Genomic DNA, 57501 nt, shown 5'->3' with positions numbered 1-57501 from the left:
GTTCACGTCGGTGCTGCCGCTGCTGCGGCGCACGTTCGGGGCGTTCGCGGCGGGGGAGCGGCGGGCCATCGGTGACCGCGTGGCCGGTGGGGCGGCGCGGGCGGCGGCCGGGCCGGGCGCGCCGGACCTGGACCGGGCGGCCGCGGTGCTGCCGACGCTGAGCCTGCTGCTGGGACGGGAGCTGCGATGACGACGGACCCTGCGATGACGACGGGACCGGCGATGACGACGGGACCGGCGAGCGACCCGGAGCGGCTGCGGCGGTGGCGGATGCTGCTCGGCGCGGCGGCCGGCGAGCAGTTCGCGCAACCGTCCGGGGCCGACGCCGGGGCCGACGCCGCGCTGGCGGCGCTGTACGACCGCGGCGACGGCGCGCCCGAGCGGGGCGGCGACGGCGGCCGGCGGCGGGCGGGCAACCTGGCCGCGTCGGCGCCGCGGGTGGCGCGCTGGCTCGGTGACATCCGGGAGCACTTCCCCAGCACGGTGGTGCAGGTGATGCAGGCCGACGCGATCGAGCGGCTCAACCTGACCCGGCTGCTGCTGGAGCCGGAGATGCTGGCCGCGGTCGAGCCGGACGTGCACCTGGTCGGCACGCTGCTGTCGCTGACCGGCGTCATGCCGGACGCGACGAAGGACGCGGCCCGCCAGGTGGTCCGCACGGTCGTCGACGACCTGGAGAAGCGGGTGGCGCAGAAGACCGTGGCGGCGGTGTCGGGCGCGCTCAACCGGGCCACCCGCATCGCCCGGCCCCGGCACGCCGACATCGACTGGGACCGCACGATCCGCGCCAACCTGCGCCACTACCAGCCGGAGCTGAGGACGGTCATCCCGGAGCGGCTCGTCGGGTACGGGCGGCGCAGCACCGCCGTGCAGCGCGACGTGGTGCTGTGCGTCGACCAGTCCGGCTCGATGGCGGCGTCGGTGGTGTACTCGGGGGTGTTCGCGGCGGTGCTGGCGTCGATGCGGTCGCTGCGCACGTCGCTGGTCGTGTTCGACACCGCCGTCGTCGACCTCACCGACCAGCTCGGCGACCCGGTCGAGGTGCTGTTCGGCACCCAGCTCGGCGGCGGCACCGACATCAACCGGGCCCTGGCGTACGGCCAGCAGCTCGTCACCCGGCCCCGCGACACGATCTTCGTGCTGATCAGCGACCTGTACGAGGGCGGCGTGCGCGAGCAGATGCTGCGCCGGGTCGCCGAGCTGACCGCGGCGGGCGTGCAGGTGATCACGCTGCTGGCGCTGTCGGACGAGGGCGCCCCCGCCTACGACCACGACAACGCGGCCGCGCTGGCGGCGCTGGGGGTGCCCGCGTTCGCCTGCACCCCGGACGCGTTCCCCGACCTGATGGCGGCGGCGATCGAGCGGCGCGACCTGATGGCGTTCGCCGCACGGCACACCGGGCGGGGCTGAGGCATGCGGCCGCTGCCGGGCCGCTGGTCACCGACGGCGTGACGGGGCGCACCGGCGGTCGAACTCCTCAGGCGGGGGCGGCGGCCGCCGAAGGTCCAGGCAGTCCGAGACCCTGGAGTCCGCCGTGCCCGCCTCCGCCGCGCCGCCCCGCCCCGGGACGCCCCGCCCCGGGACGTCCGCCGGTGCGCCCGGCGCGCCGGAGCGTGCGCCGCGGACGGGTGGCGCCGACGACGGGCTGACGCTCATGGAGGTGCTCGTCACGCTCGGCGTGATGACGATCGTGATGGCGCTGTTCGGCGCCGGGCTCACCCAGCTGTACCGCACCGCCCAGCGCAGCGAGTCCCTCGGCGTCGCCCAGACTCAGCTGCACCAGGCGTTCCTGCGCCTGGACCGGGACATCCGGTACGCCTCCGGGATAAGCCTGCCGGGCACGGCGGGCGGCGACTCGTACGTCGAGTACGTCATCAGCAACACCGAGGTGGTGCGGTGCACGCAGCTGCGGCTGTCGGCGTCGGGGCTGCTGCAGAGCCGGTTCCGGCGCGACAGCGGGCCGGTCAGCGGCTGGCAGACGCTCGCCTCGCACGTGACGACGCCGCGCGCGTTCACCCGCACCCTGGCCAGCGAGGCGGGGGCGCCGCACCAGCAGCTCGGCGTGACGCTGACGCTGAGCGCCGGGGCGGGGGCGACGGCGAGCCGGCGGCAGGCATCGTTCACGTTCACCGCGCTGAACACCGGCGTCGGCACGGCCTCCGACGGCGTCTGCCCCTCGCTGGGGCGGCCATGAGCCTGCGGTGGCGTGACGACGAGGGGTCGCTGGCGCTGGCGTCGCTGCTGGCGATCGTGGGCGCCGGGCTGAGCCTGGCGCTGCTCACCGGCACCCTGCAGCTGGTCGCGGCGACCCGGGTGGAGCGCAGCCGGGTGGTCGCGTTGCAGGCGGCCCGCACGGGGCTGGCGAGCGCGCTGGCGAACCTGCGCGCCGCGCGGGACACCGACGGCAACGGGGTGGTGTCGCTGCTGCCGTGCGACACGACCGGCACGGCGCCGCAGGTGACCGGGTCGGTGGGGCAGAGTTCGGCGACGTTCCGGGCGTCGGTCACGTACCTGTCGCAGGACCCGGCCGGGCGCAGCGCCGCATGGGTCGCCGCCAACGGCGTGACCTGCACGAACGTCGTGCCCAAGTACGCCTACGTGGTGTCGGTGGGCACGGAAGCCGTCAGCGGCTACCGGCGCACCCTGTTCGGCACCTACGCGTTCAAGAGCCTGCGCAAGGGCAACATGCCGGGCGGGCAGATGCACGTCTGGAAGGGGGCCGGCGCCACCTACGACCTGTGCATGGACGCGGGCCTGACCCCGGTGCCCGGCACGGACGTGCTGATGCAGCCGTGCGCCACCGCCGCCGACGGCAGCCCGCTGCCGCAGCAGAAGTGGGGCTACCAGCCCAACCTGACGATCAGCCTGGTCACGGCCGACCCGACGCTGTACCCGAACGGGCTGTGCCTGGACGCCGGCCCGACGCAGTCGGCGAAGAAGCCGGTCAAGCTGCAGCAGTGCGGCGCGACGACGCTGATGCGGCAGCAGTGGAGCTTCAACTACGCCAGCGGGTTCTTCGGCACCAGCGACGGCAAGAAGTTGAACACCTACTGCTTCAACGTCGAGAAGCCGGACACCCCGGGCAGCCGGGTGGTGCTCAACGACACCTCGGGCGGGCTCGGCAACGGCAACTCGGCCTGCAACACCGACTTCCCCAACGGCTACCAGACGTGGGTGCCGGACCCGGCGGTCGGGGCGGGCGCCGCCGGGCTGCCGGTGACGAAGCAGCTGGCGAACTTCGAGCAGTTCGGCCGGTGCTTCGACGTCACCAACATGGACGTGACGATCCCGTACGAGGTCGTGTTCCCGTGCAAGCAGACGCCGGACCCGGCCGACCGGGACTGGAACCAGCAGTGGGACCTGCCGGACGGCGTGGGCACCATCTCGACGGTGGCGCCGCAGGGCCGGCACTGCGTCACGGCGCCGGCGTCGCCGGTGGGGCCGCCGCCGCTGCTGGTTTCGGTCCAGCCGTGCGGCACCAGTTCGTCGGAGCGCACCACGTGGCTGGTGCGCGGGCCCGACACCGCGTCGTACACCGAGGCGTACCGGATCGAGGGCACCGGCGCGTACGCCGGGCTGTGCCTGCAGCCGCTGCCGGAGGCGCCGGCCTGGCAGCAGGCCGACAAGGCGGGCCTGAAGCCGTGCAACGGCGACCGCATCCAGAAGTGGAACGCCACGCCGGACTCGACCGGCGCCGCGTTCACGGACATCGGGGAACGATGAGCGCGCGGCGCGACGACGGCTACACCCTGGTCGAGGTGCTGGTGTCGATCGGGGTGGTCGGCGTGGTGATGGCCGCACTGGGCCTGTTCTTCCTGCAGACGACGACGGCGGGGCGCCGGCAGGCCGACGAGCAGACGGCCGCCCAGCTCACGATGGCCGCCATGGAGCAGGTCAGCCTGCTCAACGGCGCCGCCCTGCTGCAGGGGCGCACCCAGGCCGCCGTGCAGGCGCAGTGGCGCGCGCCGGGCGTCGAGGCGTACCTGGCGGCGGGCGAGACGGAGCTGGTGTGGTCGGCGGAGCCGGCCGGGCCGGGCGCGGCGGCGCTGCCCACCGCGCCGGAGCCGGTGCTGATCGCGGGGTCGCCGTCGAAGTTCTCGCGCTCCTGGTACGTGGGGGCGTGCTGGCAGCCGCGCCGGGCGGGCGAGTGCGTGGTGGTGCCGGCGAGCCAGCGGCCGTCCCGGGTGCCGATGTACCGGGTGGTCATCGCGGTCACCTGGCGGTCGAAGGACTGCGCGTCGGGGTTGTGCTCGTACACGACGGCGACGCTGGTCGGCGCGGAGCAGCAGGATCCGACCTTTTCCTGAGCCGCGCCCGGCCCTAGTGTCCGAGGCATGGGAACACGTCGACGTTTATCGATCTTTGTCCTGGCGGTGGCGGTGCTGGTCACCGCGTCCGGGTTCGCCCGCGGCGGCTGGCGGCTGACCGACACGGGCGTCACCGAGCGCTTCCGCGGCCTGGCTGCCGTCAGTGACCGGGTGGCGTGGGTGGCGGGTTCCGGCGGTGCGGTGCTGCGCACCGTCGACGGCGGCCGGAGCTGGCGCCGCGTCGACCCGCCCGGCGCGGCGGGCCTGCAGTTCCGCGACATCGAGGCGTTCGACCGCCACCACGCGGTCGTGCTGAGCATCGGCGAGGGGGAGCAGAGCCGGCTGTACGTGACCGGCGACGGCGGCCGCACCTGGACCGAGTCGTTCCGCAACGACGACCCGCGAGCCTTCTACGACTGCGTCACGTTCCTGGACCGCCGGCACGGCCTGGCCCTGTCGGACCCGGTCGACGGGGCGTTCCGGATCCTCGCCACCCGCGACGGCGGGCGCAGCTGGCGGGTGCTGCCCACGGCCGGGATGCCGCCGGCCCTGCCGGGCGAGTTCGCGTTCGCCGCCAGCGGCACGTGCCTGGTCTCGGCGCAGGGACGGGCGTGGTTCGCCACCGGCGGCGGCGAGCGGGCCCGGGTCTTCCGCACCGCCGACGGCGGGCGCACCTGGACGGTGGCCGACACGCCGGTGCCGAGCGGGCCGAGCGCCGGCGTCTACAGCCTGGCGTTCCGCGACGCGCGCACCGGCCTGGCGGTTGGCGGCGACTACGTGACGCCGGACGCGGCCCCGGCGGGCGCCGCCGCGAGCCGGGACGGCGGCCGCACCTGGCGCACCGCCCGCGTCGTGCCGGGGGAGTACCGCTCGGGCGTGGCGTGGGTGCCGGGCACCCGCGGCACCGCGCTGGCGGTGGGCCCGACCGGCACCGACGTGACCACCGACGGCGGGCGCACGTGGCGCGAGGTCGACGGCGGCAGCTTCGACGCGGTGGACTGCGTGCCGCGCGCCTGCTGGGCGTCGGGCGAGCAGGGGCGGGTGGCGATCGCCCGCCGGTGACGCGCGTCGCTGTGTACGGGCGTACACATGGTGTGTACGCTCGTACACATGACCGCGTCCCAGATCCGGGCCGTCCCGCGCGCCGCGCGGGCCGCCGTCGCCGCGTTGTTCCTCACCAACGGCGCCCTCTGGGCCAACGTCGTCCCACGCTATCCCGAGATCAAGGCCGAGCTGGGCCTCAGCAACGCCGTGCTCGGCACCGCGATCGCCGCGTTCCCGCTCGGCGCGCTGCTCGCCGGGCTGTTCGCCGCCCCCGCCATCGCCCGGTTCCGCTCCTCGCGCATCGCGGCGCTGGGCATCGTGCTGCTCGCCCTGGCCACCCTGCTCATCCCCGTCGCGCCCGGCTGGGTCGCGCTGGCCGCGGTGATGTTCGTCGTCGGCGCGCTCGACGCCGTCATCGACGTGGCCCAGAACGCCCACGGCCTGCGCGTGCAGCGCCTCTACGGCCGCTCGATCGTCAACTCGTTCCACGGCGTGTGGAGCATCGGGGCGGTGCTCGGCGGCCTGATGGGCTCGGCCGCCGCCGGCCTGCGGGTGCCGCTGCTCGTCCACCTGGCCGTGTCGGCGGTGCTGTTCAGCGCCGTCGCGGTGATCGCGTACCGGTTCCTGCTGCCCGGCCCCGAGGACGCCGAGCGCGAGCCCGCCGCCGGGGCCCCGGTCGCGCGGCGCCGGCTCGGCGGCACCGCCCTACGCCTGCTCGCCGCCCTCGGCGTGCTCGCCGCGTGCGGCTCGCTGGTCGAGGACGCGGGCGCCTCCTGGGGCGCCATCTACCTGCGCGACGAGCTGGCCGCCGGCGCGGCCGTGGCGGGCCTGGCGTTCGTGGCGCTGCAGGTCGCCATGACGGCCGGCCGGCTGCTCGGCGACCGCGTCGTCGACCGCTTCGGCCAGCGCGCCGTCGTCCGGGCCGGCGGGGCGCTCGCCGCGGCCGGCATGGGCGTCGCGCTGGCGTTCCCGTCGATCGGCACCGCCCTGGCCGGCTTCGCCCTGGCCGGGCTCGGCGTCGCGGTCGTCGTGCCCGCGGCGATGCACGCCGCCGACGAGCTGCCCGGGCTGCCCGCCGGCGTCGGCCTGACCGTCGTCAGCTGGCTGCTGCGGGTCGGCTTCCTGCTGTCGCCGCCGCTGGTCGGCCTGATCGCCGACGCGTCCAGCCTGCGCGTGGGCCTGCTGAGCATCGTCCTGGCCGGGCTGCTGATGATCGCCTTCGCCGGCGTGCTGCACCCGCGCCGGCGCCCCGCCGCCGTCTGACACCCGTTCCGCCGCGGCCCGCGCCGGGTCTAACGTACGGGGGTGAAGAAGCTCGTCAACGACCCGGCGACCGTCGTCGCCGACGCCCTGCGCGGCGTCGCGGCGGCCCACCCCGAGCTGCGGGTCGACCACGGCAACCGCATCGTGTACCGGGGCGACGCGCCGGTCGCCGGCAAGGTCGGCCTGGTCTCCGGCGGCGGGTCCGGCCACGAGCCCCTGCACGCGGGCTTCGTCGGCCCCGGCATGCTCGACGCCGCCTGCGCGGGCGAGGTGTTCACCTCCCCGGTGCCCGACCAGATCGTGGCCGCCACCACCGCCGTCGACGGCGGGGCCGGCGTGCTGCACATCGTGAAGAACTACACCGGCGACGTGCTCAACTTCGAGATGGCCGCCGAGATCGCCGCCGCGGAGACCGGCGTGCAGGTGGCCGCCGTGGTCACCGACGACGACGTGGCCGTGCAGGACAGCCTCTACACCGCGGGCCGGCGCGGGGTCGGCGTCACGGTCCTGCTGGAGAAGATCGCCGGGGCCGCCGCCGAGCAGGGCCGCGGCCTCGACGAGGTGGCCGAGGTGGCCCGCCGGGTCAACGGCAACGGGCGCAGCATGGGCCTCGCCCTGACCTCGTGCACGGTGCCCGCGGCGGGCCGGCCGACGTTCCAGCTGGCCGACGACGAGATCGAGGTCGGCATCGGCATCCACGGCGAGCCCGGCCGGCACCGGCGCCCGATGGCCCCGGCGCGCGAGCTGGCCGCCCAGCTGGTGGAGCCGGTCCTCGCCGACCTCGACTTCACCGGCGGCGACGGCGTGATCTGCTTCCTCAACGGCATGGGCGGCACCCCGCTCATCGAGCTGTACCTGATGTTCGCCGAGGTGCGGGCGCTGCTCGACGCCGCCGGGGTCCGGGTCGCCCGCTCGCTGGTCGGGCCGTACATCACCAGCCTGGAGATGGCCGGCTGCTCGCTCACCCTGCTGCGGGCCGACGACGAGCTGATCCGGCTCTGGGACGCGCCGGTGCGCACGCCGGCCCTGCGCTGGGGGGTCTGACCCGTGACCGACGCGGACGTCGTCGACACCGCGGTGCTGACCGCCTGGGTCCGGCACTTCGCCCGCCTGGTGGCCGAGCACGCCGAGGAGCTGACCGCGCTCGACGCGGCCATCGGTGACGCCGACCACGGCACCAACATGGACCGCGGGCTGACCGCCGTCGTGGCCGCCCTGGACGGCGAGCCGCCGGCCGGCGCCGCCGCCCTGCTCAAGCGCGTCGGCATGACGCTGGTCAGCACCGTCGGCGGCGCCAGCGGCCCGCTGTACGGCACCGCGTTCCTGCGGATGGCCACCGCGGCCGGCGACCGGCCCGCGCTCGACCCGGCCGGCTTCGCCGCGGCGCTGCGGGCCGGGCTCGACGGAGTCGCCGCCCGCGGCCGGGCCGAGCCCGGCGACAAGACCCTGTGCGACGCGTACGCCCCGGCGGTCGACGCCCTCGACGAGGCGCTGGCCGCCGGCCGCCCGCTCGGCGAGGCCCTGGTCGCCGCCCACGCCGCCGCCGAGCGGGGCCGCGACGCCACCACGCCGATGACCGCCCGCAAGGGCCGGGCCAGCTACCTCGGTGAGCGCAGCGCCGGCCACCAGGACCCGGGCGCCACCTCGCTGGCCCTGATGTTCCAGGCCGCCGCCGCGGCGGTGCGCTGAGGTGGTCGGGCTCGTCGTCGTCTCGCACAGCTGGGCGCTGGCCCGCGCCGCCGTCGCGCTCGCGTCCGAGATGCTGCACGGCCGGGCGGTGCGCATCGAGATCGCGGCCGGGCTGGACGAGCACACGTTCGGCACCGACGCCACCCGCATCGTCACCGCCGTGCAGGACGCCGACGCCGGCGACGGCGTGGTCGTGCTGATGGACCTCGGCAGCGCCGTGCTGTCGGCGGAGCTGGCGCTCGACCTGCTCGACGACGGCGCCCGCGACCGCGTCGTGCTGTGCCCGGCGCCGCTGGTCGAGGGCCTCGTCGTGGCGGCGGTGGCGGCCGCCACCGGGGCGTCGCGCGACGAGGTCGCCGCCGAGGCCGCGGGCGCGCTGGCGGGCAAGCAGTCGCACTTCGCGGCGCCGCCGCCCGAGCCGGCCGCACCGGCGGCCGGGTCGGCGGGCGGGCCCACCGCGGCGTTCACCGTCACCGGCCCGCACGGCCTGCACGCCCGGCCCGCCGCCCGGCTGGTCGCCCAGGCCCGCTCCCACGACGCCCGGCTGGAGCTGCGCAACCGCACCACCGGCTCGCCGTGGGTCAGCGCCGCCAGCCTGTCCCGGGTGGCGACGCTCGGCGCGCTGCAGGGCCACGAGCTGGAGGTGCGGGCCACCGGCGCGCAGGCCCAGGAGGCCGTCGACCACCTGCTGGTGCTGGCCGCCAGCGGCTTCGGCGAGCACACCCAGGACGCCGTCGCCCCGCCCGCGCCGCGGCGGCCCGCGGGCGCCGGGGTGCCCGCCTCGCCCGGCATCGGGGTGGGCCCCGTGTGGCACGACCGCGGCGCGCCCGTCGTGGTGCCGGCCGAGACGTCGCGCGGCGCCGAGACCGAGTGGCGGCGGATCGGCGACGCCGTCGCCGCCGTCCGCCGGGCCGTGCAGCGGGTGCGCGCCGACACCGCCCGGGTGGCCGGCGACGCCGAGGCGGACGTGTTCGACGCCCACCTGCTGCTGCTGGACGACCCTGAGCTGGTCGGCGACGTGCGCGCGCGCGTCGACGGCGGCGAGGCGGCGGCCCCGGCGTGGGCGGCCGCCGTGGAGCGCATCGCCGCGGAGTTCGCCGGGCTGGGCGACGACTACCTGCAGGCCCGCGCCGCCGACGTGCGGGCCGTGGGCGACCAGGTGCTGCGTGCGCTGACCGGCGCGCCGGCGGCCGCCCCGGACGGCGAGGGCGTGCTCGTCGCCGAGGATCTGACGCCCGCCGACGCGGCGGCGCTCGACCCGGCCCGGGTGGCCGGGGTGCTGCTGGCGTACGGCAGCGCCACCTCGCACGCCGCGATCCTCGCCCGGGCCCGCGGCATCCCGGCGGTCGCCGGCCTCGGCGCCGGCATCACCGCCGTGCCGGCCGGCACCGTGGTCGCGCTGGACGGCGCCACCGGCCGGGTCGTCGTCGACCCGGCGCCGGACGAGCTGGCCGCGTTCACCGCCGCGGCCGCCGAGCAGGGCCGCCGCCGCGGCCGGGCGCTGGAGCGGGCCGCGTCGCCCGCCGCCACCCGCGACGGGGTCGCCGTCGCCGTCGGCGCCAACGTCGGCTCGGTGCGCGACGCCGAGCAGGCCGCCGCCGCGGGCGCCGACCTGGCCGGGCTGGTGCGCACCGAGTTCCTGTTCCTCGACCGGTCCCGCGCCCCCGAGGTCGACGAGCAGGCCGACGTCTACCGGCGCATCGCCGCCGCCCTGGGCGGGCGCCGCATCACCCTGCGCACCCTCGACGTGGGCGGCGACAAGCCGCTGCGGTACGCGCCCGGGCCCGCCGAGGCCAACCCGTACCTGGGCGTGCGCGGCATCCGGCTGTCGGCGGCGCACCCGCGGCTGTTCGCGGCGCAGCTGCGCGCCGTCGTGCGGGTGGCGCACGAGACGCCGGTCAGCGTCATGTTCCCGATGGTCGCCACGGTGGCCGAGCTGCTGCGGGCGCGGCAGGCGCTCGCCGAGGCGGTCCGGGCCGAGGGGCGCGGCGAGCCCGCGGGCCTGCTGGTCGGCGTGATGGTGGAGGTGCCGGCCGCCGCGCTGAAGGCGGCCGCGTTCGGCCGGCACGCCGACTTCCTCAGCGTCGGCACCAACGACCTCACCCAGTACGCGCTGGCCGCCGAGCGCGGCAACCCGGCCCTGGCCGGCCTGGCCGACCCGTTCGACCCCGGCGTGCTGCGGCTGGTCGGGCACGCCTGCCGCGCGGCCGGGGTGCCGGTGACGGTGTGCGGGGAGCTGGCCGCCGACGAGCGCGCGGCAGCCGTCCTCACCGGACTCGGGGTGCGCGGCCTCAGCGTCGCGCCCGGCGCGGTGCCGCTGGTGAAGGAGGCGGTGCGCGCCGTCGACCTGGCCGTGGCGGGCCCCCGCGCCCAGGCCGCCCTGGACGCCGACGACGCCGACGGCGTGCGCGCGCTGTTCGCCTAGACCCAGACCTAGGCCTCGGCGAGCAGCACCCCGAAGCCGCGCCGGGCCAGGTTCAGCAGCACCGGCCCGGGCGCGGTCAGGTCGCGCACCCGGGCCTCGCACCGCCGCTCCAGCTCGGCCAGCCGGGCGGCGTACGCCTTGGGCCCGGCGGTGCGGGCGGCGTCCAGCGCCCGGGCGTTGCGCCACACCTTCGCCCGCGACTCGGCCAGCAGGCGCCGGCTCGCCGCCCGGTTGGCGGGGCGCAGCAGCCGGTCCAGCCGGGTCACCGCCGACACCGCGCCCAGCTCCAGCTCCTCGGTGCCGACCCGGGCCCGCAGCACCGTGTCGACGTGCCGGTGGTCGGCCTCGCGCCGCGCCCGCACGGCGGGGTCGGCCATGTCGGCCGCCGGGATGACGGCCAGCAGCGCCTGCGGCAGGTCGTAGTTGATGTGCGCGTTCAGGCCGAGCAGCACGTGGGTCAGCGGGGGCAGGTCCGGCCGCTCGCGGGCGGCCGTGAACGCCACCCGCCACGGTGCGGGCACGGCGCCGCCGCCCTCGTCCGCCTCCAGCGCGTCCAGGTAGAGCCGCGCGAACGCGATGTCCCAGCGCAGCACCCATCCGCCGTCGGCGAAGCCGCCCCGGTCGATCTCCGCGCCGACCGCCTCGGTGGTGCGCAGGTAGGTGCCGTGGAAGAACCGGCGGGCGTCGGTCAGCCGCGCCAGGTCGGCGCGCATCCGGTCGAGCAGGGCGTCCAGGTCGGTCATCGCGTCCGGTCCCGTCGTTCGTGAGGCATTCTCATTTGTCGATGTCCTCGCTAGGGTCGGTCTCAGCCAGTTTCCTGGGCCGGCTCCGACCGGTAATCCCGGCGCGCGCGGCCCTGAAGGATGGGGAGGCACGGATGGGACGGATCATGCGCCGGTGCGCCGCGGCCGGGATCGCCGCGACGCTGCTGACGTTCGGGGTGCCGGCCGCGGCCGGCGCGGCGCCGCCGGAGGGCACGGTGCTCGCCGCACCGGGCGCCGAGGTGGTGCCGGACAGCTACGTGGTCGTGCTCAAGGACAGCCGCACCGCCGCCGACGTCCGGGCCGTGGCGAAGCGGCACCGGGCCACGCCCCGCACGACGTACACCCACGCCCTGCGCGGCTTCGCCGCGACGATGACCGCGCAGCAGGCGCGGCAGGTGGCCGGCGACCCGGCCGTCGCGTTCGTGCAGCCGAACGTGATCCACCGCGCGAGCGACACCCAGACCGGCGCCACCTGGGGCCTCGACCGCGTCGACCAGCGCCGCCTGCCGCTCAGCACCACCTACACCTACTCGACCACCGCATCCGGCGTGCACGCCTACATCATCGACACGGGCATCCGGCTGTCGCACGCCGACTTCGGCGGCCGCGCGGTCAGCGGCTTCGACGCGGTCGACGGCGGCTCCGCCGACGACTGCAACGGCCACGGCACCCACGTCGCCGGCACCGTCGGCGGCAGCACGCACGGCGTGGCCAAGGCCGCGCGGCTCGTCGCCGTCCGGGTGCTCACCTGCGAGGGCAGCGGCACCACCGCCCAGGTGGTCGCCGGCATCGACTGGGTCACCGCGAACGCGGTCAAGCCCGCCGTCGCCAACATGAGCCTCGGCGGCGGCGCCGACACCGCCCTGGACAACGCGGTCAAGCGCAGCATCGCCTCCGGCGTCACCTACTCGATCGCGGCCGGCAACGGCTTCCTCGGCCTGTTCGCCCTCGACGCGTGCACCCAGTCCCCGGCCCGGGTGCCCGAGGCGATCACCGTGTCGGCCACCGACCGCACCGACCGTAAGTCCAGCTGGGCCAACCGCGGCCGGTGCGTCGACGTGTTCGCCCCCGGCATCGACATCACCTCGGCGTGGTCCACGAACGACACCGCCACCAGCACCATCAGCGGCACGTCGATGGCGGCCCCGCACGTCGCCGGCGCGGCCGCGCTGCACCTGGCCGCCAACCCGGGCGCCACGCCCGCGCAGGTGCAGGCGGCGCTGGTCGGCGCGGCCACCACCGGCGTGGTCGTCTCGCCGGGCAGCGGCTCGCCCAACCGGCTGCTCTACACCGGGTCCTGACCGCGTCAGGTGCCGGCGACCGACGCGAGGAAGTCGGTCGCCGGCACCGCGAACGCCACGCACACCACCGCCAGCCACACCACCGTCGCCGCCGCCCACAGCGCCACGCCCAGCCGGTGGCAGGCGCGCGGCGACCACGCCACCGCCGCCGTCGTGTCGCCGGCGGCCGCGTCGGCCGCGGCGTCCAGGACCGTCGTCGGGACGTACAGGGCGGCCGCCAGCAGCACCCCGAGCACCGCCAGCACCAGCGGGTACTCGCTCGCGGGCCGGTGCAGCACCCACCCGGCGAGCGGCCCGAGCGCGCCGACGACCACCGCGTTGACCGCGACGTCCCAGCCCGGCCGCCCCTTGAGCCGCACCGGCGGGACGCTGTAGAGCACGCCCAGCAGCAGCACCAGCGCGGTGCCCGCCGCGAACACCGGCCCGGCGAGCAGCGCGCACCCCACCGCGCCCGCCGCGCACCGGCGGAACACCCGGTCCAGGGCGGCCGGCGTCAGTTCCCCGGTCACGAGCGGCGCGGTCGCCTTGCGCGGGTTCAGCCGGTCGCCCGGCAGGTCGTGCCGGTCGTTGACGGCCAGCACCGCCCCCCACACCAGCGGGCCCAGCACCAGCGCCGCGGCCGCCGCGCGCACCGGGTCGCCCGGCGCCCACGAGTGGGTGGCCGCCACGCTGCCCAGGTACGCGCCGCCCCAGCCCAGCGGCCAGAACCACGGCCGGGTCAGCCGCACCGTCGCCCACACCCGGGGGCGCGTCCGCACCGTCGAGATCGTCACGCCCTCGACGCTAGGGACGCGCGGGCCGGCGGTCCTCACCCCGCGGAGCGGCCCGGCTCCCCCGCGCGGGGGAGCCGGCCCGCCTCACAGCACCGGGGTACGCCCGGCGAAGCCGCCCGCCAGCAGGGTGCGCGCGGCGAACCCGGCGGCGGCCGTGCCGCGGTACAGGTACGCGTTGCCGCTGGAGACCTGCACGGCCACCAGGTCCGGCCGGCCGTCGCGGTCGAAGTCGCCGACCCCGGCCAGGTCCCGCATGGTGTTCCACGCGGTGCCGATCTGGCGGCGCGGGCCGAACCCGCCGCCCGCGGCGCCCGGGTACAGGAACAGCCGGCCGTCCGCCGTCACCCGGGCCACCATGTCGGGCCGGCCGTCGCCGGTCAGGTCGCCGACGCCGGCCAGCTCGCTCATCGCGGACCACCCGCCGGCGCCCACCCGCACCCGCGGCGCGAGCGGGCCGGCCGCCGTGCCCGCGTACAGCCACAGGTCGGCGCCGCGGACGGCGAGCAGGTCCGGGTAGCCGTCGCCGGTGGCGTCGCCGATGGCGGTCAGCTCACGCACCCCGTTCCAGCCGGTGCCGAACAGCGTCCGCGGCGCGAGCGTGCCGCCCGCCTGGCCGCGGTACAGGAACAGGTTGCCGGTGGCCGGCTGGCGGGCGAGCACGTCGGCCCGGCCGTCGCGGTCCACGTCGCCGAGGCGCAGGATGGCGTTCATCGTGTTCCAGCCGCGGCTGATCTCCCGGTTGGCCGCGGAGTCCAGCACGGTGCCGTTGCCGGGGGACAGGTGCAGGGCGCCCGTGGACGACTGCCGGAAGTACACGTCGGACCAGCCGTTGCCGGTGGCGTCGGCGAGCCCGGCGGCCGGCAGCGGCGCCACGTCCAGATAGTCGTTGTCGATGTTGATCGAGACGCCGCCCCAGGTCTCGACGTGGCCGCCGCGGTACTGCTTCATCCGGCGGTGCGGCGACCAGTAGGTGGCGGGGATCGCCGGGTCGTCGACGGTGGCGACGTTGTCCCAGCGCGCGAAGTCGATGTAGTCGGGCCGCACGTAGCCGGCCCGGTGGTACGCCGCCACCTGGTCGGCCATGCCGGACGCCATGCTGCTGTAGAAGCCGGAGAAGTAGGCGTGGTCGTGCAGCCGGGCCGTCCACGCGCTCATGTAGGCCAGCACCCCGGCGCGGCAGGCGGCGTCGTCGGTCCGGTACGCCTCCATGTCGTAGATGAGCACGCTCTCCCGCGGCAGCCCGATCGCCCGGGCCTGCACGACGGCGTCGTCGGCGGCGGCCCGGCCCTGCGCGGCGGCGCGCGTGTCGTCGATCCTGTCGGGCTTGGTCGACAGCGTGCACGACGCCTGCTTGCCGAGGTAGATCGGCATCAGGTGCCACCCGGCGGCGCGCTGCTGCGCCACCCAGGCGGCGGTCAGGTTCGGCTGCGGGCAGGCGCGGTTGCTGCCGCCGAAGTAGATCCCGATCGCCCGGTACGGCGACGCGAGCCACGCCTGCATGGTGGCGCTGGACGGGGCGGCGCAGGCGTCGAAGCCGTACCCCTGGAAGGTGCCAGGTTCGGCGCGGGCCGGCCCGGCCGGCGCGAGGACCAGGGTGAGTGCGGCGGCGACGGCGGTGACGGCGGTGGCGCGGCGGGACGGGCGCATGAGGACCTCGCAGGACGACGGTGTCTGAGTCCCATGAGGAGCGTTGCCGGCCACGCCCCGCAAGGGCCGAAGGGCCCCCTCCGGCCCGACGATCGGCCTCCGGGGACCACAAGGACGTGATCAACGGGACCTAAGGCCCTGGGTGCGCTCGCGCCGCCGGCCGTACGGTCGGCACAGACCCATCGGTCTTCATCGGTTTGCGCCGCCCGGCGCCGGTAACGGTGATCCGATGGATTTGCCGACGACCCATGCAGGAGGAACCGACGTGACCACGGTAGCGCTGGACCAGGCGGAGGCGGTGCGGGCGCTGGCCGCCCCCGACGAGGCGGAGATCGCCCAGCTCGACGCCTGGTGGCGGGCCAACAACTACCTGACGATCGGGCAGATCTACCTGCAGGGCAACCCGCTGTTGCGCGAGCCGCTGCGCTCCGAGCACATCAAGCCCCGCCTGCTTGGGCACTGGGGCACCAGCCCCGGCCTGTCGCTCATCTACGCGCACGTGTCGCGCCTGATCAGGCACACCGGCCAGGAGGCGATCTACCTCGCCGGGCCCGGCCACGGCGGCCCCGCGCTCGTCGCGGCCGGCTACCTCGAGGGCACGTACTCCGAGGTGTACCCGGAGGTGTCGCAGGACGAGGCCGGGCTGCTGCGGCTGTTCCGGCAGTTCTCCAGCCCCGGGGGCATCCCCAGCCACGTGTCGGTGACGACGCCCGGCTCGATCCACGAGGGCGGCGAGCTGGGCTACGTGCTGGTGCACGCGTTCGGCGCCGTGATGGACAACCCCGACCTGCTGGCGGTCGCGGTGGTCGGCGACGGCGAGGCCGAGACCGGCCCGCTGGAGGGCTCCTGGAAGGGCGTCTCCTTCATCAACCCGGCCCGCGACGGCGCCGTGCTGCCGATCCTGCACCTCAACGGCGCGAAGATCGCCGGCCCCACCGTGCTGGCCCGCAAGGACCCGGCCGAGGTGCGCAAGCTGCTCGAGGGCCACGGCTACGACGTGATCGAGGTCGAGGGCTCCGACCTGCCCGGCATGCATTACCGGTTCGCCGAGGCCCTCGCCGGCGCGTGGGGCCGCATCCGCGCCATCCAGCAGGCCGCGCGCGGCGGCGACTGGGACGGCGAGCGCCCCCGCTGGCCGCTCATCGTCCTGCGCTCGCCGAAGGGCTGGACCGGCCCGGAGAAGGTGGACGGGGTGACCGTGACGGGCACGTGGCGCTCGCACCAGGTCCCGCTGTCCGGGGTGCGGGGCAACGCCGACCACCTGGCCGTCCTGGAGAGCTGGCTGAAGTCGTACCGGCCGGAGGAGCTGTTCGACGACGCCGGCGCGCCGGTGCAGCTGATCCGCGACCTGGCGCCGGACGGCGACCTGCGGATGAGCGCCACCCCGCACGCCAACGGCGGCCTGCTGACCCGCGACCTGGACCTCCCGGACTTCCGCGACTACGCCGTCGAGGTGAAGCACCCGGCCGCGGAGCGCGCCGAGTCGACCCGCAAGCTCGGCGAGTTCATGCGCGACATCTACCGCCGCAACCCCGACAGCTTCCGGCTGTTCTGCCCGGACGAGACGAACAGCAACCGGCTGGGCTCGGTGTTCGAGGCGTCCGACCGCGGCTTCATGGAGCACGTCACCGGCGACGACACGGCGATCTCGCGCGACGGCCGGGTCATGGAGGTGCTCAGCGAGCACAACTGCCACGGCTGGCTGGAGGGCTACAACCTCACCGGCCGGCACGGCATGTTCGCCACGTACGAGGCGTTCGCCATGGTCAGCGCCTCGCAGACGGTGCAGCACGGCAAGTGGCTGCAGGAGGCCAAGCACCTGCCGTGGCGGGCCAAGGTGCCCAGCCTCAACGTGCTGCTCACCTCGACGGCGTGGCGCAACGACCACAACGGCTTCAGCCACCAGGGCCCCGGCCTCATCCAGGTGGTGCTGACCCAGCGCGGCGACGTCGCCCGGGTCTACCTGCCGCCGGACGCCAACACCCTGATGTCGGTGGCCGACCACTGCTTCCGGTCCCGCTCGTACATCAACCTGATCGTCATCGACAAGCAGCCGCAGCTGCAGTGGCTGACGATGGACGAGGCGGTCGAGCACTGCGCCCGCGGCGCCGGCATCTGGGAGTGGGCGGGCACCGACGACGGCACCAGCGACCCGGACATCGTGCTGGCCTGCGCCGGTGACGTCGTCACCATGGAGACGGTCGCCGCCGCGCAGATCCTGCGCGAACGGCTGCCCGGGATGAAGGTGCGGGTCGTCAACGTGGTCGACCTGATGACGCTGATCCGGCCGAAGGACCACCCGCACGGCATGAGCGAGACCCAGTTCACCGAACTGTTCACCGACACGGTCGACGTGGTGTTCTCGTTCCACGGTTACCCGGGTGCCATCCACCAGCTCGTGCACGGCCGGCCCGACCAGGACCGGTTCCGGGTGCGCGGCTTCATCGAGCAGGGCACCACGACCACCCCGTTCGACATGACGGTGCGCAACCGGGCGTCGCGCTACCACCTCGTCATGGACGCCATCAACAACGCCCGGCGGCTGCCCCGCGGCGCCACCGAGCTCAAGCGGTGGTGCGAGGAGCAGCTGGCCAAGCACGAGGCGTACGTGGTGGAGCACCTGGAGGACATGCCGGAGGTCCGGGACTGGTCCCTGGGCGACTGGGCGCAGCGGGGCTGACTCGTATGCTGGCCCGGTGAGAGGGCGGGCGGCCGTGCTGGCCGCGGTGCTGGCGACGGCGGCGGGCGGGTGCGACCTGCCCGCCGTCGGCGGCACCAGCGGGGTGCTGCGCGACGCCGGCGGCGGGGCGGTGGCCGTGCTGTCCTGGTGCGCCGGTTTCGGCCGGCCGGCCCTGATCGGCCTGTACGGCGTCGGCGGCGACAACCCGCTCATGACGATCACCCGCGAGGGCGCCGCCCCGCCCGGCGACTTCCTGACGGTGCCGCTGCGCGAGCCCCCGGAGGGCTGGCGGGCCGACCGCCCGCTGCCGCTGCTCGACCGGTACGCCTCGTACGAGATCCGGGTCTGGAACGAGTCCGGCGACGGCCGGATGACCGGCCCGGTGTTCCGGCCCGGCGAGCTGCGCGACCTGGTGCTCACCGAGCGGTGGGGCGACGGCGACGCCTACGTGCGCACCTTCGCCCCCGTCGACGAGTTCCGGCGCGCCGCCGCGCAGACCTGCGGCTGAGGGGACGCGCCGGGACGCGCCCCCTCGGCCGCCGGCGTCAGTCCGCCAGGGCGGCGCAGCAGGTCTCGATGATCAGCTTCGTGACGACGTACGGGTCGCAGTTGGCGTTCGGGCGACGGTCCTCGATGTAGCCCTTGCCCTCGACCTGCACCTGCCACGGGATGCGCACCGACGCGGCCCGGTCGGACACGCCGTAGCTGTACACGTTCCACGGGGCGGTCTCGTGCATGCCGGTGAGGCGGTGCTCGATCTCCGCGCCGTACCCGGCGATGTGCTCCTCGACCCGCTTGCCGAGCGACTCGCACGCGGTGATGATCGCGTCGTAGTTCTCGCGCATCGCCTTGGTGGAGAAGTTGGTGTGCGCGCCCGCGCCGTTCCAGTCACCCTTGACCGGCTTCGGGTCCAGGGTGGCGGACACGCCGAAGTCCTCGGCGATGCGGTAGAGCAGCCAGCGCGCCACCCACAGCTCGTCGGCCACCTGCGGGGCGCCGACGGGGCCGATCTGGAACTCCCACTGGCCCGGCATGACCTCGGCGTTGATGCCGGACAGGTGCAGGCCGGCGGCGAGGCAGGCGTCCATGTGCTTCTCGACGATCTCGCGGCCGAACACCTCGTCCGCGCCGACGCCGCAGTAGTAGCCGCCCTGCGGGGCCGGGTAGCCGCCGCCGATCGGGAAGCCGAACGGCCGGCCGTCCTTGAAGAACGTGTACTCCTGCTCGATGCCGAAGATGCTCTCCTGGTCGCCGTACTGCGCGGCGACCGCGGAGCACTCGGCGCGCGTGTTCGTGCGGTGCGGCGCGCCGTCGATGGTCAGCACCTCGCACAGCACGATCACGTTGTCGCCGCCGCGCAGCGGGTCGGGACAGACGAAGACCGGCTTGAGCACGCAGTCCGACTTGTCGCCGGGCGCCTGGTTGGTGCTGGAGCCGTCGAAGCCCCAGATCGGCAGCTCGGCGCCGTCGGCGACGATCTTCGTCTTCGACCGGAGCTTCGCGGTCGGCTCGGTGCCATCGATCCAGAGGTATTCGGCCTTGAAAGCCATGAGGGAGACTCCTCGAGGGGTGGCGTGACAGGGTGCTGCCTCGACGGCGGTGGCGCGGCGCGCCGGACGCTACCGACCCTGTGTTTCCGGTTCCGACATCTCGCCGCCACCGGGGGCGTGACGTGCGCAACACATGACACGCCGGTAACGCCGCCGACACGGCCGCCCGATCGACCTTCGAGGAGGACCACCGATGATCTTCATCACCGCCAAGTTCCGCATCCGCCCCGAGCACGCCGACGCCTGGCCGGAGATCTCCCGCCCGTTCACCGAGGCCACCCGCGCCGAACCGGGCTGCCTGTGGTTCGACTGGTCCCGCAGCCTCGACGACCCCACCGAGTACGTGCTGGTCGAGGCGTTCCGCGACGGCGACGCGGGCGGCGCGCACGTCGGCTCGGCCCACTTCCGCCAGGCCCAGCGCGACCTGCCGCCGTACCTGGCGCAGACCCCGCGCATCGTCAGCCAGACCGTCGACCAGGACGACTGGTCCGAGCTCGGCGAGATGGCGGTGACCGACCGTTAGCGCCGACATCCGTCACCGGCGGCTTCCCGACAGCCGGCCCGGCCCGGCGGGCGCACGCTGGCCTGGCGGGGATCCTTCGGCGGGCGTCGGGAGGCGGCCATGGCGGACGAGGCCCGGCTGCGCAGGCAGCTCGTGGCGCGCATCGAGAACCGGCGCGCCGACATCGACCGGTTCCTGGCACGGGCGCGCCCCCGCCGCAACGTGCTGGTGAACGTCAGCATCGTCAGCAGCGCCCTCGCGGCCGTGTTCACCGCCGGGCCGGCCGTGGGCGGCGCGCAATTCGCCGGGAACGCGGCCCGGCAGCTGAACCTGAGCGGGCCGCCCGCCGTGTGGCGGCCGCTGTGCGTGGCCGCGTTCGTGGTGGCGCTGGTCGCCGCCGTCGCCGCGAACCTCAGCCGCTCGCACGACCTGGCCGCGCGGGTGACGGCCGCGGAGGCGTGCAATGCGGAGCTGGAATCGCTGCTGACCCTGCTGAAGTTCCGGCACCTGCCGCTGGACGAGGCGGCCGGGCTGTACCAGCAGTACGTGGCCATGATCCCGTTCGTCGACGACCGCGACCCGGCGGCGCAGCCCGCGACCCGCTAGCGTGAGCCAGATCAATGGTTGACTGCCGCCGGATCGGGCAGGTACCCGGCGGCGGGGATGTTGTACTGGCTGACGGGCAACGAGGCTGCGACGACCGGAGATGACAATGGCTGAGCGGGCGGACGCACGGCACCGCGTGGTGATCGTCGGGGCGGGGTTCGGCGGGCTGTTCGCCGCCAAGGCCCTCCGCAAGGCGCCGGTGGACATCACGCTGATCAACGGCACGTCCTACCACCTCTTCCAGCCGCTGCTGTACCAGGTGGCGACCGGCATCCTGTCCGAGGGCGAGATCGCCCCGCCGATCCGCGAGATCCTCAAGCGGCAGGACAACGTCGACGTGCGGCTCGGCTGGGTCGACGACGTCGACGTCGAGGCGAAGACCGTGTCGGCCAGCGCGCTGGGCATCGACTACACCGTGCCGTACGACTCGCTGATCGTCGCCGCGGGCGCGTCGCAGTCGTACTTCGGCAACGACGACTTCGCCGAGTACGCCCCCGGCATGAAGAGCATCGACGACGCGCTGGAGCTGCGCGCGCGCATCTTCGGCGCGTTCGAGCTGGCCGACCTGGCCACCGACCCGGCCGAGATCGAGCGGTGGCTGACGTTCGTGGTCGTCGGCGCCGGTCCGACCGGGGTGGAGATGGCCGGGCAGATCGCCGAGCTGGCCCACCGCACCCTGCACGGCCAGTACCGGCACATCGACCCGCGCAAGGCCCGGGTGCTGCTGGTCGACGCGCTGCCGGCGGTGCTGAACACGTTCGGCGACGAGCTGTCCACCCGCGCCCTGCGCCAGCTGCACCTGCTGGGCGTCGAGGTGGAGCTGGAGTCGAAGGTGGTGGGTGTCGACCGCACCGGCATCGAGGTCGAGACCCCGCGGGGCCGCGAGCGCATCGAGTCCATGACGAAGATCTGGGCGGCCGGGGTGGCCGCGCCGGCGCTGTCGCGCAAGCTGGCCGATGCGGCCGGGGCGTCCGTCGACCGGGCCGGGCGGCTGGAGGTCAACCCGGACACCACGGTGCCGGGGCACCCGGAGATCTACGCCATCGGCGACATGATGTCGCTGGACCGGCTGCCGGGCGTGGCCCAGGTCGCCATCCAGAGCGGCCGGCACGCCGCGGGCCAGATCAAGCGCCGGCTGGCCGGCAAGGAGACGGGCCAGCCGTTCACGTACTTCGACAAGGGCAGCATGGCGACGATCTCGCGGTTCTCCGCGGTCGCCAGCGTCGGCAGGCTGCGGTTGTCCGGCTTCATCGGCTGGCTGATGTGGCTCGCCGTGCACCTGCTGTACCTGGTCGGCTTCAAGAACCGGCTGACCGCCGTCCTGCACTGGTTCGTCAGCTTCATCGGCACCGGCCGCTCCGAGCGGGTGTCGACGGTGCAGCAGGCGTTCGCCCGGGCGGCCATGCGCGAGTACGGCGAGCCGGTCGTGGCCGGCCGCGCGGGCGAGCGCGCCGGTGAGCGCGCCGCCGGTCCGGCGGCGGGCCGGGAGACCGAACCGGCCGGCCGGGCCCCCGAGTCGATCGGGAGCCCGACGGCGCAGGAGACCGCCGCCCGCTGAGGCCGGGCGGGTCCGTCAGTACGGGTCGCCGCTGCCGGGCAGCCGCCCCCGCAGCAGCACGCCGCCCAGCCGCCCCGGGGCGGTCGCCGACCCGGTCAGCGGCGCCGAGCCGGTGTGCGCCCGGTCGGCCAGCCCGGCGACCAGCTCGCGCAGCGCGTCGTCGGCGGGCACGGCCGGGCGCCAGCCCAGCTCGCGTTCCGCCCGGGCGGTGCTCATCAGCGGCAGCCGCAGGCCCAGCTCCACCCAGCCGGAGTCGGTGGGTTGCAGGCGCAGCCGCCAGCTCAGCCCGGCGCCCGCGCGCAGCACCGCGCCGGGCACGCCGACGGTGCGGCCGTGGAACAGCCGGGCGGCGAGCGTCGGCGTCAGCACCGGTCCGGCGGCGATGTTGAACGCGCCGCGCGCGTCGCCGAGCGCGGCCCGGGCGTACGCGTCGGCCAGGTCGTCGGCGTGCACGGCCTGCACCCGCAGCGCGGGGTGGTCCGGCACGACCGGGATGCGGCCGAAGCGCAGCAGCCGCACCGGCGCGAACGGCCCGAGGAAGTAGCGCCCGATCTCGGCGCCCGCGTCGCGCTGGAAGACCAGGCCGGGGCGCATCCGCACGATCCGCAGCCGGGGGTGCTCCGCCTCGGCGGTGTCGAGCAGCGCCTCCACGGCGGCCTTGTGGCGGCTGTACAGCGAGCCGGCCACGCCGGTGTGCGGCCAGTCCTCGCCGACCCCGGGCTCGTCCTTCGGCCCGGGCGCGTACGTGCCGACCGACGACGCGTACACCAGCGCGGGCACGCCGGCGCGCACGACGGCGTCGACGACGGCGCGGGTGCCCAGCACGTTGGTGCGGTGCAGGCGGCGCTCGTCGTGGCTGGGCTGGATCTGCCAGCCCAGGTGCACGACGGCGTCGGCCCCGGCGAACGCCGTCTCCAGGGCGCCGTCGCCCGCGCCGATGTCGGCGGCGTGCCACTCGACGCCGTCGTAGGGGCCGGTGGGCTGCCGCGGCGGGCGGCGCACCACCCCGGCGAGGTCGAGTCCGGGCTCGCGGCGCAGCCGCCGCAGCAGGGCGGTGCCGGCGTTGCCGGTGGCGCCGACGATCACGATGCGCATGCCCCGGCGGTTACCCCGGCGGGCGGCCACGAATCCCGCCGGGGTACCCGGACCGGGTCAGCCGAGCACGTCGACCGGCAGGCTGACCGCGGCGAGCCGCTGCGGGTAGTCGCCGACGGGCACCCGGGCGACCTCGGTGGCGGTGTCGTAGGAGATGACCGACAGGGTGTCGTCGAGGCTGTTGGAGACGAAGCAGTAGCGGCCGTCGCGGCTGGTGGTGGTCCAGTACGGCTGGTCGCCGACGTCGATGAGGCGGTCGACGGTCAGCGCGGGCGCCGACAGGATCGCCACGTAGTCGCTGACGGTGGCGGCGGCGCACAGCTTGCGGCCGTCGCGGGTGAGCGACAGGCCGTGGTGCGCGGAGTCGTTCGGGTAGTCGGCGGTGGGCATGGTGAGGCCGCCGCCGCGCTTGGGCAGGTCGATCTGGCGGGTGATGCGGCGCTGGTCGAGGTCGTACTCGACGAGGCCGTGCAGGAACGACAGCTGCGCGTAGATCTTCCGCCCGTCCGGGGTGACCTGGAACGGGCGGATGCCGCGGTTGCCGCCCAGGTTGATGGTGTCGAGCACGCGCAGGCTCTGCGGGTCGACGACGGTGAGCACCCGGGCGCCCTTGAGGCCGTCCAGCCAGTCGGGCAGCGGCACGGTGCCGATGCTGCCGTTGTAGAGCCGGCTGCCGTCGGGCGACAGCTCCATGCCGTGCGGGTAGTCGCCGGTGGGGAAGGAGCCGGTGATGCGGCCGGTGGCGGTGTCGACGGCGTGCACCTTCTTGGCGGTGACGGCGGAGATGAACAGCCGCGCCCCGTCGCGGGACAGCACGACGTGGTCGGCGCGGATGCCCTCGACGCGGGTGCGCCACAGCAGCCGCCGGCTCGCGATGTCGAACGCGGCGACGTCGGCCAGGTTGGACCGTGACGCGTAGAGGGTGCGGCCGTCGGGGGAGACGGCCATGTCGTCGACGAACTTGTCGCCGCCCATCTGCAGCTTCACGATCTCGTACGCGGCGCGCTCGGTGACGCTCATCTCGGCGAGGCGCTGGGCCAGGTCGGGCTTGACGTCCAGTTCGAACAGCGTGGCGAACGTGGTGGCGTCGACGAAGCTGACGGTGCCGTCGTTGTTGTTGCCGACGAGGACGAGGTCGCGGGTGGCGGCCTGCGACGGGGTGGGCGCGGCGGCGGCGGGCAGCGTGGGCGCCCCGGCGACGAGCACCAGGGTGGCGGTGGTGAGGGCGGCGGCGAGGGCTCGGGACGTCCGCATGGGAGGCCTCCAAGGGGGCGGCGACGTGCCGGTCATGTTCCGCCGCCGCTCCGCAGTGGACAAGGGCCGTACTGACCGGTCAGTAACGCCGCCGGTGACGGCTCGTGGTCGCCCGGCGGGGCCGGATCCGGCAGATCGGGCGAAGGGCCGCGCCGCCGTCACGGGTTGCAGTCACCGACGTCAATGCAACGAATGGGTAACGGTTGTGAGCCCGGCTCGCGTCAGCGCAGCCGCGCCAGCACCGCGGCGCCGCGCGGCGACAGCCGGTACCCGACCGCCAGGCTCTCGGTCAGCCCCAGCTCCTTCAGCCGCCGCACGTCGCGCTTGAACGTCAGCGTGTCGGCGTACCCGGCCGGTCCCGCCAGGTCCGGCGCGCGCACGGCCGGGCGGTCGGCGATCAGCCCCAGCACCGTCCGGGTCCACGGCCCGCGGCGGCCGGTGCGGTCCATCCGCTCCAGCGCCGCCAGCACCTGCTCCAGCGCCGCCTCCGACACGTCGCCGCGCAGCGCCTCCCGCGGGTCGGCGCCGCCGTGCCGCAGCTCGACGCGGTACAGCTGCCGGTCGGCGTCGCCCGGCACGTCGGCGAGCAGGTCCGCCGCCGCGGCGTAGCCGGCCCGGCGGGCGTCGGCGTCGGTCACCGCCGCCGGCTCGACCGGCGTGACCGCCACGACCTCGACCACGCCGATCATCGTGCGCAGCCGGGTGCCGGCCCGCACGCGGGCCGTGCGCCAGCGCCGGAACGCCAGCGACACCGTGCCCTGCCGGATCGCGTCCAGGGCCTCCGCGCGGAACAGCATGGGCTCATCATCGCGCGGATCAGCCGACGGTCAGCGCCGCCAGCTGATCCATCAGTCCGCGCAGCTCCCGCAGCCCCGCCGGGTCGTGCCGCCGGCCCGCCGTGTCGACCACCTCGGTCACCCCGCTCAGCAGCCGGGCCGCGGTGCGCACGTCGCCGAGCTGCGCGAGGGCCTGGGCGGCCAGCCAGTCGCAGTACGCCGCCGGCGCCCCGGCCGCGCGCAGCTCGGCCACCAGCTCCAGGCACCGCGCGTCGAGCCCGGTGGCGAGCAGGATCCGGGCCAGGAAGTCGGTGCCCTGCAACCACTGCGGCGTGCCCGGGTACAGCTCGCGAAGGGTCTCCAGCGTCTCCGCCGCCTCCGCGTGCTGCTCCGCGCCGACGTGGGCGCGGCCCAGGTCGAGCAGCGTGCGCGCGACCATCGCCGGGTCGGCGCCGTCGCCCTGCGCGCTCAGCTCGGCGAGGGTCTGCCGGGCCAGCGCGAGGTTGCGCCGGGACTTGCCCACCCGGTCCGCGGCGGCCGCGTACCCGAGGTGGGTGAACCGCACCGCCGTGGCGGGCACCTCGTCCGCGGCCGGCTCGCCCCCGCCCGCGCCGACCAGGTGCTCGTGGATGCGCCCGGCCCAGCGCGCCGCGCCGGTCCGGTACAACCGGACCTGCCGCAGCGTGTACGGCCCGGTGTCCTGCACGACGTGCACCTCGGCGCGCAGCACGTCGGCGCGGGTCCGGGCGAGCAGCGGCCGCAGCAGCTCCGCGTCGCCGTGTACCCGGTCGTCGGCGTCGGCCACGAGGATCCAGTCGGCGGTCACCCCGGCGTGGGCGGCGTTGCGGGCGGCCGCGAAGTCCCCCGTCCACGGCCCCCGGGTGACGACGGCGCCGTGCCCCGCGGCGATCTCGGGCGTGCCGTCGGCCGAGCCGGTGTCGTGCACGTGGACGGCGTCGGCCAGGCCCCGCAGCGACGCCAGGCAGGCGGGCAGGTGCTCGGCCTCGTCCTTGACGATGAGCACGGCGGCCAGCGTCGGTCGGTTCACAACCACCCGATCGGCGCGCCGCGGCCCGTCCTGAGCGGGGACGTGCAGCGGCCCGGCGGCCTCCCGCGCATCGCGGGTGACCGCCGGGCCGGTCCGGCGCCCGGGCAGAGGCCCGGGGACACAGGCACGGTGGGCCGGGCGTCGGGGTCAGGAGAGGTGGCGGGCGTACGCCGGCAGGGTCAGGAAGTCGGTGAGCGTGGTGGCCGACACCATCTCCGTCAGCAGCGCCCGCGCCTGGGCGAACCGGGGGTTCGCCGGCTCCGCGGCCGCCGCGTCCTCCAGGCACTCGCGCACCAGGGGCAGGTCGACGCGCAGGCCGTTGGTCATGGGGGTGCCGTGCCGCGCCCACTGCCACAGCTGCGCGCGGCTGATCTCGGCGGTCGCGGCGTCCTCCATCAGGCCGTTGAGGGCGACCGCGCCGCGGCCGTCCAGCCAGGCGGCCACGTACCGGACGGCGACCTCGGCGTTCGCGCGGACCTCGGCCTCGGCGACCACGACGTCGCCGAACCGGTCGGCCAGCAGGTCGGCGGCGGTCACCCGGACGTCGTCGCGGCGGCGCACCACCTGGTTCGGCTCGTCGCGCAGCCACTGGTCGAACACCTCGCGGCACGTCTCGACCAGGCCCGGGTGGGCCACCCAGGAGCCGTCGAAGCCGTCGCCGACCTCGCGGCGCTTGTCCTGGCGGACCGTGGCCAGAGCGTGCCGGCGCTGCTGCGGGTCGCGGCTGGGCACGGCCGCGGCCATCCCGCCGATGGCGTGCGCGCCGCGCCGGTGGCAGGTCGAGACCAGCAGTTCGGTGTACGCCCGCATGAACGGCGTCGTCATGGTCACGTCGCCGCGGTACGGCAGCACCACGTCCGGCCGGTTCTTGATCATGCTGAACAGGTAGTCCCAGCGGCCCGCGTTGAGCCCGGCGGAGTGCTCGCGCAGCTCGTACAGGATCTCCTCCATCTGGAACGCCGCCGGCAGCGTCTCGATGAGGACGGTCGCCCGGATCGTGCCGCGCGGGATGCCCAGCCACTCCTGGGCGAACACGAACACGTCGTTCCACAGCCGCGCCTCGCGGTGGTCCTCCAGCTTGGGCAGGTAGAAGTACGGTCCGCTGCCCCGGTCGATCTGCCGCCGCGCGCAGTGGAACAGGTACATGCCGGCGTCGAACAGGCTGCCCGAGACGCAGCGGCCCCCGATGCGCACGTGCCGCTCGGGCAGGTGCCAGCCGCGCGGCCGGACCATGACGGTCGGCAGCGTGTCGCCCAGCTCGTAGCGGCGGCCGTCCGGCGCCGTCCACGAGATGGTGCCGTCGAGGGCGTCGACCAGGTTCTGCTGGCCCTCGACGATGTTGTCCCAGGTGGGGGAGAGGGCGTCCTCGAAGTCGGCCATCCACACCTGCGCGCCGGAGTTCAGCGCGTTGATCGTCATCTTGCGCTCGGGCGGGCCGGTGATCTCGACCCGGCGGTCCGCCAGGCCCGGGCCCGGCGCGGCGACGCGCCAGTCCGGGTCGGCGCGCACGTGCGCGGTGTCGGCGCGGAAGTCGAGCACCGGGGTGCCCGCCGAGCGCCGGCGGCGGCGCCGCTCCAGCAGCTCGACGCGGCGGGCGCCGAACTCCCGGTCCAGGGCCACGATGAACTCGATCGCGTCCGGCTTGAGGATCTGCGGGTTGCCGGGGGCGACGGTGACGGGTTCCAGCATCAGAACTGCTCCTTCTCCGTGGAGCCGCGCAGCGCGGTGGTCGAGCTGTCGGGGTTGAGGGCCGTGGACACGGCGTCGAAGTAGCCGGTGCCGACCTCGGCCTGGTGCCGGGTCGCGGTGTAGCCGTCGGCCTCGGCCGCGAACTCGGCCTGCTGCAGCCGCACGTACGCGCTCATGCCGTCGTCGGCGTAGCCGCGGGCCAACTCGAACATCGAGTGGTTGAGGGCGTGGAAGCCGGCCAGCGTGACGAACTGGAACCGGTAGCCCATCGCGCCGAGCTCCTTCTGGAACCGGGCGATGGTGTCGTCGTCGAGGTGGCGCTTCCAGTTGAACGACGGCGAGCAGTTGTACGCCAGCAGCTTGCCCGGGTGCTCGGCCTGGACCGCCTCGGCGAACCGCTTGGCGAACGCCAGGTCGGGCGTGCCGGTCTCGCACCACAGCAGGTCGGCGTACGGGGCGTACGCGACGCCGCGGGCGATGGCGGCCTCCGGCCCCGAGCGCACCCGGAAGAACCCCTCGGCGGTGCGCTCGCCGGTGCAGAACGGCCGGTCCCGCTCGTCGGTGTCGCTGGTCAGCAGGTCCGCGGCGAGCGAGTCGGTGCGGGCGATGACGACGCTCGGCACGCCGCAGACGTCCGCCGCGAGCCGGGCCGCGTTCAGGGTGCGGATGTGCTGCGCCGTCGGCACCAGCACCTTGCCGCCCAGGTGGCCGCACTTCTTCTCGCTGGCGAGCTGGTCCTCCCAGTGCACGCCCGCCGCGCCGGCCTGGATCATGGCCTTCATCAGCTCGAACGCGTTCAGCGGGCCGCCGAAGCCCGCCTCGGCGTCGGCGACGATCGGGGCGAGCCAGTCGCGGCCGGTGCGGCCCTCGGCCGTCTCGATCTGGTCGGCGCGCAGCAGCGCGTTGTTGATCCGCCGCACGACCGCCGGCACGGAGTTCGCCGGGTAGAGGCTCTGGTCCGGGTACGTGTGCCCGGACAGGTTCGCGTCCGCCGCGACCTGCCAGCCGGACAGGTAGATGGCCTTCAGCCCGGCGCGGACCTGCTGCACCGCCTGGCCGCCGGTCATGGCGCCCAGCGCGTGCACGTAGTCCTGCTCGTGCAGCAGCTCCCACAGCTTGCGCGCGCCGCGCTCGGCGAGGGTGTGCTGCTCCTGCACGCTGCCGCGCAGCCGCACGACGTCCTGTGCCGTGTAGCTGCGCTGCACCCCGAGCCAGCGCGGGTCGCCCGCCCACTGCTGGGTGAGGTCCGCTGCGGTCTGCGCCGTCGTCCCCTGAACAGTCATCTCCAGTGCCTCCCGGTAACCTGGTGAAGATTGGAAGGACTTGACTGTCGCCCGGGATGCAAGCGTCTCGCCATGCGGATGTGACGGAAAGATTTGCGATTCTTCTGTTAACGTCAAGCTCGTGACGGCTTCGATGGGCATCGACCTCGTGACGCTGGGGCGGCGGCTGCGGCACCACCGCCGCCTGCGCGGGCTCACCCTCGACCAGCTCGGCGCCGCCGTCGGGCGCGCCCCGTCCCAGCTCAGCCTCATCGAGAACGGCAAGCGCGAACCCAAGCTGTCGCTGCTGCAGGCGCTCGCCGCCGCCCTCGACACGCCGCTGTCCGAGCTGCTGCGCACCGAACCGCCGTCCCGCCGCGAGGGCCTCGAGATCGCGCTGGAGCACTTCCAGCGCGAACCCGCGTACGCCGGCCTGGGCCTGCCCGTCGTCAAGGCCGGCCGGCGGCTGCCGCTCGACGCGCTCGAGTCCCTCGTCGGGCTGCACACCGAACTCGAACGCCAGCACGCCGAGCGCAGCCTCACTCCCGAGGAGGCCCGCCGCGCCAACGCCGAGCTGCGCCGCCGCATGCGCGAACGCGACAACTACTTCCCCGAGATCGAGGCCGAGGCCGCGCGCGTGCTGCAGTCCGTGCGGCACTCCACCGGCCCGCTGTCCCAGCGCGGCATCCTCGCCATCGCCGCCCAGCTCGGCTTCACCCTGCATTACGTCGGCGACCTGCCGCGCTCCACCCGCAGCGTCACCGACCTGCGCAACATGCGCATCTACCTGCCGCAGGTCTCCGCCGGCAACGGCACCGACCCGCGCTTCGTCGTGCTGCAGACCCTCGGCCACTACGTCCTCGGCCACGCCGAGCCGCGCAACTACGGCGACTTCCTGCGCCAGCGCGTCGAGGCCAACTACTTCGCCGCCGCGCTGCTCATGCCCGAGACGTTCGCCACCGACTTCCTGCGCCGCGCCCACGCCGACCGGGCCCTGGCCATCGACGACTTCCGCGACGCGTTCGGCGTCTCCTACGAGACCGCCGCGCACCGCTTCACCAACCTGGTCAGCCACCACTTCGGCATCCCGGTGCACTTCGTGCGGGTGCACGAGAGCGGCATCGTCTACAAGGCGTACGAGAACGACAACGTCCGGTTCCCCAGCGACGTCACCGGCGCCATCGAGGGCCAGCCCGTCTGCCGCAAGTGGGCCGCCCGCACCGTCTTCGCCGCCGCCGACAAGTTCTCCGGCTTCTACCAGTACACCGACACCGCCACCGGCACGTACTGGTGCACCGTGCACGTCGAGCAGACCCGCGACGGCGAGTTCAGCGTCTGCGTCGGCACCCCGTACGCGCACGCCAAGTGGTTCCGCGGCCAGGAGACCACCCTGCGCACCCGGTCCAGCTGCCCCGACCCGGACTGCTGCCGCCGCCCGCCCGCCGGCCTCGTCGACGCCTGGTCCGGCCACGCCTGGCCCAGCGCCCGCGTGCACGCCCACCTGCTCGCCGCGCTGCCGCCCGGCGTCTTCCCGGGCGTCGACACCACCGACGTGTACGCGTTCCTCGACCGCCGCAACGCCTGACGCCCGGCCGCCTCGTCGGTCACGGCGTGGCGACTGCACCGGACCGGACCCCGCGACCGTTCACTCCTCGCGCCCCGCCGGGTGCTCATACGCATTACACAGGGCCGGGACCAGGAGCTGCATTAGCACTTCATTATCACTTACGGTCGTGACCGGCCGGCCGGCGAGCGCGTTCCCCGCGCGTTCCCGCGGGCCCGGCCGCCGCCGTTCCCCCAGATCGGAGCACCTGCGATGTCCCACCCCGAGCCGCGCCCCGGCGTTCCCGTCACCCGCCGCACCGTTATTCGCGGCGCCGCCGTAGCCGGCGCCGCCACCGCCGCGGGCGGCGCGGCCGTCACCCTCACCGGCACCGCGGAGGCGGCCGGCCCCGCGGGCATGCCCACGTACCGGTACCTGCGCGACGCCCTGCGCATGCCGCTGCGGTACAACCCGACGGGCGAGTTCATCTTCCCGTGCGTGCGCGGCGTCGGCGACATCATCAGCGGCGCCCGCGCCCGCTTCTACCTGTACTACGCCCCGCACGAGAACCCCGGCGGCATCTCCGTGGCGTTCTCCGACACCCTCGCCGGGCCGTTCACCGAGTACGGCGCCAACCCGCTCATCGACAACCGGCTGCCGTCCACCACCGTCAGCCACGTGTCGTCGCCGCACGTCATCTACGACCGGCCCAGCGGGCAGTTCTTCTGCTACTTCCACGGCGAGAACTACACGACCCGGGTCGCCCGCTCCGCCGACGGCATCACCTTCACCAACGAGACCCCCATCCTCAGCACGCGGCTGGTGCCCGGCACCTCCGAGACCTCGTACGCCCGGGTCTTCGAGCACGCCCTGCCCGGCCGCAACAACCGCTACGTGATGCTGTTCATGGGCGTGAAGAGCGGCCGCCGCATCTTCTACGGCTGGTCGCCCGACGGCTGGAGCAACTGGCAGTTCTCGCCCACCCCGCTGGTCAACCGCGAGCCGGACGGGCTGGCCGACATCTCCGGCCCCACCCTGGTGAAGCGCAACGGCACCACGTACGTCGCCTACCACGGCAGCGACGGCCGGATGCGCATCACCGAGGTCGGCAACAACTTCGACCGCGAGGTCCACCTCGGCGTCTTCCACTCGCCGATCGCCTCCGACCAGGGCCGCTGCGCCGCCCCGTCGTTCGGCACCGACAACGGCGTCCAGTACATGTTCTACGAGGCGGGCCCGCGCCTGTCGGCCCGCATCTGCATCGCCCGCGCCGCCTGACCTGCCTGCGCGGCGGCGGGTTGGCCCCGCCGCCGCGCACGGCGGATCAGGCGGTACGGCGGCGCCGCGTCAGCAGCACGAGCAGCAACCCGGCGGCCAGCAGCACCAGGGCGGCACCCAGCAGGGCCGCCCCGGTCCGCGGCAGGCGGCCGAGCCCGGCGCTCTGCTCGGTCCCGCTGTCGACGGTGCCACCGGCGGCCGCGGTGACGACCGTGCCGCCGCCGAGGCCGCCGGCGCTGACACCCACATCGGTGCCGGCGCCCGTCCCGGTTCCGGGGTTCGTGCCAGGGCCGGTGCCCGGGGTCGTGCCGGAGCCGCAGCCTGCGGCACCGAGGGCGAGGCACACCTCGGCCGCGACGCCCGTCGCTGGCTGGTCGTCGCCGCAGCCCGCGGCGCCGACGGTGACGCACGCGTCGAGAACAACACCGCCGCCGGTGGTGGTGCCGCCGGTCGTGCTGCTACCGTCGGTGGTGCCGCATCCGGTGGCGTCGCCGAGGACGGCGGCGCTCACGCAGGCGCCGAGCGCGACGGGCTGAAGCCCGCCATTGACGGCCGCGCCGGCCTCGACGAGCGAACTGCCGGCGGTCCCGCAGCCGGACCCGCCCACGACGACGCACGCCTCGACGGCGGCCGTGTCGCCGCCGGCCGTGGTCGGCCCGCCGGCGGGGGAGTCACAACCCGCCGCGGTGCCGACGCAGACGTCGAGCCCCGCACCGGCCGGTGCGTCGGCACCCGTCGTGGTGCCACCCGCGGCCGGGGTGGAGCCGGTGGGCGAGCCGCAGTCGGTGGCGGTGCCGAGGACTGCCGCGTTGAGGCACAGGTTCAGGGTGGCCGGGTCGGCGTCGGCCGTGAGGTCGCCGCGTGCGTCGACGATCGGGTTCGTGGCCGGCGCCGGAGTGGGGGCGGTGGGCGCTCCGCAATTGGTGGCGGTGCCGAGGACTGCCGCGTTGAGGCACAGGTCCAGGGCGGCCGGGTCGGCGTCGGCCGTGAGGTCGCCGCGTGCGTCGACGATCGGGTTCGGGGCCGGCGCCGGAGTGGGGGCGGTGGTCGAGCCGCAGTTGGTCGCGGTGCCCCCACTCAGGCAGATGCCCAGGGCGACGAGGTCCGGGTTCGCCGCGGCATCGCCGCGCGCGTCGAGGACCGGCCTCGCGTCAGCCAGGGCCGGCGGGCCGCCGCAACCGGGCGCGGTGCCCAGGGCCGCGGCCGTGGCGCACACGTCGAGCGTGACGGGATCGAGGTCCGCACGGAGGTCGCCGCGGGCGTCGGCGACCGGCGTCCTGGTGGTGGGTGACTGTGTCGCGGTGGTGGGTGACGGCGGCGGGTTGCAGGACCTCGCCGTGCCCAGGACCGCGGCCCGCACGCAGAGGGCCACGTCGGCCGGGTCGGTGGTGACCCGGGCCTTCGCCTCGGCGTCGGCCAGGGGTCGGCGGGCGGTCGTCGTCGGGCGCGTCGGGGTGGTGGTCGCCCGGGCCTTGGCCGTGGCCTGCGGCTTGCGGGCGGCCGGTGCCGTGGAGCGGGTGGTGCCGCGGTCGCGGGTGATCGTGACCTTGGCACGGGGGCGGAGCGTCGTGGCCCGGGTGGCGGTGTCGGGGCGGGCGGTCAGGTCGACGCGGAGGTTCAGCAGGGAGCTGCCGTCCGCCTGGTTCGTGATCGTGATCGGCAGTGGTGCGTCCGCGTGGGCGGGGGTGGCGGTCAGCAGCCACCAGCCCGCGGCGCAGCCGGCCGTGGCGAGGCCACGGAGGATCCAGCGGTTCATGTCAGGCCTACCAGTCTTGGGGTCGCCGGGCGCGCGGTGAGCGCGGCCGGGCAGGGGAGTTCTTCGGACGACGGAGACTGGTGAGCCGTCAGCCGGGGCGGGTGTCGGGGGCGGACGCGGCGTCGAGGGGCGCGTCGGCGGTGCGCCGCAGGGCGGCCGCGTAGGCGGCCGCCGGGCGGGTGGGGACGTCGAGGGCCGGGGCGGCCTGGGCCGGCGAGCCGGCGCCCGTGGGCGCGGCCTGCTGCGGCGCGGGGGTGCCCGGGTGGGCGGGGTGGTGCGGGTCCGGGGCGGGCGCCGGTGGCGCGGCCACGGGCTGCCCGGCGGGCGGCTCCGCGGCGAAACCACGAGCGGCACCAAAGACGGCGCCACGAGCGGCCCCATCGGCACCAAGAGCGGCCCCATCGGCACCCCGGACGGCGGCGTGGGCGTCGCGCGGGATGAGGGCAGAGGCCGAGGGCAGGAAAGCCGGGTCGGCCGATGCCGCGTGGTGGTGCGGCGGCAAAGGCGCGCCGGGCAGCTCCGGGACCGACGGCAGGGCCGGCACGGCGGTGACCACCGGGCCGAGGACCTGGCGCAGGACCGGCGTCACGGTGGCCACGACGGGCGCCGTGACCGGCTCCACCAGGCGGGACACCGGCGTCAGCGCGGCGGAGGCGGCGGGCCGGACCACGGGCTCGACCACCGGCCGGACGGCGCGTGACGTGACCTGCGAGACGGCCCGGGTGACCGGACGGGTCCGGACAGGACGGTCCGCGGCGGCCCGCCGCGCGGTGCCGGAAGCGGGCCGGGCGGGCCGGTCGCCCCGCGGGACGACCCGGTCGAGGGTGCGCGAGACGGCGGGCGCTGTGGACACGACCGGGATCTTCGACACCGTGGAGGTCACCGTGGCGGTCACCGTGGACGTCGCCGTGGACGTCGCCGAGCGGAGCAGCCCCGGCCCGTCGTCCGCGGCGGCGGGGGAGGAGCTGAGCAGCAGGGCGCCCGCTGCCGCCGCGAGGCCGAGCCCCGCGCCGGTCGCGATCCGGCGCCACCGCACGCCCACCGTCGCACCTCCGACTCGCCCGACCACTACATCTCGTAGCCCATCGTGACCGACACACCACCAATTGTGCAATAGGCCCGGCATGTCCGTTGGGCGGCCCCGGGCGGGCGGGCCCGGGTAGGGGCGCGGGGAATGGGCGCACAATTGCGTGCCACGTTCGAAAAGGAAAGCGGCGCGGATCAATGCCGTTACGGTCAGACGCTTCCTTAAGAGTTGACGAAATCTATTTACTGTTAACAGTCTTTAAATTAGGTTGGTCCCAACAGAACGGCCGCCACAGCCCTTGCGGCTCACCGTCTGCGCCCCCCGCAGTCCGCATGAAGGAGTGAGGAACACTTCATGAAGACAAAGAAAGTCATCCTGTATCCGCTGGCGTCCGCAGCGGCCGTAGCGGCGACCTCGCTTTTCGCCGTGACGCCCGCGTCCGCGCACGGGTACGTCTCCAACCCGCCCAGCCGGCAGGCCCAGTGCGCCCAGGGCATCGTGTCCGGGTGCGGCGACGTCGTCTACGAGCCGCAGAGCGTCGAGGCCCCCAAGGGCTCGATGCAGTGCAACGGCGGCGGCCGGTTCCCCGTCCTGAACGACAACGGCAAGGGCTGGCGGGCTACCTCCGTCGGGTCCAGCGCCACGTTCAACTGGGTGCTCACCGCCCGGCACTCCACCAGCACGTGGGAGTACTTCATCGGCGGCAGCCGCATCGCCGTGTTCGACGACGGCGGCCGCCAGCCCGGCGCCACCGTGTCGCACAACGTCAACTTCGGCGGCCGCACCGGCCGGCAGACGGTGCTCGCCCGGTGGAACATCGCCGACACCGCGATGGCGTTCTACGCCTGTGTCGACCTGCAGATCGGCGGGAGTGGCGGCAACCCGCCGCCGGTGACCAACCCGCCGCCCACCACCCGCCCGCCGACGAACCCGCCGCCCACCACGCAGCCGCCGTCGCAGGGCGGGACGTGGCGGGCCGGCACGGCGTACAGCACCGGCAGCACCGTCACCTACGGCGGCGCGACCTACCGGTGCCGTCAGGCGCACACCGCCCTCGCCGGGTGGGAGCCGCCGAACGTGCCCGCCCTCTGGGAACGGGTCTGATCGTCCGCGCAGGGCCCGTGCCGCGAGGTGCGGGCCCTGCGCCCTTTGCTTCCAGGGAGTGACCGGATGCGTCGTCGTGCCGTGCTGGCGCTGGCCGCGGCCGTGCTGGCGGCCGGGTGCGGCAGCCCCGCGCCGCAGGAGGCGCCCGTCGCCGCCGTGGCGGGGCCGCACAACGAGACCGACGTGATGTTCCTGCAGATGGTGCTCGACCACCACCGGCAGGGCGCCGAGCTGGTGGCGCTGGCCGCCGACCGGGGGCGCCGGCCCGAGGTGCGCCAGCTCGCCGCGCGGATGAAGCAGCAGTGGGCGGACGAGTCGCGCACGATGACGGCGTGGCTGCAGGGCTGGGGCGCGCCGCTGGAGGCCGACCAGGACGCCGGGGTGCACGCCGGGCACGGCGACCTGCACAGCCTGCGCCCGTCCGACATCGAGGAGCTGAAGGCCGCCGGCGAGGCCGACTTCGACCGGACGGCGCTGTCGCTGCTGCTCGGCCACCTGCACAACACCGTCGAGGTGGCGCGGATGGAGAGCGGCAAGGGCGCCAACGCCGACGCCAAGGCGCTCGCCGGGCAGATCACCACGACCCGCCAGGAGCAGGTGCAGCAGATGCTGAAGCTGCTCGCTAGCTGACCAGCCCGCGCTCCCACGCCCAGGCGGCGATCTCGACCCGGTTCCGGGCGTCCAGCTTCGACTGCACGCTGCCCAGGTGCGTCTTGACCGTGCCGACGGAGATGAACAGCTGGGTGGCGATCTCGGCGTTGGTGAGGCCCCGCGCGACGAGTTTCACCACGTCCAGCTCGCGCGGGGACAGCCCGGCGTCGTCGACCGGCTTGGGCGCCGCCGGCGGGGTGAGGTGCTCCAGCAGCCGCACGGTGATCGACGGGCTGATCAGCGCGTCGCCGGACTGCGCGGCGCGCACCGCCTCGACCAGCAGGGCCGGGCCGGAGTCCTTGAGCAGAAAGCCGCAGGCGCCGTTGCGCAGCGCCGTGTGCACGTACTCGTCGAGGTCGAAGGTCGTCACGACGACCACCTTGACCGGGTCCGCGACGCCCGGGCCCGCGAGCAGCCGCAGCGCCTCCAGGCCGTCCATCCGGGGCATCCGGATGTCGAACAGGGCCACGTCGGGCCGCAGCCGGCGGGCCATGGCGACCGCCTCGACGCCGTCGGCGGCCTCGCCGACCAGCTCCATGTCCGGCTGCGCGCCGATGATCATCCCGAAGCCGGTCCGGACCATCGCCTGGTCGTCGGCCACCATCACCCGGATCAGCGGGCCACCTCCCGATCGAGCGGCAACGCCGCGTCCACCACCCAGCCCGCGCCGCCGATGCCGGGGCCGGCCGTGATCCGGCCGCCCACCGCCCGCACCCGCTCGCCGAGCCCCACCAGACCGTAGCCGCCCGCACCGCCGCGCGGCCCGCCCGGCCCGCGGGTCTGTTGCGGCGCGCCGTCGTCGGCCACCCGGACGAGCAGCCAGTCCGGGGTACGCCGGATCCACACGTCCACCACGTTCGCGCCGCTGGCGTGCCGGCGCACGTTCGTCAGCGCCTCCATGACGACCCGGTAGCCCGACGTCGACACCTCCACCGGCAGCCCGGCCAGGTTCCCGTCGACGTGCAGCCGGGGCAGCGGCGGGCCGGACGCGGCGAAGTTGTCCAGCAGCGGGCCCAGCTCCGTCACCCCGGCCAGCGGGGCGAGCGGGGCGTCGGCGGGCGCGTTGCGGTCCCGCAGCACCCCGACCATGCGGCGCATCGACGTCATGGTCTCGGCGCCCGCCCGCTCGATCTGCTCCAGCGCGGCGATGGCCCGCTGCGGGTCCTGCTCGACGATGAACCGGGCGCCCTGCGCCTGCACGACGATGCCGGTCACGTGGTGGGCGATGAAGTCGTGCAGGTCGCGCGCGAACTCGGCGCGCTGCTCCGCCCGGACGGTCGCCATGGCGCGCTCCCGGCCGTTCTCCAGCATGCGCAGGTGCATGCCGGAGACGGCGGCCGCGCCGGCGCACAGCGCCAGGAACATCCCGAAGATGATGAACTCCTCGGTGCCGCCGCTGCGGGCCGGCAGCACCGACACCGCCAGGCCGGTGGCGGCGACGGCGGCCAGCGCGGGGCGCGTCGCGCCGCGCCGGGCCACCACGAAGATCACCCCGAGCAGGCCGAGCGTCTCGGCCAGGCCCCACACGCCGCTGACGCCGGAGCTGCTGCCGACCGCGAGCACGACGGTCGTCACGAACGACACGACCGACAGGGCGATCGCCTGGTACGCCAGCACCCGCGAGCCGCTGGGGCGGATCGGCAGCCACACCGCGGCGGTGGCCACCGCCAGCGCCACCCGCCACAGCACGATCGCGGCCGCGACGGGGCCGCTGCCGACCTCGGTGATGCCGTACCCCAGGTCGAACAGCCCGAGCAGGGCCATCACGCCGAGGACGCCCAGCTGGCCGAGGCGGAACCACCGGTTTTGGCGCGGGTCGGTCTTCATCGTGCACCCAGCGTAATCGGGGCCCGGAGCGACCTGGATCAGCCGAAAGGCAGACTCGCCGCCCGGCCGGGACCCGCCCGCGGACCGATGCGGCAGCCGTGCGGCTACGGCCACGCTCGGCACCGTCAACCTGACGGACCGCTGGAGGACCCATGAGAACGCAGCACCGCGCCGATCCCACGGCTGAGCAGCACAGCCTCGCCGCCGTGGCCGCGGTCGACCTCGTCAAGGTGTACGGGCGCGGCGACACCGCCGTGCGCGCCCTGGACGGCGTCACCGTCGGCTTCGGCCGCGCGGAGTTCACCGCGATCATGGGCCCCTCGGGCTCCGGCAAGTCGACGCTGATGCACTGCCTGGCCGGCCTCGACACCGCCACGAGCGGCCAGGCGATGCTGGGCGGCACCGACCTGACCCGGCAGGGCGACCGGGTGCTGACGAAGGTGCGCCGCGAGCGGATCGGCTTCGTGTTCCAGTCGTTCAACCTGCTGCCGCAGCTCACCGCGGCCCGCAACATCACCCTGCCGCTCGACCTGGCGGGCCGGCGGCCCGACCGGGCGCTGTTCGACCACCTCGTGGGCGTCCTCGGCCTGGCGGACCGGCTCGGGCACCGGCCCAGCGAGCTGTCCGGCGGCCAGCAGCAGCGCGTCGCGCTGGCCCGCGCCCTGGTCGCGCGGCCCGAGGTCGTCTTCGCCGACGAGCCCACCGGCAACCTGGACTCCCGGTCCGGCGCCGAGGTGCTGTCGTTCCTGCGCACCTCGGTGCGCGAGCTCGGCCAGACCGTCGTCATGGTCACCCACGACCCCACCGCCGCCGCGTACGCGGACCGGGTGGTGCTGCTCGCCGACGGCCGCATCGCCGGCGACCTGGCCCAGCCCGACCGCGCCACCGTCACCGAGGCCCTGCAGAGCCTGGCGGCGCCGCGATGAGCGGGGTGCTGTCGACCCAGCTGAGCGGCATCGCCCGCCGCCCGGTGCGGCTGCTGCTGACCGGCCTGGCCGTGCTCATCGCCGCGTTCGTCGTGTACGCCACCGTGCTCGGCCACCAGGTCACCACCCGGACGGTGCTGGCCGGCCTGGCCGGCACCCCCGCCGCCGCCGACCTCGTCGTCACCGACGGGGCCGGCGAGGCGCTGCGGCGCAGGATCGCCGCGCTGCCGGGCGTCGCCGCCACCGCCGGCCGGCTCGACACCGGCTTCGAGCTGAACCGGGGCGCCGGCGACTACCTGAGCGTCCAGGCCGACCCCGGCGCCGGCCCGCTCGCCACCGTCACCCTGGCGTCCGGGACGTACCCGGCCCGGCCCGGGCAGGTCGCCGTCACGCCGCGCACCGCGGAGCGGCTCGAGCTCACCACCGGCTCCACCGTCACCGTGCGCGGCTGGGACCCCGACACGGAGAAGGAGACGGCGCGGACGCTCACCGTCACCGGCATCGTGACCGCCCGGTCCGACAGCGGCGCCCAGGCCTACGCCCCGTCGGAGGTCGTCGGCGCGCTGAACGGCGGGGACTACCTCACCCAGATCGACGTGCACCTGGCGCCCGGCGCCGACCCGGCCGCCGTCGAGCGGGCCGTCGCGCCGCTGCTCACGGCCCCCGCCGGCGAGACCCCGCCGCGGCTGCGCACCGGCGCCGAGGTGCGCACCGCGGAGGCCGAGCAGGCCACCAGCGACGTCGGCGCCGTGTTCGCGCTGGTCGGCATGTTCATCGCGATCGCCGTCATCGCCGCCGCCCTGGTCGCCACGTCCACCTTCCGCATCGTCTTCGCGCAGCGGATGCGCCAGCTCGCCCTGCTGCGCGCCGTCGGCGCCGGCCGGCGCGGGCTGTCCGGCGCGCTCGTCACCGAGGGCGCCCTGATCGGCCTGGTCACCGGCGCGGTCGGCGTCGGGCTGGCCGCCCTGCTCGGCGCCGCCGCGCCGCACCTGGTCGGGCTGTTCGGCATGCGGATGGCCGCGCCCGGCGCGCCCCTGCTGCCCGCGGTGGCCGTCGTGGCCGGCGCGATCCTGGTGACCGTGCTGGCCGTGCTGGCGCCCGCGGCGAACGCCGCCAAGGTGTCGCCGCTGGAGGCGCTGCGCGCGGCCAGCACCACCGCGTCGCAGCGCACCATCGGCTGGGTGCGGGCCGGCTTCGGGGTGCTGCTGGCGGGCGCCGCCGCGGCGGCGGCCGTCCTGGTGGTGTCGATGCTGCCCGGCCGGGACGAGCAGAACTACGACCCGGCGATGCCGCTGCTGCTCGTCGTGGCGTCCGGGGCGCTGGCGTTCTTCGCGCTGATGGCGCTCGGCCCGGTGCTGGTCCGGCCGGTGCTGCACGTCATCGGGCTGCCGCTGCGCCGGGTCGGCCCGATCGGGCGGCTCGCCGTCGGCGGTATCGGCGGGGCGCCCCGGCGCGCCGCCGCGGTCAGCGTCGTCGTCGCGCTGGGCGTCACGCTCATCGCCGGCACCCTGGTCGGCGCGGCGTCGCTGCGCACCCTCGCCGAGAGCGAGATCGCGCTGGAGGCGCCGGCCGACCTGGAACTGGTCGCCGACGGCGACGACCCGCTGCCTGCCGCCGTGGTGCAGCGCGTCGCGGCGAGCGACAAGCTGGCTAACGTCACCCCGTATCGGCGGGTCACCGCGCGGGTGCCGGGCCTCGACATGGACCACGACGCCATCGACGTGGTCACCGCGAACCTGCCCGCCCTGCGCGGCGTGCACCCCGAGTCGGGCTCGCTGGCCGACCTCGGCCCCGGCCGGGTCCTCATCGCCGGGTGGCTCGCGGCCGACCTGCGGGTGCGCGCCGGCGACCCGGTGCCGGTCACCGTGCAGGGCCGCACGGTGACCGTCACGGTCGGCGCGGTCCTGGGGTCGTCCGGCCCGCTCGGCGCCGCCCTGGTCCTCGACCCGGCCGACCTCACCGCCCTCGGCGCGCCGGCCGGCGCCTCCGGCGTGCTCGCCGACGCGGCCCGGACCGGCGAACAGGGCCGCACCGAGGCCCGGGCCGCCCTGCGGGAGGCGGCCGGCGCCGACGGCGCCGTGGCCGTGCTCGCCGACCAGCGCGACGAGATCAACCGGCTGTTCGACGCCCTGGTCGCCATCGCCGTCGGGCTGATCGGCCTCACCGTGCTCATCGCCGTCGTCGGGGTCGGCACCACCACCGCCCTGTCGGTGGTGGAGCGGGTCCGCGAGTCCGGCCTGCTGCGCGCCGTCGGCCTGTCCCGCACCGGCCTGCGCGCCATGCTCACCGCCGAGTCCGGCCTGTACGGGCTCATGGGCGCGGTCCTCGGCCTGGCCCTGGGAGTGCCGTACGCGTTCCTGGCGGTGCGCGCCCTCGGCCTGGACGCCCCGCTGGAGGTGCCGTACTGGCAGCTGGGCGTGGTGCTGATCGCGCTGACGGCGCTCACCGCCCTGGCCGGGGTGCTGCCGGCCCGGCGCGCGGCCCGGGTCAGCCCGGTCGCGGCGCTGGCCACCGACGGCTGACGGCTGCCGGCATCGCGGTCGCGCACCCGCCCGGAACCGTCGGGCGGGTGCGTTACCGTGCGGCCATGACCGTGTCCGAGACCGTGCCCGAGCGCATCGTCCGGGCCGTGGCGGCGGTGGGGGCGCGCCCCGGCGACCACGTCCTGGAGATCGGCTGCGGCCCCGGCGTCGCGGTCGGGCTGCTGTGCGCGGCCGGCGCCCGGGTGCACGCCCTCGACCGGTCCGCCACCGCGGTGGCCCGCGCCCGCGCCCGCAACGCCGCGCACGTCGCGGCCGGGGCCGCCGTCGTCGACCGGCTCGCCCTGCGCGACCTGCCCGCCGCCGGGGAGCCGTTCGACGCGGCCCTGGCCGTCAACGTCAACGCCTTCTGGACCGGCCCGGCCACCGCCGAGCTGGCCGTCCTGGCGGCCCGGCTGGCCCCGGGCGCGGCGCTGCATTTGTGCTACGAGCCGCCCGCGCCGGACGCCGCGCAGCGGCTCGCCCGGGCGGCCGGGGCGGCGCTGGCGGCCGCGGGCTGGCGGTGCGCCGCCCGCACCGACGGGCCCCTGCTGCACCTCACCGGCCACCCGCCGCGACAATGAGCCGATGACCGAGCGCCACCCTCGCCACACCGCGCCGGAGACCATCGACCCGGTGCTGCTCGCGGCGCTGCCGGGGCTGCGGGCCGCCGGGCGCGCCCGGCCGCTCACCGCCGGCACCCTCGCCGCGGCCCGGGCGCTGGGCGCCGCCGAGGTGCCCACGGTCGCCGACCTCGCCCGCGGCGGCCGCATCCGGGTCGAGGAGCACACCACCGCCTCCGGCGTGCCGCTGTACGTGCTCAGCCCGCCGGGCGGGCCCGCGCGCGCGGCCGTGCTGCACATCCACGGCGGCGGCATGGTGGCGGGCGCGGCCCGCGCCGACCTGACCCTGGCTTCCGACTGGGTCGAGCAGCTCGGCGTCACCGTCGTCTCCCCGGAGTACCGGCTGGCCCCCGAGCACCCGTTCCCGGCCGGCGCCGACGACTGCTTCGCCGCGCTGGGCTGGACGGCCGAGCGGCACGCCACCGTGGTGGTGGCGGGCGTCAGCGCCGGCGGCAACCTCGCCGCGGCGACCGCGCTGCTGGCCCGCGACCGGGGCGGGCCCGCCCTGGCCGGTCAGCTGCTCGTGTGCCCGATGCTCGACGACCGCACCGTGCCCGAGCCGGGGGAGCCGCCGGAGCTGCACAACACCTGGGACCGCTGGGACAACCTGTTCGGCTGGACGGCGCTGCTCGGCGACGCCCGCGGCACCGCCGGCGTGTCGCCGTACGCCGCGCCGGCCCGCGCCCGCGTCGACGGCCTGCCGCCCGCGTACCTCGACGTGGGCTCCGCCGACGTCTTCCTCGACGAGGACGTCGCCTACGCCCGGCGCCTGTGGGCCGCGGGGGTGGCCTGCGAGCTGCACGTGTGGGCGGGCGGCTTCCACGGCTTCGAGTTCGGCGTGCCGGACGCGCCGGTGTCGGTGGCGGCGCGGCGGGCCCGCACCGACTGGCTACGCCGGCTGCTCGACGCCCGGCAGGGTGAACCAGAACGTCGCGCCTGAGCCCTCCACGCCCTCGGCCCACATCCGGCCGCCGTGCCGCTCCACGATCCGGTGGGCCGTCGTCAGGCCGATGCCGGTGCCGGGGAACTCGGCCGCGCTGTGCAGCCGCGCGAACGGCCGGAACAGCTGGTCGGCCTTCCCGGCCGGGAACCCGGCGCCGTTGTCGCGCACGTAGAACGCGTCGCCGGACGCTCCGACGTGGACGGCCGGCGCGGTGGCGCGGCCGCTGTACTTGAACGCGTTGTTCACCAGGTTCTCCAGCACCACCCGCACCAGCGACTCGTCGCCGTCGGCCCGCAGCCCCGGCTGCACCGTGCAGGCCACCTGCCGCTCCGGGCTGCGCGCCGCCACCTCCTTGATCACCTGCCAGGTGGTGTCGGTGAGGTCGAACTCGCGCCGGTTCAGCGCGCCGCGCGACGCCCGCGCCAGGCGCAGCAGCGAGTCCACCAGGTCGCGCATCCGCTCGGACGCGACCGCGATCCGCTCCACGCCGTGCCGGACCGCCCCCTCCAGCGGCGGGTCGGTCTCCTCCAGCAGCTCCTCCACGAACCCCGCGATGATCTGCAGCGGGCCGCGCAGGTCGTGCGACACCGAGCCGCTGAACGCCTCCAGCTCGCGGTTGCGCCACTCCAGCTCCTCGACCAGCGCCGCGCGGGTCTCCGCCAACTCGCGCGCCGCCCGCTCCTGCGCCTCCGCCAGCTCGCGGCGCATCAGCTCGTCGCGGATCCGGCGGCCCTCGTCCTGCAGCTGCTTGCGGCGGATCTGCGCCCGCACGTGGGCGCGCAGGGTGTCCGCGGCGTCGGAGCGGCGCACGAAGTCGTCGGCGCCGGCCGCCAGGCAGGCCACCATCGCCGCCTCCGCGCCGCCCGTCATCACCAGTGGGATCTCGGCGATCTCCGGGGCCGCGCGCAGCCGCCGGCAGTGCCGCACCGCCGCGTCGACGTCGTCGGACGCCCCCAGCACGATGCAGTCCACGGTCTGCGCGCCCAGCAGCGCCAGGGCGTCCTCCACCGAGCCGGCCGGCACCACCTCGTAGCCGTCGTCGCGGGCCAGCTCCACGACGGCGCGCAGCCGCTCGGCGTCGGCGTCGACGGCCAGCACCTTGCGCGGGCCGTGCAGGCTGCCCGTCGTGACGTCGAACGGCGGCCCGGCGCTGCTGTGCCGCAGCATCGCCGTCAGCTTCGCCTTCACCACCGCCAGGTCCTGCTGCTTGCGCACGAACGCGTCCGCGCCCGCCTCCAGCATCTGCGGCTCGGTCGCGTAGTCCTCCGACGCGGTCAGCAGCAGGCACGGGGTGTCGCGCAGCGCCGCGTCCAGCCGGATCCGGCGGATCACCGTGGCGCCGTCGATGCCGGGCAGCACCCCGTCCACGATGACGGCCTGCGGGCGGCGGTCGGCGGCCAGCCGCAGCCCCTCCTCGCCGGTCTCGGCGGTCAGCACCGCGTAGCCGTCGGCGGTCAGCTCCTCGCGCAGCAGCTCGCGGAACGTGGCGCTGTCGTCGATGACCAGCACCGCCGCCGGGCCGCCCTCGGGGGCGCGCTCGCCGAGCAGCTGCCGGGTCCGCGCCACCAGGTACCCCACGTCGTACGGCTTGCCGACGTACTCGTCGGCCCCGGTGTGCAGGCCGCGCACCCGGTCCTGCACCTCCGCCTCCGACGACAGCAGCACCACGACGGTGTCGCGGCGGGCCGGGTCCTCGCGCAGCGTGCCGAGCAGGGCCACGCCGTCGTCGTCGGGCAGCAGCACGTCGAGCACCGCCACGTCGAACTGCTCGGTGGCGAACGCGGCCCGCGCCTGGGCGCCCGTGGCGGCGAGCACGGTGTCGAAGCCGTCGGACTCGAACGCCTCGTGCAGGTCCATCCGCACGGTCAGCGAGTCGTCCACGATGAGCACCCGGTGACTCACGGGCGCCTCGCCAGCCGGTGCGGCGCCAGGTCGGCCAGCCGGCGCGCCATCTGCTCCGGCGACAGCACGTGCGCCGCCGCGCCCAGCAGCGCGGCCTCCCGCGGCATCCCGTACACGATGCTGCTGGCCTCGTCCTGGGCGAACGTGACCGCGCCCGCGCGACGCAGCGCCAGCAGCCCGGCCGCGCCGTCGCGGCCCATGCCGGTCAGCAGGCAGCCGGCGGCGGTGGCCCCGGCCTCCCGCGCCACCGACTCGAACAGGTTGTCCACGGCGGGCCGGCAGGAGTGCCGCGGCGGGCCGTCGCCGAGGCGCAGCACCCCGTGCTCCACCGTCAGGTGCCGGTCGGGCGGCGCCAGCACCACCCGGCCGGTCGCCGCGGCAAGGCTCTGGCCGTCGCGGGCGTACGCGACGGGCCGGTCCAGGTTGCCGCCCAGCCAGTCGGAGAACGCCACCGCGAACGGCTCGCTGGCCGCGATGTGCTGCACCACCAGCACCGGCGTGTCCACCGAGGACGGCAGGGCGCGCAGCAGCTGCGTGATGGCGCCCGGCCCGCCGGTGGACGCGCCGACCGCGATGACCGACAGCGGCGACGACGGCTCCGGCAGCACCGCCGGCACGGGCAGGGTCTCGCGGCGGCGGCCGTCGAGCCGGGCCCGGGGGTGGGTGATGACGCGGATGCGCGACACCAGCCGCACCGCGTAGCAGAGCCGCTGGCCCCAGGTGGCGTCCGAGTCGTCGCCGTGCGGCTTCTCCAGCACGTCGACGGCGCCGGCGGCCAGAGCGTCGTAGGTGGTGAACAGCTCGTGCCGGTCCGCCGACGACACCACCAGGATCGGCGTCGGCGTCTCGGCCATGATGTGCTCGGTGGCGGCCAGGCCGTTCATGCCGGGCAGCATGATGTCCATCGTCACCACGTCGGGCCGCAGCCGGGCGCACGCCTCGACGGCGGACTGCCCGTCGACGGCCTCGCCGACCACCTCCAGGTCGGGGTCGCGCTCCAGCGACGCCCGCAGGTGGTGGCGCATGGTCAGCGAGTCCTCGACCACCAGCACCCGGATCACGCCGGCACCAGCTTCCGGATGTGGCGCAACAGCTCCTCCTGGTCGAACTCGCCCTTCACCACGTACGCCCCGGCGCCCGCGTCCAGGCCCCGCTGCCGGTCCGCCGCCGAGGAGCGGGAGCTGACGAGGATCGCCGGCACGTCGGCCAGCTCCGGGTCGGCGCGGGTCTGCTCGACGAACTGGAAGCCGCTCATGCCCGGCATGTCGATGTCGCTGAGGAACAGCGCGTACCGGCGCCGGCGCGCCTTGTCGAGGGCCTCCTCGGCGCTGGCGGCGAGGTCCACCTCGTAGCCGGCGGACTCCAGGATGCTGCGCTCCAGCATGCGGGTGGTCAGCGAGTCGTCGACGACGAGGATCGGCAGGTGCTGCGCCGGTTCGGCGGACGGGGCGGCCGGGGCCGGGCCGAGGGCGGCCTGCAGCAACCCGCGCGGGTCCAGCACCGGGCGCGGGTTGCCCTCGACGTCGAGGCTGAGCCCGCCGACGACCGGGTCGGCGGGGGCCAGCTCGGGCAGCGGCCGCACCACCATCGTGCTGGTGCCGAGCAGCCGGTCCACGCCGACGGCGACCCGGCCGGTCTCGGCGGCCATGACGACCACGACCGCGCGGCCCGGGTCCGGCGGCCCGGCGTCGGTCAGCACCCGCGACAGCGGCAGGTACGGCAGCGCCTCGCCCTCGTGCGCCAGCCGCCCGGCGGCCAGCACCGCGGCGGCCTGCGCGGCGTCGAGGCGCAGGCAGGAGCGCACCTGGTCCAGCGGCACGGTGGCGACCGACCCGCCGGCCTCGACGACGAGGCCGTGCAGCGACACCAGGGTCAGCGGCACGGCGAGCTCGACGACGCTGCCGGCGCCCGGGGTGGTGCGCACGGCCACGCTGCCGCCGACCTGCTCGGCCATGTCGCGCACCACGTCCAGGCCGATGCCGCGCCCGGCGACCTCGGTGAGGCCCTCGGCGGTGCTGATCCCGCCGCGCAGCACGAGCTGCACCAGCTCCTCGCCGGTGGGCACCGCGTCGGGGGCGAGCTGGCCGCGGGCGACGGCGGCGCGCCGCACCCCGTCCAGGTCGAAGCCGCGGCCGTCGTCGGTGACCGTGAACACGGCGAAGCGTTCGCGCCGCGCCACCTGCACGGCGATGCTGCCCTCGGCGGGCTTGCCGGCGGCGGCGCGGCCGGCCTCGCCCTCGATGCCGTGGGCGACCGCGTTGCGCACCACGTGCAGCAGCGCGCTGCTGGCCTGCGCGAGCATCTGCGGGTCGATGCGCAGGTCGCCGCCGCCCGCGGTGAACGTGACCCGCTTGCCCTGGGCGCGCGCCGCGTCGCGCACCGCCCGGTGCAGGCCGGTGAAGATGCTGGCGGCGGCCACCAGGCGCAGCCGCTCGGCGCGGCCGCGCACGTCGTCGAGCTCGCGCTCGACCTGCTCGACGGAGTCGGTCATCCGGCGGCCCAGCACGGCCAGCTCACCGGCGAGCTTGACGGCGGCGGCGCGCACCGCCTCGCTGCCGCGCACCCCGGCGGTGCGCGCGGGGCCGCTGCGGATCAGCTCGGCGTCGCCGCGCAGCTGGTCGGCGAGGGAGTCGGCGGCGCGGCGCAGCCGGTGCAGGGTGGCGGCCTGGGCGTGCAGGGGCGCGAACCGGGCGTGCGCCTCGCCGACGGCGTCGAGCAGCTCGTCGACGTCGGACCCGGCGCCCCGGCCCGCCGCCGGGTCGCCGACCGGATCCGGCGCCGTCTCCCGGGCCGGGTCCGGGCCGGGATGGGCGGACACGGGCGCCGCGACGGTGGCGACGACGGGGGCGGTGCGGACGGCGGTCGCGGTCCCGCCCCACGTCCCCGGCGGCGGGGCGGGCGGCGGCGCGGAGGGCGCGGAGGGCGGGGCGGGCGGCCGGGCCGGTGGTGCGGCGGGTGGCGCGGCGGGCGGCGGACCGGCGGGCGCCTCCAGCGCGGCGACGCCGGCGGCGATCGCGTCGGTCAGGTCGAGCATGCGGCCCGCGTCGGCGGCCGGCAGCGGCCCGCCCGTCTCGCGGTGCTCGACCAGCACGTCCTCCAGGGCGTGCGCCTGCTCGGCGAGCGCCGGCTGGCGCACCACCCGGGCGGCGCCCTTGAGGGTGTGCGCCAGCCGCAGCATCCGGCCCACGACGTCCGGGTCGGGCCCGCGCTCCAGGTCGAGGGCGGCCTGGCTGAGCCCGTCGGCCAGCTCCCGCGCCTCGATCCGGAAGTAACGCAGCGGGTCGGACGTCACTTCTGGCCCGGCCCGGTGCCGACGAGGTCGAGCAGGTCGCTGGACAGGCCGCTGAGGTGGGCGGCGGTCTGCCGCGTCTGGGTGGCGCTGGCCTCGGTCTCCCGGGTGACCCGGGCGGTGTCGGCTGCGGCGACGTTGACCTGCTCGACGGCGGTGGTCTGCTGCTTGGTGGACAGCTCGATCTCGCGGGTGGCGTCGTTGGTGGTGGCGACGAGCTGGCCGATGCGCCCGAACGCGCTGGTGGCCTCGTCGAAGGTGCGGCTGCCCGCGTCGACGGCCTTGACGCCGATCTCCGTGGCCATGACGGTGGTGTTCACCGCGCCGCGCACGTCGTCGATGAGCGCCCGGATCTCCTTCGCCGAGCCGGCCGTGCGGTCGGCCAGCTTGCGGATCTCCTCGGCGACCACCGCGAACCGCCGGCCCCACTCGCCGGCGCCGCTGGCCTCGATGGTGGCGTTGATGGCCAGGATGTTGGTCTGCTCGGCCAGCTCCGACACCAGGTCGGCGACGCCGCCGATCTGCTGCGACTTCTCGCCCAGCGCCAGCATGTGGGTGACGATCTGGTCCACCTGGGTGCGGATGGCGGTGATCGACTCGCGGGTCTGCTCGATGGTGGCGTCGCCGGTGCGGGCGGCCTCGGCGGTCTCCTCGGCGATCCGGGAGACCCGGTGGGCGCTCTCGGCGATCTGCCGCGACGTGATGAGCAGCTCGCTGATCGTCGTGGTGATCTCGTTCATGGCGCTGGCCTGGTCGCGGCCGCCCGACGCCTGCTGCGCGGCCGCCGCCTCCAGCTGCGCCGACGAGCTCTGGATGTGCCCGACGGCGCTGCCGACCTCGCGGCGCAGGCTGCGGCTGAGCCGGACCGCCACGACGATCGCCGAGACGATCGCCAGCAGGCCCAGGCCGATGACCACGCCGACCGCACGCGAGGCCCGGGCCGAGGAGTCCGCCCGGGCGGCGACGGCGTCCTGCCGCAGCACCTCGGTCAGCGCGTCGATCCGGCTGTCCATGGTGTCGCGCAGCGGCGCCAGCTGCTGGTCGAACGCCCGCGCCACCGCCGCCTGCTGCTCGCCGGTGCGGCGCGACGCCATGAGCTGGCGCAGCACCGCGTCGTGCGCCGCCTCGGCCTGGGCGACCTGGTCGACCCGGGGCAGCTCGGGGGAGTCGGCCAGCCGGTCGCGCAGCGTCGCGGTCAGCTCGACGAACCGGGCCCGCGCCACGTCGGTCTCCCGCGCGTACTCCTCCTCGCCGGTCAGCAGGAATCCCCGGCTCGCGGCGATCTTGTCGCTGGCCGCGGTGTGCAGCCGCTCGGCGTTGACCAGGCCGCTCACCGCGGTGTCGATCACCCGGTCCTTGGCGTCGCGCACGACGATCAGCGCCGCCACCGCCGCCGCGCCCATGAGCAGGGTCAGCACGATGCTGATCGCCAGGCCGCCGCCCAGCTTGCGCCCGTAGGTCCGCCTAGCCATCCGCGTCACCGCTTTCCTTCGTGGGTTTCGAGCCGGTCAGCGCCAGCACCGTGGCGCGCACCGCCGGCAGGTCGACGATCGGGCGGGTCCCGCCGGGCAGGGCGACCATGCCGCGCAGGGCCCGCCGCCCGCCGCGGGTGTCCGGCTCGGCGACCAGGTCGCCCGGCCGGGCCCGCACGTGGCCGTCCAGCTCGGCGAACGCCACGGCCAGGGCGGGCGTCCCGGCGGCCAGCACCAGCCAGCGCGGGCTCGGGTCGGCCGGCCGGCCGAGCAGGGCGCCCAGGTCGTAGACGGGCACGATCGCCCCGCTGAACGCGGCGACGCCGAGCAGGGCGCCGACCGGGCCGGGCAGGGAGGTGATCGGCCGCTCCGCGTACAGGCCCTGGGCCTGGCGCAGCCGCAGGGCGTAGCGTTCGCCGCCGGCCCGCAGCGCCAGCAGCTCCTCGGCCGGGGCCGCGGCGCTGCGCGGCGGGACGGCGAAGTCGGCGTCGAAGCGCCGTCGCAGGTCGGCGGTCAGGGCCCGCACGTCGGTGGTCACCGGGCGCTCCCGCACTGGTCCAGCTCGGTGCGGCACAGCGTGCTCAGCGCGAGCCGGCCGAACCCGCCGCCGAACACCAGGATCCGCTCGTCGGTCTCGTGGCGCAGCAGCGTGCGGGCGTTCTCCAGCTCGGTGCGGGCGACGGCGTCGTCGCCCCGGCGGCGGGCCAGCAGGCCGAGCCGCAGCCGCGGCATGGCGAACGCCGGGTCCAGGTACGCGGCCAGCCGGTACTGCGCCACGGCCGCGTCCGGGGTGCCGTGCGCCTCCAGGCACACCCCGAGCAGGTGGTGGGCGTCGGGGCTGAGCCCGTCGGCGTCGAGGATCTCCCGGCAGCGCCGTTCCGCCTCGTCGAGCCGGCCGGTCAGCGCGAGCACGACGGCGTGCAACAGCTCGTCGCCGGGCCCGGCCTCGTCCGCCAGCAGCTGCTGGGCGTCGCCGAACCGTTCGTCGCGCAGCAGGTCGAGCACCCGCTCGCGGACCCCGCGGCCCGGCGGCGGGGGCGGCGCCGCGATCTCCCGCGGCTGCGGCGGCGCGGGCGGCGCGCCGTCGTCGCCCCGGACGCGCCGGTAGTGCGTGCTGGCGTTGCGGTGCCGCGGCTGCAGGCCCGGCGGCCGGCTGCCGAGCGTGTCGGTGTGGCCGAGGAACAGCCCGCCGCCGGGCGCCAGCGCGTCCGTCATCCGCCGCACCAGCCGGCCGGCCGCCTCCGGCGTCAGGTACATGAGCAGGTTGCGGCAGAAGATCGCGTCGTAGCGGCCCGCGCCGAACAGCGCCGGGTCGTCGGCGACCACGTTGTACGCCTGGAACCGCACGTCCGCCCGGATCCGGTCGTCGACCTCGAACAGCCCGTCGCGCGGCCGGAACCAGCGCCGCCGCACGTCGGCGGGCGTCTCGCGCAGCGCCCACGACGAGTACCGGGCGGCGGCGGCGCGGCGCAGCATGGCCGGGTTGGCGTCGACGCCCAGCACGGAGATGTGCCAGCCCGGACCGGGCGCGACCCCGCGGGCCACGATCGCGAGCGTGTACGGCTCCTCGCCGGACGAGCACCCGACCGACAGCATCCGCAGCTCCTCCTGCCCGGCCGCGGCGCGCAGGCGGATCCGCTCGGCCAGCACGTCGGTGGCGAGGGCGTCGAACTGCTCGGCGTGCCGGAAGAAGTAGGTCTCGGTGATGGTGAGTTCCTCGGCGAGCGTGTCGAGCTCGCCGGCCGGCTCGCCGGTGCCGAGCAGGCGCAGGTAGTCCCGCTGGTGCAGGCCGTGGTGGGCGGCCCGGCGGCGCAGCACGCGGGCGAGCTGGTCGTCGTCGGTGTCCGCGTTCGACCAGCCGAACCGGTCGACGAGCACGCTGCGGAACCGGGTCAGGGCGGCGGCCTCGGCCGCGGCGGCGGTCACGGCGCGCCCCCGGCCTCGGCCGGCGGGCCGCCGCCGTGATCGGCGTCGGTGTCCTGCACCGCCGACCACACCTCGTCGGGGACCATGCCGAGGCCGCGCAGCAGGAACAGCGGCTCGCCGGCCAGGGTGCCGATCGCCTCGACGAGCCGGCCGGGCGCGGGCCCGAGCAGGGCGGTGTTCTGCTGGACGGCCTCGCCGGTGTCGTCGTCGGTGAGGTGCCGGCGCACCCCGAGCACGGGCCCGGTGGCGAGCGCGACCAGGCCGCGCCCGGTGCGTGCGGCGACGAACCGGGTGGGCTCGGCGGTCTCGCCGGCCAGCAGGCGCGCCACGTCGACCACGGGGGCGGGCCGCCCGCGCAGGATCGTCAGGCCCAGCACGTACGGGGCGGTGCCCGCCAGCGGCCGGGTGGGCAGGGGCCGCATGGCCTCGGCGACGTCGGCCAGGCGCAGCGCGGCGAGCAGACCGCCGGCACGGAACACCAGGCAGGCGTCGCCGTGGGTCGCCGGACCCGCCGGCGCAGCAAATTGTCCGACCTGGGTCATTAGCCCAGATTAGCGAGAGTTCTTCGCCTGTTTCACGTTTCCGCGTGCTTCACAGCAGCCCCGCCAGCTTGTACAGCACCAGCGACCCCGCCACCGCCACGTTCAGGCTGTGCCCGGTGCCGACCATGGGGATCTCCACCAGCTCGTCCAGGTGCTCCAGCGCCTCCGGCGGCAGCCCGGTCCGCTCGTGGCCCAGCACCACCACGGTGCGGCGGCGCGCCGCGGGCAGGTCGCCCAGCCGGACCGCCTCGTCGGCCAGCTCGACGCCCACGACCCGGGCCCCGGCGGCCCGCTCGGCGGCGAGCCAGCGCTGCGGCCCGGCCACCCGGTGCACGCAGCTCGGCCGGCGCAGCGTGTTGCCGCGCTCGACGGCCCGGTCCGCCCACGGGCGGCGCGGCACCGCCAGGCACGCCCCGACCGCGTCGCAGGTGCGCAGCAGCGTGCCGAGGTTGGCGTCGTACAGGGGCCACAGCGGGGCGGCGATCAGGTGGCCCCAGCAGCGGTGGGCGGCCGGGCGGCGCTGCGCGCGCAGGTCCCGGCGGCTGCGGACGTGCGGGTTCATGCTCGGGCGTGCTTCGCGGCGCACGCGGGCCATCGACGGCGTCCCGGCGGCGGTCCCCGGGGCCCCGACGGTAGGCCGCCCGGGCTTGCCGCCGCGACCGGATTACCGGCGCCGCTCCCGCGCGTCGACCGGCCGGGCCGGCGGCCGGTGCTCCCGCGCGGACGAGAACCAGGGGCCGGTGTTGGGCGGCTCGGCGGCGAGCCGCTCCGGCGTCCGCCCGCCCCGCCCGGCCCCGAACCCACCCGCCGGCAGCGCACCGTGCCCACCGCGGTGCCCGCCGGTATCCGGGCCGGTGGGCGGGCCGGTGGGCGGCGCCGCCGCGGCCGGCTCGGCCCGCGGGCCCGGCACCGCGCCGCCGGGGGAGGGCTCCGCCGGGGCGACCGGCAGGCGGTGGGTCACCGGCTCGTCGCCGGCGGCCGGGCGGCGCTGCCCCGGCGGCGCGGGGGCCGCCGCGGCCGGGGCCGCCGCCGCCAGGCGCTGCAGGAAGTCGGGCTCCGACGCGGGCCCGTGGGTCCAGTGCTGCTTGACCGCGGGCCCATCGGCGCCCGTGGGCGCGGCCGGCCGGTCCGGGGCCGCCGCGGCCGGCCACAGCCGGGGCCGGCGGCGGCCCGCCAGGTCCTCGATCCAGCCGAACGCCACGACGGCGACCGCGGTCAGCAGCAGCGCCCCCGCCAGCGTCGCCGGGGCGTCGAGCGGCCCGAGGTCGTCGAGGGCCAGCCAGCCGAGCAGCGCGATCGTGGCGAAGATCGCCGGGCTGTGCCACAGGTAGACGGTGACGGCGCGGGCGTTGAGCAGCCGCACCGCGGCCGCCAGGCCCCGCACCCGGTCGAGCCAGCCCATCGGCGGCTCCCACCACAGGGCGAGCAGCACGAACGCGAACGCCCACAGCGCCTGCGCGATCGGCACGTCGCCGAGGTCGCTGCGGTACTCCTCGGGGTGGGCGCGCAGGTACAGCATGGCGGCGGCGCCGAGGGCGAGCGTGACGGGCGCGACGACCCACGCCCGCAGGCGCTGCAGCCGGCCGTCGTGGTGGGCGAAGCCGGCGATCCAGCAGGAGCCGTACGTGGCCAGGTCCCACGCGATGGCGTCGCCGTTGCCGTAGAACTCGAAGCCGGTGACGTGCAGGGCGAGCAGCGCGGCGAACGGCGCGGCGACGGCCGCCCAGGCGGCGCGCCGGTACGCCCACCACAGCAGCGGCGACAGCAGCACGAACCACAGGTACGCCCGCAGGTACCACAGCGGCCCCCACAGGTCGCCGCCCCACTCGCTGCCGGGCGGGTCGCCGACGGGCACGATCCAGTACGCCAGCCGGTGCAGCCCCATCTTCTCGTCGTCCCAGCCGGCCAGGTACATGGCGGGCACGGCGACGGCGGCCAGCGCCCACAGGGGCGGGACGAGCCGGCGGATGCGCGAGACCACGACGTGGGCGGCGTCGCGCCGCTCCAGCGACGCGGCGGTCAGCGACCCGGCGAGCGCGAACATGACGCCCATCGCGGGCAGCGCGATCGTCAGCCAGGGCCAGGCGACGGCGTGGTAGACGACGACGCGCAGGATGGCCGCGGCCCTCAGGAGGTCGATGTAGCGGTTGCGCACCGCGAAAACCTAGCGACCGGCCCGGCAAAACGGCCATAACTCATTCCGACGATAAGTCAGACCGATCGGGGCGCACGGGACGCCTCGATCGACCGACCCCGATCGGGTGCCCGCAGAGGTTCAGCAGCCCGGTGAGGTCGTCCACGGCGTCGGCGGGCCGGTACGGGTCGGCGTCCACCCGGTAGGCGCCCGCGCCGGGGTAGGCGGCGTTGGTGACCAGCACGGGCCGCATCCCGGCCGCCCGCGCCCCGGCCAGCTCGCCGCCGCCGCCGTCGCCCACGTACCAGCACGCTTCCGCCGGCACGCCCAGCCCGGCGGCGGCCGCCGCGTAGAGCCGCGGGTCGGGTTTGCGGCAGCCGGACCGCCAGCTGAACACGGGCACGTCGATCCGGGCCGCGTACGGGGTGCCCGCCCAGCTCTCCACCAGCTCGGAGGCGCAGTCGCTGATCAGGGCGGTCCGCCAGCCGCGCCCGCGCAGCTCGTCCAGCACGGCGAGGGCCTCGGGGCGGGGCGGGCGCAGGTCGGCGGCCCGGGCCCGGTGCACGGTCAGGGCGGCGTCGAGGGTGTCGTCGCCGACGGTGGCGCCGCACCGGGCGGCCATGGCGCGCAGGGTGTCGCGGGTGCCGCCGTAGCGGCCGACGATCCGGTCGCGGAACGTGCCCGACATGGCGGCCCAGAAGTCGTCGGCGGGCACCCCGAGCGCCGCGGCCGTGGCGGCGAACGCCGCCCGCCGCCCGCCCTCGGCCGCCGGGTCGGTCAGGGTGCAGTAGAAGTCGAGAACGATCGCGCGCACCCGGGCGATCATGACAGAACGGCCCGGCGCGCAGGCGCCGGGCCGTTCGTGGTCGGACGGGCGTCAGCCCTTGACGGAGCCGGCCGTCAGGCCGCGGACGAAGTAGCGCTGCAGCGACACGAACACCAGCAGCGGCACCACCATGCTGAGGAACGCGCCGGCGGTCAGCAGCTGCCAGCCCTGGCCCTGGGAGCCGACGAGCGACGCCACGTTGACGGTGACGACGGCGTTGTCGCCGGTGCCGAGGAAGACCAGCGCGATGAGCAGGTCGTTCCACACCCAGAGGAACTGGAAGATGGCGAACGAGGCCAGCGCCGGCACCGACATCGGCACGATGAGCCGCCAGAACGTCGCGAAGTGGTTCGCGCCGTCCACCTTCGCGGACTCGATGATGCCCCGCGGCAGCGTCGCCATGTAGTTGCGCAGGATGTAGATGGCCAGCGGCATGCCGAAGCCGGCGTGGGCGAGCCAGACGGACAGGAACGTGCCGTTGAGCCCGAGGTCGCTGTAGATGCGCAGCAGCGGCACGAGCGCCACCTGGTTCGGCACCACGAGCAGGCCGACGATGACGACGAACAGCACGTCGCGGCCGCGGAACTCCATGAACGTGAACGCGTACGCCGCGAACGCCGCGATCATGATCGGGATGATGGTGGCCGGGACGCTCACCACGAAGCTGTTGAGGAACGCGCGGCCCATGCCGCCCTCGGTCCAGACCTCGGAGTAGTTCGCGATCGTCCACTGGGTCAGGTCGAACGGCGACGCCAGCGCCGTCCACCAGCCGGAGGTCAGGGCGTCCTCCGGGCCGCGGAACGACGTCACCAGCAGGCCGACCGTCGGCACGATCCACACGAAGCACAGGATCCCGACGACGATGCGGGCGAACCAGCTCGGCCGGTGGATCTTGTCGCCGTGCCCGCCGGTGAGCTTGGTGGCCTTGGTCTGGGTGTGCGCCGGCGCGGCGACCGGTGGCGGCGTGTTGCTCGTGGTGGTCATCGCGCTGCCTCCTGCACCCGGAACTGCCGCACCTGGTAGATCATCACCGGGGTCACGGCGATCATCAGCATCACGACGATCGCGGACGCCCAGCCGTAGTTGCCGTTACGGAACAGCTCGTTGAAGAACCGGACCGCGACGACGTCGGTGGTGAAGTTGCCGTTGGTCATGACGTACACGACGTCGAAGATCTTCATGACCGCGATGAGCACGGTGATGAAGACGGTGATCACGGTCGGCCAGATCTGCGGGACGACGACCCGGAAGAACACCTGGGGCTCGCTGGCCCCGTCGATGCGGGCCGCCTCCAGGGTCTCGTCGGGCACGCTCTTGACGGCCGCCGACAGCAGCACCATCGCGAAGCCGACCTGCGCCCACACCAGCACCACCATGAGCAGGAAGCTGTTCATCCGCGCCTGGTCCTGCTGCAGCCACGCCACCGGCGCGCCGCCGAGCGCGGTGACGATGCCGTTCATCAGGCCGATCTGCGGCTGGCCCTCGGGCCGCGCCTCGTAGATGAACCGCCAGATGGCCGCCTGCGCCACACCGCTGATCGCCATCGGCAGGAAGATGATCGACTTGCTGAACTTCTCGAACGTCGGCCGCAGCTTGTCGGTGAGCACCGCGACGGCCAGGCCGAGGATCACCGTCAGCGTGGGCACGATGATGATCCACAGCAGCGTGTTGAACAGCGTCGCCCGGAAGTCGCTGGAGCTGAGCAGGTCGGTGTAGTTGCTCAGGCCGACCCAGGCCGTGCTCGTGGAGTTGGCGAAGCTGAGGATGATCGTGCGGATCGCCGGATAGATGAGGAAGACGCCGATGGCCAGCACCGCGGGGCCGACGAAGACGTACGGCTTGATCCGCTCCTCCCACTTCTGCGGCAGCCGCTCGGCGATCTTGTTGAGCGCGTAGTAGAGCAGCAGGGCGCCCCCGACCCCGCCGACGATCGCCATCAAGGCGTTCAAAACTCTGATCACTGACCTGTTCCCTTCCGCC

General features: G+C 75.6%; 50 protein-coding genes (1 of these 50 only partly in view). 24 read left to right on the top strand and 26 right to left on the bottom strand.

Annotated elements, in window-relative coordinates; translation table 11 throughout:
* From Sya03_RS21165 to ptsP, 10 genes are all read left to right on the top strand, one after another.
* A protein-coding gene (locus Sya03_RS21165; protein ID WP_239107731.1) for a DUF5682 family protein crosses the window boundary here: on the top strand, positions 1-190 show its 3' portion. 2288 nt of this gene lie to the left of the window's left edge; the window shows 190 of its 2478 coding nt (coding positions 2289-2478); its start codon lies off the left edge, out of view; it ends in the stop codon at positions 188-190.
* Positions 187-1410, top strand: a complete 1224-nt coding sequence (locus tag Sya03_RS21160) for a VWA domain-containing protein (RefSeq protein WP_239107730.1) — start codon at positions 187-189, stop codon at positions 1408-1410. Before Sya03_RS21165 ends, Sya03_RS21160 begins: the two co-directional genes overlap by 4 nt.
* Positions 1411-1534: 124 nt before the next feature.
* Positions 1535-2194 (top strand): PulJ/GspJ family protein, encoded by a 660-nt coding sequence (locus Sya03_RS21155; RefSeq protein ID WP_203940104.1) that lies wholly within the window; start codon positions 1535-1537, stop codon positions 2192-2194.
* Entirely contained in the window at positions 2191-3723 is a 1533-nt protein-coding gene (locus Sya03_RS21150) for an RICIN domain-containing protein (protein WP_203940103.1), read from the top strand. The genes Sya03_RS21155 and Sya03_RS21150 overlap by 4 nt, the downstream gene beginning before the upstream one ends.
* Positions 3720-4307, top strand: coding sequence for a type II secretion system protein (locus tag Sya03_RS21145; protein ID WP_203940102.1), 588 nt, complete (start codon positions 3720-3722; stop codon positions 4305-4307). Before Sya03_RS21150 ends, Sya03_RS21145 begins: the two co-directional genes overlap by 4 nt.
* Positions 4308-4334: 27 nt before the next feature.
* Complete coding sequence (locus Sya03_RS21140; RefSeq protein WP_203940101.1) at positions 4335-5369, top strand: WD40/YVTN/BNR-like repeat-containing protein; 1035 nt, start codon at positions 4335-4337, stop codon at positions 5367-5369.
* A 48-nt stretch (positions 5370-5417) separates the two neighbouring features.
* On the top strand, positions 5418-6614 hold the full coding sequence (locus Sya03_RS21135; protein ID WP_239107729.1) for an MFS transporter: 1197 nt from the start codon (positions 5418-5420) through the stop codon (positions 6612-6614).
* 42 nt (positions 6615-6656) lie between these two features.
* Positions 6657-7658 (top strand): dihydroxyacetone kinase subunit DhaK, encoded by a 1002-nt coding sequence (gene dhaK / locus Sya03_RS21130; RefSeq protein ID WP_203940099.1) that lies wholly within the window; start codon positions 6657-6659, stop codon positions 7656-7658.
* 3 nt (positions 7659-7661) lie between these two features.
* The gene (gene dhaL, locus Sya03_RS21125; RefSeq protein ID WP_203940098.1) at positions 7662-8303 is read left to right on the top strand and encodes a dihydroxyacetone kinase subunit DhaL; all 642 of its coding nucleotides are present in this window, start codon (positions 7662-7664) and stop codon (positions 8301-8303) included.
* A gap of 1 nt (position 8304) precedes the next feature.
* A complete protein-coding gene (gene ptsP / locus Sya03_RS21120) occupies positions 8305-10728 on the top strand; it encodes a phosphoenolpyruvate--protein phosphotransferase (protein ID WP_203940097.1) in 2424 nt (807 codons plus the stop codon).
* A gap of 8 nt (positions 10729-10736) precedes the next feature.
* On the opposite strand, the gene Sya03_RS21115 is transcribed toward ptsP, so the two are convergent.
* Positions 10737-11471 carry a DUF5995 family protein gene (locus tag Sya03_RS21115; protein WP_203940096.1) on the bottom strand — a complete coding sequence of 245 codons (735 nt, stop codon included), beginning with the start codon at positions 11469-11471 and terminating at the stop codon, positions 10737-10739.
* Positions 11472-11605: 134 nt separating this feature from the next.
* Between Sya03_RS21115 and Sya03_RS21110 the strand changes: the two genes are divergently transcribed.
* Positions 11606-12793 (top strand): S8 family peptidase, encoded by a 1188-nt coding sequence (locus Sya03_RS21110; RefSeq protein ID WP_203940095.1) that lies wholly within the window; start codon positions 11606-11608, stop codon positions 12791-12793.
* 5 nt (positions 12794-12798) lie between these two features.
* Here the strand turns inward: Sya03_RS21110 and Sya03_RS21105 are convergent, their stop codons facing one another.
* Both Sya03_RS21105 and Sya03_RS21100 read right to left on the bottom strand, forming a co-directional pair.
* Positions 12799-13566, bottom strand: a complete 768-nt coding sequence (locus tag Sya03_RS21105; RefSeq protein WP_203940094.1) for a UbiA family prenyltransferase — start codon at positions 13564-13566, stop codon at positions 12799-12801.
* Positions 13567-13650: 84 nt separating this feature from the next.
* On the bottom strand, positions 13651-15213 hold the full coding sequence (locus tag Sya03_RS21100; protein ID WP_203940093.1) for a glycoside hydrolase domain-containing protein: 1563 nt from the start codon (positions 15211-15213) through the stop codon (positions 13651-13653).
* Between the two features lie 265 nt (positions 15214-15478).
* Here Sya03_RS21100 and Sya03_RS21095 point away from each other — a divergent pair, with 265 nt between their 5' ends.
* Together Sya03_RS21095 and Sya03_RS21090 are read left to right on the top strand one after the other, a co-directional pair.
* Positions 15479-17893, top strand: a complete 2415-nt coding sequence (locus Sya03_RS21095; RefSeq protein WP_239107728.1) for a phosphoketolase family protein — start codon at positions 15479-15481, stop codon at positions 17891-17893.
* Positions 17894-17909: 16 nt separating this feature from the next.
* On the top strand, positions 17910-18401 hold the full coding sequence (locus Sya03_RS21090; RefSeq protein WP_203940091.1) for a hypothetical protein: 492 nt from the start codon (positions 17910-17912) through the stop codon (positions 18399-18401).
* 37 nt (positions 18402-18438) lie between these two features.
* Here Sya03_RS21090 and glnII read toward each other — a convergent pair whose 3' ends face one another.
* Positions 18439-19443, bottom strand: coding sequence for a glutamine synthetase GlnII (glnII, locus tag Sya03_RS21085; RefSeq protein ID WP_203940090.1), 1005 nt, complete (start codon positions 19441-19443; stop codon positions 18439-18441).
* A 193-nt stretch (positions 19444-19636) separates the two neighbouring features.
* Between glnII and Sya03_RS21080 the strand changes: the two genes are divergently transcribed.
* The 3 genes from Sya03_RS21080 (at position 19637) to Sya03_RS21070 (ending at position 22109) form a co-directional block, all read left to right on the top strand.
* Positions 19637-19966 carry a putative quinol monooxygenase gene (locus tag Sya03_RS21080; protein WP_203940089.1) on the top strand — a complete coding sequence of 110 codons (330 nt, stop codon included), beginning with the start codon at positions 19637-19639 and terminating at the stop codon, positions 19964-19966.
* A gap of 99 nt (positions 19967-20065) precedes the next feature.
* Positions 20066-20551, top strand: a complete 486-nt coding sequence (locus Sya03_RS21075; protein ID WP_203940088.1) for a hypothetical protein — start codon at positions 20066-20068, stop codon at positions 20549-20551.
* A gap of 106 nt (positions 20552-20657) precedes the next feature.
* Entirely contained in the window at positions 20658-22109 is a 1452-nt protein-coding gene (locus tag Sya03_RS21070) for an NAD(P)/FAD-dependent oxidoreductase (protein WP_203940087.1), read from the top strand.
* Between the two features lie 15 nt (positions 22110-22124).
* Here Sya03_RS21070 and Sya03_RS21065 read toward each other — a convergent pair whose 3' ends face one another.
* From Sya03_RS21065 to aceA, 6 genes are all read right to left on the bottom strand, one after another.
* The gene (locus Sya03_RS21065) at positions 22125-23204 is read right to left on the bottom strand and encodes an NAD-dependent epimerase/dehydratase family protein (protein WP_203940086.1); all 1080 of its coding nucleotides are present in this window, start codon (positions 23202-23204) and stop codon (positions 22125-22127) included.
* A gap of 57 nt (positions 23205-23261) precedes the next feature.
* A complete protein-coding gene (locus Sya03_RS21060) occupies positions 23262-24458 on the bottom strand; it encodes a YncE family protein (RefSeq protein ID WP_203940085.1) in 1197 nt (398 codons plus the stop codon).
* 221 nt (positions 24459-24679) lie between these two features.
* The gene (locus Sya03_RS21055; protein WP_203940084.1) at positions 24680-25255 is read right to left on the bottom strand and encodes a hypothetical protein; all 576 of its coding nucleotides are present in this window, start codon (positions 25253-25255) and stop codon (positions 24680-24682) included.
* A gap of 19 nt (positions 25256-25274) precedes the next feature.
* The gene (locus Sya03_RS21050; protein ID WP_203940083.1) at positions 25275-26282 is read right to left on the bottom strand and encodes a glycosyltransferase; all 1008 of its coding nucleotides are present in this window, start codon (positions 26280-26282) and stop codon (positions 25275-25277) included.
* Between the two features lie 147 nt (positions 26283-26429).
* The gene (aceB, locus tag Sya03_RS21045) at positions 26430-27971 is read right to left on the bottom strand and encodes a malate synthase A (protein ID WP_203940082.1); all 1542 of its coding nucleotides are present in this window, start codon (positions 27969-27971) and stop codon (positions 26430-26432) included.
* Entirely contained in the window at positions 27971-29254 is a 1284-nt protein-coding gene (gene aceA, locus Sya03_RS21040; protein ID WP_203940081.1) for an isocitrate lyase, read from the bottom strand. The genes aceB and aceA overlap by 1 nt, the downstream gene beginning before the upstream one ends.
* A 121-nt stretch (positions 29255-29375) precedes the next feature.
* Here aceA and Sya03_RS21035 point away from each other — a divergent pair, with 121 nt between their 5' ends.
* Both Sya03_RS21035 and Sya03_RS21030 read left to right on the top strand, forming a co-directional pair.
* Entirely contained in the window at positions 29376-30818 is a 1443-nt protein-coding gene (locus tag Sya03_RS21035; protein ID WP_239107727.1) for a helix-turn-helix domain-containing protein, read from the top strand.
* A 231-nt stretch (positions 30819-31049) separates the two neighbouring features.
* Positions 31050-32054, top strand: coding sequence for a glycoside hydrolase family protein (locus Sya03_RS21030; RefSeq protein ID WP_203940080.1), 1005 nt, complete (start codon positions 31050-31052; stop codon positions 32052-32054).
* A 46-nt stretch (positions 32055-32100) separates the two neighbouring features.
* Here the strand turns inward: Sya03_RS21030 and Sya03_RS21025 are convergent, their stop codons facing one another.
* Positions 32101-33810, bottom strand: a complete 1710-nt coding sequence (locus tag Sya03_RS21025; RefSeq protein ID WP_203940079.1) for a hypothetical protein — start codon at positions 33808-33810, stop codon at positions 32101-32103.
* 88 nt (positions 33811-33898) lie between these two features.
* Complete coding sequence (locus Sya03_RS21020) at positions 33899-34852, bottom strand: hypothetical protein (protein ID WP_203940078.1); 954 nt, start codon at positions 34850-34852, stop codon at positions 33899-33901.
* A 339-nt stretch (positions 34853-35191) separates the two neighbouring features.
* Between Sya03_RS21020 and Sya03_RS21015 the strand changes: the two genes are divergently transcribed.
* Together Sya03_RS21015 and Sya03_RS21010 are read left to right on the top strand one after the other, a co-directional pair.
* Positions 35192-35941, top strand: coding sequence for a lytic polysaccharide monooxygenase (locus Sya03_RS21015; protein WP_203940077.1), 750 nt, complete (start codon positions 35192-35194; stop codon positions 35939-35941).
* A 66-nt stretch (positions 35942-36007) separates the two neighbouring features.
* Entirely contained in the window at positions 36008-36571 is a 564-nt protein-coding gene (locus tag Sya03_RS21010) for a DUF305 domain-containing protein (RefSeq protein ID WP_203940076.1), read from the top strand.
* Here the strand turns inward: Sya03_RS21010 and Sya03_RS21005 are convergent.
* A complete protein-coding gene (locus tag Sya03_RS21005) occupies positions 36564-37208 on the bottom strand; it encodes a response regulator (protein ID WP_203940225.1) in 645 nt (214 codons plus the stop codon). The two genes, Sya03_RS21010 and Sya03_RS21005, sit on opposite strands and share 8 nt — an antisense overlap.
* Complete coding sequence (locus Sya03_RS21000) at positions 37205-38419, bottom strand: sensor histidine kinase (protein ID WP_203940075.1); 1215 nt, start codon at positions 38417-38419, stop codon at positions 37205-37207. The genes Sya03_RS21005 and Sya03_RS21000 overlap by 4 nt, the downstream gene beginning before the upstream one ends.
* Before the next feature lie 152 nt (positions 38420-38571).
* On the opposite strand from Sya03_RS21000, the gene Sya03_RS20995 reads away from it, so the two are divergent.
* From Sya03_RS20995 to Sya03_RS20980, 4 genes are all read left to right on the top strand, one after another.
* Complete coding sequence (locus tag Sya03_RS20995) at positions 38572-39345, top strand: ABC transporter ATP-binding protein (RefSeq protein WP_203940074.1); 774 nt, start codon at positions 38572-38574, stop codon at positions 39343-39345.
* Positions 39342-41867 (top strand): FtsX-like permease family protein, encoded by a 2526-nt coding sequence (locus Sya03_RS20990; protein WP_203940073.1) that lies wholly within the window; start codon positions 39342-39344, stop codon positions 41865-41867. The genes Sya03_RS20995 and Sya03_RS20990 overlap by 4 nt, the downstream gene beginning before the upstream one ends.
* Positions 41868-41932: 65 nt before the next feature.
* On the top strand, positions 41933-42448 hold the full coding sequence (locus Sya03_RS20985; RefSeq protein WP_203940072.1) for a class I SAM-dependent methyltransferase: 516 nt from the start codon (positions 41933-41935) through the stop codon (positions 42446-42448).
* A gap of 4 nt (positions 42449-42452) precedes the next feature.
* Positions 42453-43427, top strand: a complete 975-nt coding sequence (locus Sya03_RS20980; protein ID WP_203940071.1) for an alpha/beta hydrolase — start codon at positions 42453-42455, stop codon at positions 43425-43427.
* On the opposite strand, the gene Sya03_RS20975 is transcribed toward Sya03_RS20980, so the two are convergent.
* The 12 genes from Sya03_RS20975 to Sya03_RS20920 form a co-directional block, all read right to left on the bottom strand.
* Positions 43377-45332: a response regulator gene (locus tag Sya03_RS20975; protein WP_203940070.1), complete on the bottom strand. Its 1956-nt coding sequence runs from the start codon at positions 45330-45332 to the stop codon at positions 43377-43379. The genes Sya03_RS20980 and Sya03_RS20975 overlap by 51 nt on opposite strands.
* Positions 45329-46393 (bottom strand): chemotaxis-specific protein-glutamate methyltransferase CheB, encoded by a 1065-nt coding sequence (gene cheB, locus Sya03_RS20970; RefSeq protein ID WP_203940069.1) that lies wholly within the window; start codon positions 46391-46393, stop codon positions 45329-45331. The genes Sya03_RS20975 and cheB overlap by 4 nt, the downstream gene beginning before the upstream one ends.
* Positions 46390-48624, bottom strand: coding sequence for a hybrid sensor histidine kinase/response regulator (locus Sya03_RS20965; protein ID WP_203940068.1), 2235 nt, complete (start codon positions 48622-48624; stop codon positions 46390-46392). The genes cheB and Sya03_RS20965 overlap by 4 nt, the downstream gene beginning before the upstream one ends.
* Positions 48621-50093 carry a methyl-accepting chemotaxis protein gene (locus Sya03_RS20960; protein WP_203940067.1) on the bottom strand — a complete coding sequence of 491 codons (1473 nt, stop codon included), beginning with the start codon at positions 50091-50093 and terminating at the stop codon, positions 48621-48623. The genes Sya03_RS20965 and Sya03_RS20960 overlap by 4 nt, the downstream gene beginning before the upstream one ends.
* Complete coding sequence (locus tag Sya03_RS20955) at positions 50086-50631, bottom strand: chemotaxis protein CheW (protein WP_203940066.1); 546 nt, start codon at positions 50629-50631, stop codon at positions 50086-50088. The genes Sya03_RS20960 and Sya03_RS20955 overlap by 8 nt, the downstream gene beginning before the upstream one ends.
* Positions 50628-52019 carry a CheR family methyltransferase gene (locus tag Sya03_RS20950; RefSeq protein ID WP_203940065.1) on the bottom strand — a complete coding sequence of 464 codons (1392 nt, stop codon included), beginning with the start codon at positions 52017-52019 and terminating at the stop codon, positions 50628-50630. The genes Sya03_RS20955 and Sya03_RS20950 overlap by 4 nt, the downstream gene beginning before the upstream one ends.
* The gene (locus tag Sya03_RS20945) at positions 52016-52561 is read right to left on the bottom strand and encodes a chemotaxis protein CheW (protein ID WP_203940064.1); all 546 of its coding nucleotides are present in this window, start codon (positions 52559-52561) and stop codon (positions 52016-52018) included. Before Sya03_RS20945 ends, Sya03_RS20950 begins: the two co-directional genes overlap by 4 nt.
* A 49-nt stretch (positions 52562-52610) precedes the next feature.
* The gene (locus Sya03_RS20940) at positions 52611-53123 is read right to left on the bottom strand and encodes a TrmH family RNA methyltransferase (protein ID WP_203940063.1); all 513 of its coding nucleotides are present in this window, start codon (positions 53121-53123) and stop codon (positions 52611-52613) included.
* 102 nt (positions 53124-53225) lie between these two features.
* Positions 53226-54716 (bottom strand): acyltransferase family protein, encoded by a 1491-nt coding sequence (locus Sya03_RS20935; protein ID WP_203940062.1) that lies wholly within the window; start codon positions 54714-54716, stop codon positions 53226-53228.
* A gap of 40 nt (positions 54717-54756) precedes the next feature.
* On the bottom strand, positions 54757-55509 hold the full coding sequence (locus Sya03_RS20930) for an HAD family hydrolase (protein WP_203940061.1): 753 nt from the start codon (positions 55507-55509) through the stop codon (positions 54757-54759).
* Between the two features lie 63 nt (positions 55510-55572).
* Positions 55573-56505 (bottom strand): carbohydrate ABC transporter permease, encoded by a 933-nt coding sequence (locus Sya03_RS20925; protein WP_203940060.1) that lies wholly within the window; start codon positions 56503-56505, stop codon positions 55573-55575.
* Positions 56502-57482, bottom strand: a complete 981-nt coding sequence (locus tag Sya03_RS20920) for a carbohydrate ABC transporter permease (RefSeq protein WP_203940059.1) — start codon at positions 57480-57482, stop codon at positions 56502-56504. Before Sya03_RS20920 ends, Sya03_RS20925 begins: the two co-directional genes overlap by 4 nt.
* Between the last annotated feature and the right edge of the window lie 19 nt (positions 57483-57501).

This window comes from Spirilliplanes yamanashiensis, assembly GCF_016863475.1.
Taxonomy (GTDB): Bacteria; Actinomycetota; Actinomycetes; order Mycobacteriales; family Micromonosporaceae; genus Spirilliplanes; species Spirilliplanes yamanashiensis.
Note: the sequence above shows the minus strand (reverse complement) of the source record. Positions and strands in the feature narration are given on the sequence as shown.

Coding starts and splice junctions, on each gene's coding strand:
- Sya03_RS21010 (WP_203940076.1), top strand. CDS start 36,008: ATGCGTCGTCGTGCCGTGCTGGCGCTGGCCGCGGCCGTGCTGGCGGCC.
- Sya03_RS21015 (WP_203940077.1), top strand. CDS start 35,192: ATGAAGACAAAGAAAGTCATCCTGTATCCGCTGGCGTCCGCAGCGGCC.
- Sya03_RS21115 (WP_203940096.1), bottom strand. CDS start 11,471: ATGACCGACCTGGACGCCCTGCTCGACCGGATGCGCGCCGACCTGGCG.
- Sya03_RS21075 (WP_203940088.1), top strand. CDS start 20,066: ATGGCGGACGAGGCCCGGCTGCGCAGGCAGCTCGTGGCGCGCATCGAG.
- Sya03_RS20995 (WP_203940074.1), top strand. CDS start 38,572: ATGAGAACGCAGCACCGCGCCGATCCCACGGCTGAGCAGCACAGCCTC.
- Sya03_RS21080 (WP_203940089.1), top strand. CDS start 19,637: ATGATCTTCATCACCGCCAAGTTCCGCATCCGCCCCGAGCACGCCGAC.
- Sya03_RS20940 (WP_203940063.1), bottom strand. CDS start 53,123: ATGAACCCGCACGTCCGCAGCCGCCGGGACCTGCGCGCGCAGCGCCGC.
- Sya03_RS21000 (WP_203940075.1), bottom strand. CDS start 38,419: ATGAAGACCGACCCGCGCCAAAACCGGTGGTTCCGCCTCGGCCAGCTG.
- Sya03_RS21150 (WP_203940103.1), top strand. CDS start 2,191: ATGAGCCTGCGGTGGCGTGACGACGAGGGGTCGCTGGCGCTGGCGTCG.
- glnII (WP_203940090.1), bottom strand. CDS start 19,443: ATGGCTTTCAAGGCCGAATACCTCTGGATCGATGGCACCGAGCCGACC.
- Sya03_RS21100 (WP_203940093.1), bottom strand. CDS start 15,213: ATGCGCCCGTCCCGCCGCGCCACCGCCGTCACCGCCGTCGCCGCCGCA.
- Sya03_RS21140 (WP_203940101.1), top strand. CDS start 4,335: ATGGGAACACGTCGACGTTTATCGATCTTTGTCCTGGCGGTGGCGGTG.
- Sya03_RS20990 (WP_203940073.1), top strand. CDS start 39,342: ATGAGCGGGGTGCTGTCGACCCAGCTGAGCGGCATCGCCCGCCGCCCG.
- Sya03_RS21160 (WP_239107730.1), top strand. CDS start 187: ATGACGACGGACCCTGCGATGACGACGGGACCGGCGATGACGACGGGA.
- Sya03_RS20960 (WP_203940067.1), bottom strand. CDS start 50,093: ATGGCTAGGCGGACCTACGGGCGCAAGCTGGGCGGCGGCCTGGCGATC.
- aceB (WP_203940082.1), bottom strand. CDS start 27,971: ATGCTGGAACCCGTCACCGTCGCCCCCGGCAACCCGCAGATCCTCAAG.
- Sya03_RS20980 (WP_203940071.1), top strand. CDS start 42,453: ATGACCGAGCGCCACCCTCGCCACACCGCGCCGGAGACCATCGACCCG.
- Sya03_RS21065 (WP_203940086.1), bottom strand. CDS start 23,204: ATGCGCATCGTGATCGTCGGCGCCACCGGCAACGCCGGCACCGCCCTG.
- Sya03_RS21055 (WP_203940084.1), bottom strand. CDS start 25,255: ATGCTGTTCCGCGCGGAGGCCCTGGACGCGATCCGGCAGGGCACGGTG.
- aceA (WP_203940081.1), bottom strand. CDS start 29,254: ATGACTGTTCAGGGGACGACGGCGCAGACCGCAGCGGACCTCACCCAG.
- Sya03_RS20985 (WP_203940072.1), top strand. CDS start 41,933: ATGACCGTGTCCGAGACCGTGCCCGAGCGCATCGTCCGGGCCGTGGCG.
- Sya03_RS21110 (WP_203940095.1), top strand. CDS start 11,606: ATGGGACGGATCATGCGCCGGTGCGCCGCGGCCGGGATCGCCGCGACG.
- Sya03_RS21070 (WP_203940087.1), top strand. CDS start 20,658: ATGGCTGAGCGGGCGGACGCACGGCACCGCGTGGTGATCGTCGGGGCG.
- Sya03_RS21135 (WP_239107729.1), top strand. CDS start 5,418: ATGACCGCGTCCCAGATCCGGGCCGTCCCGCGCGCCGCGCGGGCCGCC.
- Sya03_RS21145 (WP_203940102.1), top strand. CDS start 3,720: ATGAGCGCGCGGCGCGACGACGGCTACACCCTGGTCGAGGTGCTGGTG.
- Sya03_RS21060 (WP_203940085.1), bottom strand. CDS start 24,458: ATGCGGACGTCCCGAGCCCTCGCCGCCGCCCTCACCACCGCCACCCTG.
- Sya03_RS20945 (WP_203940064.1), bottom strand. CDS start 52,561: ATGACCCAGGTCGGACAATTTGCTGCGCCGGCGGGTCCGGCGACCCAC.
- Sya03_RS20925 (WP_203940060.1), bottom strand. CDS start 56,505: ATGACCACCACGAGCAACACGCCGCCACCGGTCGCCGCGCCGGCGCAC.
- Sya03_RS21025 (WP_203940079.1), bottom strand. CDS start 33,810: ATGAACCGCTGGATCCTCCGTGGCCTCGCCACGGCCGGCTGCGCCGCG.
- Sya03_RS21030 (WP_203940080.1), top strand. CDS start 31,050: ATGTCCCACCCCGAGCCGCGCCCCGGCGTTCCCGTCACCCGCCGCACC.